Here is a 49,013-nt window from a genome sequence, read left to right as displayed (position 1 = left end):
CCCCCCCCTGATGGTGGTGGTCGAGGCCGGTGGCGGCGACTATCTGGCCGGGCAGTGCGCCGCCCTCGGGCTGCGGCTGTCCGATCATCCCGTGGCGGGGAATGTCTGCCTTCTGGCCGGGGTCGCCGAGGCGGATTCGGTGCGGCGCGGTCTGCGGCCCCCATTCGGCGGCTTCGTGGAACTGGGGGGGGAAGGCCTGCTGGGCGTCGGCCTGCGATGCTTCGACACGGCGCGCGGCGGCGGCCTCGCCCTGTCGCTGACCACCGCCTCGGCCTATGCCCTCGGCGTCATGGAACTGCTTGGCGAGGCGGTTCGGCGCGACTTCATCCTTGCCGACCGGGACGTCGCCGACATGATCGACATCTGCATCGCCGAGGCGATCGGCAACGCGGTGATCCACGGCAATTTGGGCATTCCCGGCCATCTGCGCGCCACTGCCAAGGGGTTCCAGCGGTTCTGCCGGATCATGGAGGAACGCCTGAACGATCCGGTCTTGTCGGGGCGGCGCGTCGAAATCAATATGTCGTCGAATGGAGCCGGATATGTTCGCGCCTCGGTCAGCGACCAGGGGCACGGTTTCGACCTGGCGGCCCGGCTGAGCCGCGCCGCCGGTCCCGACGCGACCCATGGCCGCGGATTGGGGGTGATCCGCAAGGCCTGTTCGGCCCTTCATGGCGAGGATGGCGGCCGCACGCTGGTGATGTTGTTCAACGGCCGGTCCCCCGCCGAAGCGGGCGACGAAGATAACGAGGAGGTACCGGGACCATGCAGTATCGAGTGAAGGAGGATGGCGGCGGCGTCCATGTCATCTTGGAGGGTCAGTTGAATTTCGCCGCCAACGAGGATTTCCAGGGGCTGCTGGCTCAGCTTGGCGGCAGGAAAGGCTGCTCCGTCGTCTTCGACCTGGCCGGGCTGACCCATATCGATTCGGTCGGCCTCGGCCTGCTTTACATCGCCCGCGAGGATATGGCCGACGCCGGCAACACCATCACGCTGTCGCATCCGCGCGACAACGTCTATCGCATGCTTGAACTGACCGAGGCCCACAAGACCTTCAGGATCGAGCGCTGATTCCGGCCGTCACCGCCTCGAAGAACGCCAGGTAGCGCCCCACCACCGCCGGTTCGGTGAAGCGGTCCAGATAGGCCTTGCGGCCGGCCTCGGCCAGGGCGCGAGCGGCGCCGGGCTCGGCCAGCAGGCGGCGGATGGCGGCGGCCAGGGCCGCGTCGTCGTCGACCGGCACCAGCAGGCCGTTGATTCCGCCGATGATCAGCTGACCCGGCCCCTGCGCGGCGCAGGCGATCACCGGCTTTCCCGCCGCCCAGGCCTCGATCACCACGTTGCCCAGCGGCTCGTGCCGCGACGGACAGACGAACAGGTCGGCGGCGGCGTACAAGGCGGCGGCGTCGTCGCGCCAGCCGAGGAAGCGCACGCGCGGCCGGATGCCGAGATGGGCGGCCAGCATTTCCAGTTCCGCCCGCAATTCGCCCTCGCCGGCGATCCACAGATAGGCGTCGTGAACCTGTTCCATGGCCCGCAGCAGCACGTCGAACGCCTTGTTGGGGTGCAGGCGGCCCATGGCGACGATCAGGCGGGCGTCGGCCGGGGTGTCGAGCGAGGCGCGCGGCACCGGCGCCGCCCGGGGCTCGGTCACGAAGTTGGGGACGTAGTGGGCCCGGTCCTCGGGCCAGCCCTGGGCGACGATCCAGTCGCGGATATCCGGGGTGTTGCCGATCAGGTGGCGGCAATTGCGGTAGTATTTCAGGTCGTAATAGCCGCCCAGCCGGCCGACCGGCACGAAATCCCCGCCGGGGACGAAGCGGCTGGCCCGGTTCATCCAGCTCAGCACGATGCCGGGACGGAAGGCGCGGACCTCGCGGGCGAACCCCCAGCGGGTGACCAGGTCGAGGGCGCCGCCGAACGGCAGTTCCACCACGTCGATTCCGGCATCGCGCAGCAGGGCGGCGCGTCTGGAATTGGCGCGGATCAGCGCGCGCTGGGCCACGCCGGCCCGCGCCAGGGCGGGAACCAGACGTTCGAAGAAGGCTTCGGCCCCGCCGTGGGGGGCGCCGGCCATGGCCTGGATCAGCCGGGTCATTTCAGCCAGCCTTCCAGGGTCGTCGCGGCATTCTCCCAGGTGCGGCCCGCGTACAGCGTCCGGGCTTCGGCCCCCATGGCCCGGCGCACCGGGGCGTCGTTCAGCAGCAGGGCCGCCAGATTGGCGAAGGCGTCGTCGTCGGGGGCCACATAGCCGCTCAGCCCGTCCACCAGCCGTTCCGCCGCCGCCCCCAGCGGGCGGATCACCGCCGGGCAGCCGCTGGCCTGGCTTTCCATCAAGGTGAAGCAGCCCATGTCGTCGGCATGGCCGGGGAACAGGTGGACGCAGGCCTCCTGCCAGGCCACCGCCATCAGGAAATCGCCCTGGGGCCGGGTGATCACCACGCCATGCTCGCGCGCCGCCAGCGCCTTGCCGGCGATGGGGCGGATGGCCTCGTCCACCGCCCCGCCCTCGGCGGCGGCGGCCAGGGTGTTGGAATGGATGTGCAGTTCCGCCGTGGGGGCCAGCGGCCGGATGCGGGTGATCCACAGATCCAGCAGCCAGTCCATGCCGTGGGCGGGATGGGTGGTGACCATGGCGCGGGGCGGGGTGGCCGGGCGCGGTTCGCCCGCCAGATAATCCGGGCGCACCGCCGGCGGCATCAGTCCGACCCGAAGGCCGCGTCCCTTGAAATCGCGGGCCTGGGCCTCGGCGGTCAGCAGGATGAAGGGCTTGTGGCTGTCGAGCAAGTCCCGAACCGCCGGCCGTTCCAGTTGCCGGCCGGGGCCGGTGAACCACAGCACCCGGCGTTCGGCCTGGCGGACGAATTCCAGCAGCGACGGCTTGCGAAAGGCGATCAGGACGTCGGTGCGCAGCGGCTTCCTGCCGTCGAAGGTCTCCCACTGGGCGCCTTCCACATGCATGCCCCAGCGGCAGCGGTTGATGACGTGGACGGCATGGCCGCGCCGGGCCAGGGCGCCGGGCAGCGAGGCGAAGGCCTTTTCCGCTCCCCCCAGCGGCCGGCTGGAGGCGGAATAGCCGTCGAAGGGAATGGAATCGTCGACCAGGGTGATGTGCATGACGAAGGCGTTCCCGCCCCTCCGGTCCTTGACCGGCCGGAAGGGCGGGAACGAACTATCCCCGCGCCATCTTGGCCAGACGCATGCGCAGCGCGTTCAGCTTGATGAAGCCCTGGGCGTCGCGCTGGTCGTAGACGCTGTCCTCCTCGAAGGTGACGTAATCGAGGCGGTAGAGCGACTTGGGCGACTTCCTGCCGACCACCGAGGCGACGCCCTTGTAGAGCTTGAGCCGCACGGTGCCGGTGACGTTCTCGCTGACCTTGTCGATCATGGTCTGGATGGCGACGCGCTCCGGGCTGAACCAGAAGCCGTTGTAGATCAGCTCGGCATAGCGCGGCATCAGCTCGTCCTTGAGGTGGCCCTCGCCGCGATCCAGCGTCAGGCTTTCCATGGCGCGGTGGGCGACGATCAGGATCGAGCCGCCGGGGGTCTCGTAGACGCCGCGGCTCTTCATGCCGACAAAGCGGTTTTCCACCAGGTCGAGACGCCCGATGCCGTTGGCGCCGCCCAGTTCGTTCAGACGGGTCAGCAGGGTGGCCGGGCTCATCCGCACGCCGTCGATGGCCACGGCGTCGCCCTTCTCGAACTCGATCTCGATATAGGTGGGCTGGTCCGGCGCCTTTTCCGGGCTGACCGAACGGGTGTACATGTCCTCGAACGGCTCGACCCACGGGTCTTCCAGCGCCTTGCCCTCGTAGGAGATGTGCAGCAGGTTGGCGTCGGTGGAATAGGGCGCCTCGCCGCGCTTGTCCTTGGCGATGGGAATCTGGTGCTTCTCGGCGAAGTCCAGCAGCTTGGTGCGGGAATTGAGGTCCCACAGGCGCCACGGCGCGATCACCTTGATGTCGGGCTTCAGGGCGTAATAGCCCATCTCGAAGCGGACCTGATCGTTGCCCTTGCCGGTGGCGCCGTGCGACACCGCGTCGGCGCCGACTTGGTTGGCGATCTCGATCTGGCGCTTCGAGATCAGCGGCCGGGCGATGGATGTGCCCAGCAGATAGACCCCCTCGTACAGCGCGTTGGCCCGGAACATGGGGAAGACGAAGTCGCGGACGAATTCCTCGCGCAGGTCGTCGATGAAGATGTTCTCGTCCTTGATGCCCATCATCTGGGCCTTCTTGCGGGCGGGTTCCAATTCCTCGCCCTGGCCGAGATCGGCGGTGAAGGTCACCACCTCGCAGCCGTACTGGTCCTGGAGCCAGCGCAGGATGATGGATGTGTCGAGACCGCCGGAATAGGCCAGAACGACCTTCTTGACTTCGCCCTTCATGAAAGACGCCTTTCCGAGATGGGGGGATTTTGGCGGCGCAGTATAGAAGATGCCGCGCCGGGAGCAAGAGCGGCGACGAGTCGCCTCTGCTTCGTCCCGCCCCCCGTCCGGGGAAAGGGACGCCTACCCCAGAAGATAGAGGACGGCGCCGGTCACGCTGGTGAAGACGATTCCGACGGTGAACAGATAGGCGATCGCGGCCACGGCCCGGCCGGCCGGGCCCCAGTCGGCGCTATCGGCGTGCCCGGTCCGGTAGGTCATTCCCATGGTGGATTGGATGGCGCTCATGAATCTCTCCTTCGCGGGGCGTGTATATTAGCTATTGCGTATATAGACGCTTCCTCGCGAAAATCAAGATCGACATGGAATAATTCCGAACTGGGACGGGTGTATGGCTACTCCGCCGCCCGCCATGCCGGCGTTTCGAACGGCCTCAGGTTGTCCATGAACTGGCGGGCCGACGCCGCCCACGAGAAGCCCAGCGCGTGGTCGCGGCATCGGATGGAATCCGCCGTCAGGGCGATCAGGGCCGCCCGTTCCAGATCCTCGTCCAGGGCTCCGACGGGGCTGGTCCCGATCACGTCGGCCGGTCCCGGCACCGGATAGGCCGCCACCGGCAGGCCGGAGGCCAGCGCCTCCAGCAGGACCAGGCCGAAGGTGTCGGTGCGGCTGGGAAACACGAAGACGTCGCCGCCGGCGTAATGAACCGCCAGGTCCTCGCCGAGGCGGGCGCCGGCGAAGTGAACCTGGGGGTGGCGGCGGCGCAGGTCGTCCAGCAGGGGGCCGTCGCCGACCACCGCCTTGGTTCCCGGCAGGTCCAGGGCCAGGAACGCCTCGATGTTCTTTTCCACCGCCACCCGCCCGACATAGAGGAAGATCGGGCGCGGCAGCCCGGCGAAGGGGCCGTGCTCGCCCCTGGCCTCGGGACGCGGGCGGAACAGTTCGGTGTCGACGCCCCTCGACCAGCGGCGGATGTTGCCGAACCCGCGCCGGACAAGCTCGTCCTCGATCCCTTGGGTCGCCACCATGATGCAGGACGACGGATGGTGAAACCGGCGCATCACCGCGTAGGACAGCGGCAGCGGCACCCGGAAGCGGGCCTGGAGATATTCGGGGAAGCGGGTGTGATAGGCGGTGGTGAACGGCAGCTTCCGGCGCAGGCAGTAGCGTCGCGCCGCCCAGCCCAGCGGCCCCTCGGTGGCGATGTGGATGGCGCAGGGCTGGGCCGCCTCGATCATGCGGGCCACCCCCGCCGCCGGGCCGACCGCCAGCCGGATCTCGGGATAGGTCGGGCAGGCGATGGTACGAAAGCGATCCGGCGTCACCATGACCACATGGTGGCCGCAATCCTCCAGCTGGTCCTTCAGGGTGGCGAGGGTGCGGACGACTCCGTTGACCTGGGGAATCCAGGCGTCCGAGACGACGAGTATGCGCATGCGGGTTCCTTGCTCTCGGCCATGGGACGCGAGACGCCCTGCCGGCCGAGCCAGTGCAGGATCTCCAGCCTGCCGTCGAAATGCTCCACCAGGGCGGTGCAGCTTTCGACCCAGTCGCCGTCGTTGCAGTAGATGATTCCGCCGATCTCGCGCAGTTCGGCGTGGTGGATATGGCCGCAGACCACGCCATCGGCGCCCAGGCGCCGGGCTTCGTCGGCCATGGTCTCCTCGAAGCGGGTCATGTATTGAACCGCGTTCTTGACCTTGTGCTTCAGGTAGGCCGACAGCGACCAGTAGGGGAAGCCCATGGAGCGCCGCGCCACGTTCAGCCAGTGGTTGAGGGTCAGCGCCGCCGTGTAGGCGCGATCGCCCAGCAGCGCCAGCCAGCGGGCGTGCTTGACCACCCCGTCGAAGGCGTCGCCGTGCAGGACCAGCAGCCGTCGGCCGTCCACGGTCCGGTGCATGACGGTGTTTTCCACCCGGATGTCGCCGAACAGCAGGCCGTGATAGTCGCGGACGAATTCGTCGTGATTGCCGGGCACGAACACCACCCGCGTGCCCTTGCGGGCCTTGCGCAGCACCTTCTGGACCACGTCGTTGTGGGCCTGGGGCCAGTACCAGGACTTGCGCAGCCGCCAGCCGTCGACGATGTCGCCGACCAGATACAAGGTCTCGGATTCGGAATGCTTCAGAAAGTCCAGCAGGTCGTCGGCCTTGCAGCCGCGGGTGCCGAGATGAAGATCGGAAATCCAGATGGTCCTGTAACGCCGACCGATGTCGATATTGGCGTTCATCGCTTACCCATCCGTACGGATATCGGAACACTTCATGGGCATGGATTTAGTCGTCATCCCTTGTGTGTGTATATATATTTTGATTCAGGCGATGATCATTTCATTGATCCGAAATCAAACTGTAACGTTAATTTCATGATCGTCCTTGAGGCGCCACGCTATACATGAGTCCATGCGACATCAGGCCATGACGGGATCAGACCTCACCCCACCCCCGCCGGCACGTCCCCGCCGGGTGCTGGTCGTCCACAACCCGGCCGCCGGGCGCCACAAGCGCAAGCGGCTTCTGGACGTGATCGGGCAGATGGAGGGCCTGGGCTGCGCGGTGACCGTCCATGAGACGCGGCGGCGTGGCGATGCCGAGGACATGGCCGCCCTGGCGCGGCCGGCGGATTTGGACGGCATCGTCGCCGCCGGCGGCGACGGCACTGTCAACGAGGTGCTGAACGGCCTGTCGCACGGACCCGGCGGCCTGGCCCTGGGGGTGATTCCGCTGGGCACCGCCAATGTGCTGGCCTGCGAGATCGGCCTCGATCCCGCCGATTCCGCCCGCGTCGCCCGGACCATCGCCTTTGGTCCGGCGCGGCGGGTTCATGTGGGTCTGGCCAACGGCCGCCGTTTCCTGCTGATGGCCGGGGCCGGCCTGGACGCCGAGGTGGTGGCGGGGGTCAGCGTCGCCCTCAAGCGCCACGCCGGCCGGCTGGCCTATGTGGTGGAAAGCCTGAAGCGGGCCATGGGCTACGATTTCCCCAAGCTGGGCATCCGCGCCGACGGCGTGCCCTACGAGGGCCGCATGGTGGTCGCCTGCAAGGGCCGCTTCTACGGCGGTCCCTTCATCGCCGCCCCCGACGCCGACCTGGAGGCGCCACGGCTGGAGGTGTGCATCCTGCCTGCCAGCGGACTGGCCGGCATGCTGCGCTACGGCCTCGCGCTGCCCATGGGCCGGCTGTCCGGCCTGCCGGAGGTGCGGGTGATTTCCGCCCGCTCCATCGTCATCACCGGGCCGCGCGGCGCTCCGGTGCAGGGCGATGGCGACATCGTCGCCCGCCTGCCCGCCGAGATATCGGTGGACGAGGACACCGTCGACCTGATCTGTCCGGAATGACGGCGGTTCAGCGTTCGTGCAGGGCGGATTCGGCCAGGCCGATGAACGGTTCCATGATATAGGCCAGCACGGTGCGTTCGCCGGTGCGGATATGGGCGACCACCTGCATGCCGGGATACAGCCGGTAGCGCTGGCTGCCGTTCTGGAAATGGTCGCTGACCGTTTCGATCCGCACCTTGTAGAAGGCGGCGCCCTTGTCGGTGACGCTGGTGTCCGGCCCCACATGGACGACGCTGCCGTCGATGGTGCCGAAGCGGACCGCGTCCTGGGACGTCAGCTTGATCCTGGCGCTCTGCCCCTCCGAGACGAAACCGATATCGTAGGTGGGCAGCCGGGCCTCGACGATCAGGCGGTCGCCGGCCGGCACGATGTCGACCACGGTGCCGCCCGGCTTGATGACGCCGCCCCGGGTGGCGATGTGAAGCGTCTTGACCACCCCGTCCACCGGCGAGCGGATGACGGTGCGTTCCAGATTGTCCGACAGCTTGCCGAGGCGCTGCGACAGTTCGTCGAACTCGCGCTGGGCCGCCGCCTTCTGTTCGGCCACTTCCTGGCGATAGGCCTGCCGGGTGGTCTCGACCTGGGCGCGGGCCTCCTTGATGGCCGCCTGGGTGCGCCGCAAGGCCGCCTCGTCCTCGTCGATGCGCGAGCGCAGCGCCGAGCGGTCGCGCAGCAGCGCTAGGTGGGTGTAGCGGTTGGACAGCCCTTCCTTCAGCATGCCCTCGCTGATGCCCACCTGCTCCTCCAGGTGGCTCAGCGTATTGCGGGAGTTGCGCAGGCGCGCCTCCACCTCGCCGGCCGCCTGCTCGCGCTGGGTGGCGGCGTCGCGCAGCCCGCCGATGGTCGACGCCAGCCGGCCGCGCCGGCTGTCGAACAGGGCTTCGGCGGCCATGGCCACGTCGGGATGATCGTGGCGGATGTCGTCGGGAAAGGCGATGACGGCGCGGTCCTCGGTCTCGGCTTCCAGCCGGGCGAGGGCGGCTCGCAGCGTGGCCAGCCGGATGGTCATCTCGTTGACGTCGGCGCCGCTGGCGGTGGATTGCAGGACCACCAGCGGCTGGTCGCGGGTGACGCTGTCGCCCTCGCGGACGGAAATTTCCGAGACGATGCCGCCTTCCAGGTGCTGCACCGACTTGATCTGGGAGGACGGCACCACCTCGCCGGTGGCCTGGCTGACCACGTCCAGCGCCCCGAAATGCGCCCAGACCAGGAAGCCCGCCACCATGGCCGAGGCGCAGCCGACGAACAGGTGGGTTCCGCGGGCGACGGGCTCGATTTCCGGCGAATCGGAAGCCTCAGCCATGGCCGCCGTCCTTCAGCACCGGGCCGGTCAGCGACGGCACCGGCTTCAGCCCGAGGTCGAGCAGGTAGGTGGCGCCGCGCATCACCAGCGGATCGTGCGAGAACACCACGATGGTGGCACCCGAGCGGGCCAGTTCGTTCATGGCGGCGTAGACCGCCTGCCGCCCCTCGGCGTCGAGGGATTCGGTGGGTTCGTCGAACACCACGAAGCGGCCCCGCGACGCCAGGGCGCGGGCCAGCGCCACCCGGCGCCGCACCCCCAGCGCCAGATTGCGCCCGCCGTTGACGATGGGGGTGGCGATTCCGTCCATGGAGGTGTCCAGCCACGCGCGAAGGCCGGCGGCGCGCAGCACCCGGTTGAACTCGTCGTCGCCCATGCCGGGATTGGCGCCGCGCACCGCCTGCTCGACGGTGCCGTCCAGCAGCTCGGGCTCCTGCGGCAGATAGGCCACCTGCTTGCGCCACCATTCCATCGACAGCTGGCGCAGTTCGACCCCGTCCACCAGGATCTGGCCGCGCGCCGGCTCGATCAGCCCCATCAGCAACCGCGCCAGGGTGGTCTTGCCGCTGCCGTTGGGGCCCGACACCGCCAGCACCATGCCGGGGTCCAGCCGCACCGACAGATGCTCGGCCAGCGGCCCGCTGGAGCCGGGATGGGCGAAGGCCACGTCCACCAGTTCCAGACGCCCCGCCACCGACTTCAGGGCCATGCCCGATTGCTGTTCGCGCGGCAGCCGCATGAAGTCGTGGACCCGGCGCAGCGCCAGGTCGGCGCGGGCGAACATCTCGGCCATGCCGGCCATGCGGTTGATGGGGCCCAGCGCCCGCCCGGCCAGGATGTTGGCCCCCACCAGCCCGCCCACCGACAGGTCGCCCTTCACCGCCAGGACGGCTCCGACCGTGACGATCACGATGCCCTGAAGCACGCCGACGGTCTGGGTGATGGACTGCACCAGACTCTGGCGTTCGCCCAGCTTGCGCCGCGCCGCCAGGACGCGGGCGCGGGCGGCGCGCCACAGGCCGATGGTCTGGCCGCCGGAATTGAAGGCACGCAGCGTGTCGGCGCTGTTGATGGCGGCGCCCAGCGCCGCCTGGGCCTGGGTCTCGCCCTCGCCGGCGCCCCGCGCCACATCCTTCAGCAGGCGCTCGCCCACCACCACGGTGGCGACCGAGGCCAGCATGAAGCCCAGCGCCAGCACCGCCAGCAGCGGACTGAGAAAGGCCAGGGCGATCAGGGTCAGCACCGCGAAGGGAACGTCCAGCGCCGCGCAGAGATTGGCCGGCGTGAAGACGCGGTCGACCACGTCGAGACCGCGCATGACCTCCTGCAACAGGCCGGCGGGCAGACGTTCCAGCACCGCCACCCGGGTCTGGGCCAGGGCGGCGAAGGCGCTTTCGCCACGCAGGGCCTCGCTTGGGCCGGTGACCGCCGCGGCAAGGCGGATGCGGGCCTCGCGAAAGCCGAATTCCAGGGCGGCGGCCAGAAGAACCCCCATGGTCAGGGTGACCAGGGTGGCGTCGACGCCATAGGGGACATAACGGTTGAGCACCAGCATGACGAACACGGTGGTGGCCAGTCCCAGCAGATTGATGAACAGCGACGCCGCCAGCAGTTCGGTCAGGATCAGCGGGTGGGCGAACAGGCGGCGGAGAAGCTCATTCATTCAGAAGTCAACGGATGGCGTCGGGTTCCATGCTGCCGATGACCGCCAGCACGGTGTAGGCGGCGATCACCACGTCGGCCTGGGCGGAAGCCGCCTGACTCTGGGCGCCGATCAGCGCGGTCTCGCCGGCCAGGACGTCGATCAGCGAACGGTTGCCCAGCTGGCGTTCCTTGCGGGCCAGTTCGAGGAATTCGTTGGCCAGCACCGCCTGATTGCCCAGCATCTCGGCGCGGGCCTTCTGATGCACGTAGTTCTCCCAGGCGTTGCCCACCTGCTCCTCGGTCTGGTCGCGGCCGGCGGCCAGTCGGCGCTCGGCGGCCACCACTCCGCTTTCCGAGGCCTTCAGGCTGTTGACGGCGGTCATGCCCAGATTGATGGGCATGGAGACCTCGACCTTGGCCAGATATTCCTGCTGGGCGCCCATGGTGCCGGAGATGTTGCGCTTGTTCTTGGCCTCGCCCACCAGTTCGACCTTGGGGAAGAAGCCCTGGGCCTTGGTGGCCTCCATCTGCCGGCGGGCGGCCTCGACCGCGTGGGTCGCGACCTTGATGGAGGGGCTGTTGGCCCGGGCGATGGCCAGGGCGTCGGTCAAGGTGGCGGGCAGGCGGTCCAGCGGCACCTTGGGCAGCACCATGGAGGCGGCGTCCTCCATGGGCTTGTTGAAGATGTTGCGGAAACGGTTCTGGGCCTGGGCCAGGGCGAATTCCGACTGAATCCGGTTGGCCTGGGCGCCGGCCAGCTGGGTCTTGGCCTGGAGCACGTCCGACGACAGGCCCGATCCCAGGTCGACCTTGGCCTCTTCCAGGCCGGTCTGGCGGCGGATATTGGCCTCGGATTCGCGGGCGAAACTCAACTGCCGCAGGGTGCGGGTCAGGTTGGCGTAGGCGGTGACCGCCTCCAGCATCAGGCCCTGGCGGGTGCCCTCGCGCGTCGATTCCGCCTGCTTGTGGGTGGCCTCGGCGCGGCCGATGGTCGAGTTGGTGGCGCCGAAATCCCACACCAGCTGTTTCAGCGAGGCGGAATATTCGTTTCGGTAGGCGGCGGTGTCGTCCGAGCCGCTGGGCTTGTTCTGCTTCTCGTAGCCGTAATTGACGGTCGGCGTCAGGGTGGGGTACCAGCCGCCGCGCGCCACCTCGATGGAGTTGCGGGCGCCCTCGACGTCGGCCTCGGCCCCGACCAGACGGTCGTTGGTTCGCAGCATGTCGTCGATCAGCAGGCGCAGATCATCGGCCCGGGCCGGCGCGGCGGCCAATCCACAGCACAGCAGCGCCGCCATGCCGGCGTACTTCCCCAAAGCCATGCGAGGTACCCCCTTCGAAACGTTTCCGGCGCATGATATGATTTTCCGGTTGAATTGACCATACGCAGAAACAGCGAATGCATCCGGGCCGTATCCTGATACCGCGGCCGGGGGGTGGGGAGCGGGAATCATGCTGACATCGACGGCGCCAATTTCGGACCAGACCGCCACCCCCGTCGTCCTCGATGCGGCATCCGGCCCCGTGCTGGTCCTGCCATCGGGTTTTCCGCTGGCCGACGCCGTCTATTCCCGCCTCGGCCCCAATCTGGTCATCGACGGCAGGGATGGCGGCCAGGTGGTGGTGACCGACTTCTTCGCGGTGGCGAGCGCCCCCGCCCTGGCGTCTCCGTCCGGAACCGTCATTCCCGGCGACCTGGCCGGACGGCTGGCCGGTTCGGCGGCGCCGGGGCAATACGCCCAGGCCGCGCCGGCCAGCGACGCCGCGCCCGACGGTCCGGCCCCCATCGGCGAGGTCAACAAGCTGTCGGGCATCGCCCAGATCCGCCATGCCGACGGCACCACCGTGCCCGCCGCCAACGGCATGGCGGTCTATGAGGGCGACGAGGTCACCACCGGGGCCCAGGGCAGCGTCGGCATCGTGTTCGTCGACGGCTCGACCTTCTCGGTGGGGCACAGCGCGCGGGCGGTTCTGGAACAGCTGTCCTACGATCCCGGCACCAATACCGGCACCTCGACCCTGCAAGTCACCAGCGGTCCCTTCAGCTTCACTTCCGGCGAAATCGCCAAGACCACCCTCGACGCCATGACGGTGAAGACCCCGGTGCTGAGCATCGGCGTGCGCGGCACCACGGTGGCGGGCGTCGCCGCGCCCGAGGGCGGCAACAACACCGTGTCGCTGCTGGCCGATTCCGGCGGCGGCATCGGCCAGATCGCGATCAAGAGCGGCGGCGGCGTCCAGGTGATGTCGCAGATCAACCAGACGGTCCAGATGACCAGCTTCAACCAGCCGCCGCCGCCGCCGGTGATCATTCCGCCGCAGCAGATCCAGCAATTGTACGGCAGCGCCACCGCCACCCTGCCGCCGTCGCAGCCGCCGCTGCAACAGCGCACCGAGCCGCCGGCGTCGCCGCAGATGCGCCAGCAGCAGCAGCAATTGCAGCAAAAGAGCGAGGCCGCCAAGGCCGCCACTCCGGCCGAGGCCGCCAAGGCCGCCGCCGATGCCAAGGCCGCCGCCGCCGCCAAGGTCCAGAGCGAGGCCGCCAAGACCGGCGTGGCTCCGCCGCCGGCCGCGCCGGTCGGTCCCGACGGGCAGCCGGCGCAGCAAGGACCGCAGGGGCCGGCCGGCCCGGTCGCTCCGGGAGGTCCGGTTCCTCCGGGAGGGCCGGTTCCTCCGGGAGGGGAGGGGGCGCAGTTGGGGCCGGCTCCGACGCCTCTTGGTCCGCAGGGGCTCCAGCAGGTGATCGGCCAGGTGGTCGGACAGGTTTTCGGCCAGATATTCGGTCCCGTGGGCGACCAGGGCGGGCTTCCCGTCGGCCTTGGTCCGGTGGGCGGCTTCGGCCCGTTGCCGGGAAGCGGCCCGCTGGCCGGCTTCGGCCCGCTGGGCGGTTTCGGCGATACGGGCGGCTTCGGCGCCCTGGGTGGTTTCGGGCCGCTGGCCGGCGGCGGCGTCCTGCTGGGGCCTGCCGTCTACGACCCCCTCGCCGGCAATCCCTTCCTGCCTCCTCCCGGCGGCACCATCGTCGAGCAGAACGACCCCACCAAGCCCAACAATCCCATCAACGAGGTGCCGTTCGACCAGACGTTCTCGTCCTTCACCACCGGCAACGACGCTTTCGGCGGCAACAGCGCCAACACCGAATACGTGGTCCAGCGCGCCAGCATCGGCGGCACCGACGTCCTGACCGATTCCGGCGGCAGCGTCAATCGCCTGACCTTCAGCAATCTGACCGACGCCATCATCACGGTGCTGGAAGATCCCAACCACACCTCGTCGCTGCTGCTGTCCATCACCGATCTCAGCAGCAATTCGCTGGGCACCATCCAGGCCGCCAAGACCATCAACCAGATTCAGGCCTCGGCCTCGGACATCGCCCTGGCGCTCGGCAGCGGCGTCGTCCTCAGCGGCACCAACGCCATGACCGGCGACGACCGCGGCTATATCGTGTCGGGGACCGGCGGCAACGACACCATCAACGCCGCCACCCTGACCGCCAGCGGATCGGGCACCCTGATCGGCGCGGTGATCTTCGGCGCCGACGGCGACGACACCATCACCGGCGTCACCACCAAGAACATCATCTATGCCGGCAACGGCAACGACGTCGTCAACCTGAACGGAACCGGCAGCAGCAGCGTGCACGGCGAGACCGGCAACGACAGCCTCAGCTATGCCGGCAGCGCCTATTCCGCCGGCATCTCGGTGGCGATGGACACCACCATCGGCAACGGCGTCACCCACCACACCAGCACCCTCGACACCTTCAGCGGCTTCGAGAGCCTGACCACCTCGTCCGGCAACGACACCATCAGCATGAATCTGGGGACGACCCTGTCCTACGTCGACGGCGGCGGCGGTACCGACAGCCTGAGCTGGACCTATGGCCCGACCGCCACCACCGCCACCATCGCCAACGTGGAGACGGTCAACCTGACCGGCATGGGCACCTTCACCGGATCGCTGTCCGGCACCGGCACCATCACCGTCAACAAGACCGGCGACGGTCCGCTGGACCTGACCATCGCCAACGCCACCGCCGCCGTCAACGGCGCCGGCGGCACCGACAAGGTGACGCTGAGCGACGCCACCCACAGCCTGACCGTCACCGGCGTCGAAAGCATCGTCGGCGGCACCGGCAACGACAGCGTCACCATCGGCAGCTCCCTGTCCGGCGGCTCCATCGACCTGGGGGCCGGCACCGACGTTCTCACCTTCGGCGGCACCGTCACCAGCGCCACCGTCAGCAACGTGGAAACCATCACCGGCGGCGGCGGCGCCGACACCGTGACCATCGGCGGCGGCGGCGTCAGCTTCATCGGCGGCGCCGGCGCCGATGCGATCACCCTGGCGACGGGCGGGGGCGCCGGAACCGACCTGATCATCTACACCAACATGACGACGGAAAAGCTGTCGACCGACACCGTCACCAATTTCAGCCATGCCGCCGACAGCTTCGTGTTCTCGAACACCACCTACAACACCGGCCTTTCCAACGGAGCCCTCGGCCTGGGCTTCACCATCAGCGACACCGCCAACAATTACGACTTCAACGCCGCCAACCTTCTGATGATCAGCAACGCCCAGACCTACGCCGATGCCGAGGCGGCGGTCGCCACCGTCACCAGCGGCGGCGGCAATGCCGGCACCGGGGCGCTGTTCGTGCTCTACACCAAGACCGGCGGCAATCTGATGCTGGCCTACGACAGCAATCGCGCCGACGGGTCGTCGGGCGGCACTGCCCACGATGTCGCCATCCTGGCGAGCGTCGACGGCACGTTCGATCAATCGGATGTCATCATAACCACATGATATTGCTCGGTATCGGACGGTTCTATACTTTAGAGCCGTCCGAATCGAGGCCTATCGAGCAACGAGGGCTTGACTAAATCGGTATTGATATACCACTTTAGTCGGACGAGGGCGCGTCCCTATAATAACCAGCGCTCCAACAGGGTGGCAGAACGGTTGTTTCGTGGACCGGGACGGATTCGAGCCCCCGGACAACTCAAATCACGACTCTGGGAGTGTCCCGTGCTCGCCCATATCACCAACGCCCGCATCGCCGTCAAGGTGTTCATCGCGCCGCTGCTGCTGATCGCCTCCATCCTGGTTCTCGGCATGGTGTTCCATTTCGCCATGGACCGGCAGGGGGCCTCCATGGAACAGATGGTCACGGTCTCGTTCGCCAACAGCCGCTCCGCCGCCGAGTTGGACGGAACCGCCGCCGGCATCCAGTCCAACATTTACCGGCTGCTGGGCTGGCAGGCCGCCCGCGAGGACAAGGACAAGATCAAGGCGCTGGATACCGAGGTCCGCAAGGACCTGAAGGACTGGCAGGACAAGGCCGCCAAGGTGCTGGCCGCCCTGGGCGCCGACGCGGCCGCCGCCAAACAGGTCAAGGATTACGGACTGGCCGCCGGCGACGTGCTCGACATGTACGCCAGCGACCATATCACCGCCCTGTCCATGATGGGCGCCACCGAGATCGAATATGACGGCCTGCACAAGCTGCTGGGCGGGCTGTCCAATCAGGCCGCCGCCAAGGCCTCGTCCGATTACCGCAACACCGCCGATCTGGCCGCGTCGACCAAGCTGCAATATTTCGGGGTACTGTTCGGCTCGCTGGCGGTGTGCGTCGTCGTCACCCTGGCCATGACCCGCCTGATCGTCGGTCCGGTCGGCGGACTGACCGCGGTGATGGGGCGGCTGGCCGAGGGAACCACCGCGGTGGAGATCCCCTCGCTGGACAGCCGCGACGAGATCGGCGCCATGGCCCGCGCCGTGGCGGTGTTTCGCGACAACATGGACAAGACCGCCCGCCTGGAGGCGGAACAGCGCAGCCAGCGCGATCAGCAGGCCAGGCTGGTGGCCCGCCGCGACGAATTGATCGCCCGCTTCAACACCACCATGGAACACATCCTGGCTTCGGTGATGCAATCCATCGAGCGGGTGCACCAGGTGTCCAACTCGTTGCAGGCCACCGCCGAGCAGACCAGCCAGCAGGGCGCCGCCGTCGCTTCCGCTGCCGAGCATTCCGCCGCCAACGTGGCGACGGTGGCCACCGCCGCCGAGCAGCTGGGCTGTTCGGTCCAGGAGATCAGCCGTCAGGTGGCCGAGACCACCACCATCACCGCCGAGGCGGTCAGCGGCATCTCGGCCGCCAACGGCACCATGGACGGGCTGGCCAAGGCGGCCGGCAAGATCGGCGAGGTGGTCAGCCTGATCAACGCCATCGCCGGCCAGACCAACCTGCTGGCCTTGAACGCCACCATCGAGGCGGCCCGCGCCGGCGAGGCCGGCAAGGGTTTCGCCGTGGTGGCCTCCGAGGTCAAGACCCTGGCCAACCAGACCGCCAAGGCCACCGACGAGATCGCCCAGCAGATCGCCGGCATTCAGTCGATCAGCCAGGAGGCGGTCGACACCATCCGCAATGTCGGGCAGACCATCGACCGGGTCAATCAGGTGGTGTCGTCCATCGCCGCCGCGGTCGAGGAGCAGAGCGCCGCCACCGCCGAGATCGTGCGCAGCGTTCAGCAGGCCTCGGACGGCAACGCCGAGATCACCCGCAACATCGCCGACGTTTCCAAGGCGGCCTCGGCCACCGGCGAGATGGCGGGCGGCATGTTCAAGGCCGCCGACGAACTGGTGGCGGAATCCGGCCTGCTGCGCAAGGAAGTCAGCACCTTCCTCAGCGACATGAAGACGGGCTGATCCCTTCGCCGGCGGCGGCCAGCCATTCGGCGGCCCCCAGGCCGGCGCGGCGGCCGGTGGCAAAGCTGCCGGTCAGCAGATAGCCGCCGGTGGGGGCCTCCCAGTCCAGCATCTCGCCGGCGACGAACACGCCGGGCAGCGTCTTCAGCATCAGATGTTCGTCCAGGTCCTCGAAGCGGATGCCGCCGGCGGTGGAAATGGCCTCGGCCAGCGGTCTGGTCTGAAGCAGCGGCAGCGGCAGGGCCTTGATCTCGGCCGCCAGCAGGACCGGGTTGTCCATGACGTCGCGGGGCAGCAATTCCCGCAGCAGGCCCAGGGCCGGCGGCGACAGCGGCAGAACCCTTTTCAGGAAGGTGGACAGCGAGCGCGAGCCGCGCGGCCGCGACAGCGCCTCCAGCACCCTCGCCTCGGGCCAGTCCGGCATCAGGTCGAGGGTGGCCATGGCGATGCCGGATTCGGCGATGGCGTCGCGCAATCCGGCCGACAGGGCGTAGACGGCTCCACCCTCGATGCCGGTTTCGGTCAGGGTCACCTCGCCGCGCACGGTGACCCCGTTGAAGGAAAGCTCCACCGTTTCCAGCCGCTGTCCGGCGAAGCGCCCGGCGAAGCGGTGGCTCCAGCCCAGGTCGAAACCGCAATTGGCCGGCCGGATCGGCGCGGCGGCGACGCCCCTGCCGGCCAGCAGGTCCACCCACGAGCCGTCCGAGCCCAGCCGCGGCCACGAGGCCCCCCCCAGCGCCAGCACCACCGCCGGCGCCTCCACCTCCACCATGCCGGCGGGCGAGTGGAAGCGCAGCCGTCCCGCCTCGCTCCAGCCCCGCCAGTAGTGGCGGGCATTGATGGCGACGCCCATGGATTTCAGGCGCCGCAGCCAGGCGCGCAGCAGCGGCGCCGATTTCATGCCCTCGGGAAACACCCGCCCGGACGAGCCGACGAAGGTGTCGATGCCCAGTTCCCTGGCCCAATGGCGCAGGTCGTTCGGGCCGAATTCGGCCAGCAGCGACTGGAACAGCCCGGCCCGCGCCCCGTAGCGGGGAATGAAGCTGCCCAGGGCCTCGGAATGGGTGAGGTTCAGCCCGCCCTTGCCGGCCAGCAGGAACTTGCGCCCCGGCGACGGCATGGCGTCGTACAGGGACACGGCGACACCCCGTTCCGCCAGCATCTCGGCCGCCATCAGCCCGGCCGGCCCGCCGCCGATGACGACGGCGCCGGAGTGAACGCGGACGACGGGGGAGGCCGGATCTTTCATGGACGCCAGTCTACATCAGGGATGGCCGACAATCGACGGCTCTTGAGGCCGCCCGAACCGCCACCCGCCCCGATCAGGTGTTGAGGAACCTCCGGCCGGCCCCCTCCAGCACCAGGCAGGTCAGCCGGCCGGTGCGATAGGCGCCGGTGTCGATGGCGATGCGCCAGGGATGAATTTCCGGCTCGGACACCACGGTATGGCCGTGAACCACCACCTTCGGCAGCGGCTCGGCGGCACGCAGGAATGGTTCCCTGATCCACATCAGGTCGTAGGCGTCCTGGCGTTCCAGCGGCACGCCGGGACGGATGCCGGCATGGACGAACAGGTAGTCGCCCTCCACATGGCGCAGCGGCATCCTGGACAGGAAGCGGAGATGGGTGGGGGGCAGCGCCCGGTACAGCAGCCGCTGCATGGCCGGATAGTCGGCGATGAAGCCGTCGGGAAGGTGGCCGACATAGGAACGGACCGCCTCCAGCCCGCCGTTGCGCAGCCAGCCGGGCGCCGCCGAGAAATCCGCCAGGAATTGCATCATGTAGTCTTCGTGGTTGCCGCGCAGCGCGATGAACTGCGCCCCGGCCAGCGGTCCGTCGGCCGGGGCCCCGGCCAGCAGGCGCTCGATCACCGGCTTGGAATCCGGACCGCGATCGATCAGGTCGCCGATACAGATTACCACAATACGTTGGGGTGGGTCGCCATCGTATGGGGCATAGGTAGCGTCATCGGCGATATCATCCAATAAGTGCCGCAGCAGATCGGCACGGCCGTGGATGTCGCCGATGGCATAGACCCTGGTTCCGTCGGGAACTTTGGCCGCTTGTCCTTCGGGATGCTCTGAAGAATGCTTGGTCATTTCCCCTGGGACACCAGTGCCGGCCAATGGTATTTTCACGGCTGGTAACTTTGCCTTTATATGTCCCGGACAACAATGGTCGATTGAACCGGTTCGGAAAATGGAGACGAAATGAACGCCGGCGCGTTCGGAACAGGGCGACAGGAAGTCGTGACGTCCGAGAACCTTCTCTTCGATGCCGCCGAGCGTGTCGGCCGCATCAGGGAGGGGCGGCTGGCGTTGCATCTGCACCTGTCGCGCCTGCAACCGGCCAATCGCGAGGAAGGCCGCATCCGCATCGCCTTCCGGCTGTTCGAGACCATGGTCGACGCCTATCGCGGCCAGATGTTCCTGCTGACCAATTCCGACATCATCCTGATCTGCAAGGACGCGCGGATCAGCGAACTGGATTCCATGGTCTACAAGCTTCGGGCCCTGTTCTCCACCGATCCGCTGACCTACGCCGAATCCCCCGACGGGCAGGACCGCTTCGTCACCTATTACGACCTCGAGGCCGATTACGACTCGTTCTTCGCCCTGTGCGGCCAGATGGTCTCCTCCGCCAAGAAGATGGCCGAGACCCAGCGGACGGCGCCGCAGATCCAGCCGCTGGACGCCCAGACCCTGACCTCGGTGCTGGAACGCATCGGCGCCACCGACATCGCCGGGGTGGTGCGGCGCCAGGCCTGCATCGTCATCAACGAGAAGATGACCGCCGAGGTGGCGTTCCAGGAATTCTTCATGTCCATCGCCGACCTTCAGAAGGTCCTGGCGCCCGACGTCAACATCTTGTCCAACCGCTGGCTGTTCCAGCATCTGTCGCAGGTTCTCGACCTCAGGGTGCTGTCGGTGCTTCAAGACACCGGCTTTCGCAAGATGCCGGCGGCGTTCTCGGTCAACCTCAACATGGCCACCATCGAGACCCCGGTGTTCCAGCAGTTCGAGGCCAGCATCCGGGGCAAGGCCGGCCTGGTGGTGGAGTTCCAGTTGCTGGACATCTTCAACGACCTGGACGGTTTCTTCCGGGCCCGGGACAAGCTGCGCTCGCACGGGCATAAATCGGTGCTGGACGGCATGAGCCCGGTGACCTTGCAGTTCATGGACGCCGAGCTGTTCGACACCGACTTCATCAAGGTGAGCTGGAGTCCCGACATGATCGACGACATCAAGACCGCCGAGATTCAGCACGCGCTGGGGCCGGTGGGCTTCGACCGCGTCATTCTGTCGCGCTGCGATACCGAGACGTCGATCTCGTGGGGACTGTCACAGGGCATCCGCATGTTCCAGGGCCGCTTCCTCGATTCCATGATCTCGGCGGTGACCATGGCCGAGTGCGGCAAGTCGTCGGCCTGCACCTTGAACCAGTGCACCCAGCGGCACGGCGTCATCTCGGGGCGGACCCGCGCCGAATGCGGCGACAACGACATGCTCGACGCCTTCCCGCCGCTCAAGGCCATCCGGTAGGACCAGCCGATGCAGCACCCGCCTCCGCCCGTCGGCCAGCCCAGACCGTCCAGTCAGGAAAACCTGATGCTGGACTACGTTCACCGGCTGGAACGCCACCGCCAGGACCGCAAGGCCGCCCATATCCACCTGTCGGGCCTGATGGCGCAGAACCGCCGCGAGCACCATATGCGCATCGCCGGCAACACCTTCGAGACCCTGGTCAAGATGATGCAGGCCCAGGTGTTTCATCTGGCCAATTCGGACCTGATGGTCATCTACAAGGCCCAGGCCCAGGACGAGGTCGAGGCGGCGGTGGTCAAGCTGCGCTTCCTGTTCTCGGACGATCCCCTGGTGATGGAGGAGCAGCGCGGCGTCCAAGGCCATTTCTGCACCTGGTACTCGCTGGACCGCGAATACGACCTGCTGCTGACCCTGGCCCAGAAGATGGTCCAGGACGTGGCGGCCCAGCGCACCGCCCTGACCCAGCAATCGGGCGCGGCCGCCCGCCTGCCCCAGAAGCCGTCGGGCTCGCCGTTCACGCCGGAACTGCTGAAACGGGTGGAGGCCTCGCTGGGACAGGCCGATCTGGCCAACCTGATGCGGCGTCAGTCCATCTGCGCCATGGTGGGCAAGGCGCCGCCCCAGCCGGTGTTCAACGAACTCTTCATCTCCATCGCCGACCTGCGCCAGACCCTGTTTCCCACCGTCAACGTCAATTCCAGCCCCTGGCTGTTCCAGCAACTGACCGAGACCCTGGACCGGCGCGTCCTCAGCCTGCTGAACAAGCACGACGACCGCACGCTGGAAGGCGACATCAGCATCAATCTCAACGTCTCGACCATCCTTACCCCGGAATTCCTGGTGTTCGACGACAACGTCAAGGCCGGCATGCGCGGCACCATCGTGCTGGAATTGCAGAAGGTGGACATCTTCGCCGATCTGGGCGCCTATCTGTTCGCCCGCGATTTCGCCCATGACCGCGGCTATCGCATCTGCATCGACGGCCTGACCTACAGCCAGCTGCCCTTCGTCGACCGCGAGCGCCTGGGCGCCGACCTGATCAAGCTGGTGTGGGATCCGTCGCTGACCGAGGAGAAGGACAAGAAGACCGAGGCGCTGCGCCGTATCGGCGTGACCCGCATCATCTTGTGCCGCTGCGACAACCAGGCCGGTATCGAGTTCGGCCATTCCGTCGGCATCACCTTGTTCCAGGGCCGCCACATCGAATCGCTGATCCAGGGTGATCCCAGAAAGCGCGGCCTCCGGTCCCGTCCCCGCCCTTGAACGCCATCGAGGTCCGCTCCGTCAGCAAGGTCTTCGGGACCAATCGCGCCGTCGACGACATCAGTTTCGACGTCGCCGCCGGCTCGATCACCGCGCTGCTGGGCGGCAATGGCGCCGGCAAGACCACCACGCTGTCCATGATCCTGGGGCTGCTGGTGCCCAGCGCGGGAGCGATCGCGGTGCTGGGCGAGGACATGGTGCGCGACCGCTACCGGGTTCTGCCGCGCCTCAACTTCTCCAGCCCCTATGTGGATCTGCCCCACCGCCTGACGGTGCGGCAGAACCTGACCGTCTACGGCCGGCTGTACGGGGTTGCCGGCCTCAAGGCGCGCATCGCCGAACTGGCCGGAGAACTGGCGCTGGAAGACCTCCTCGACCGGGCCTCGGGCCGGCTGTCGGCCGGGCAGAAGACCCGCGTCGCCCTGGCCAAGGCGCTGCTCAACACGCCGGAACTGCTGCTGCTGGACGAACCCACCGCCTCGCTGGACCCCGACACCGCCGACTGGGTCCGCGGCTATTTCGAGGCGTATCGGCGGCGCACCGGCGCCACCATCGTGCTGGCCTCCCACAACATGGCCGAGGTCGAGCGCATGTGTGATCAGGTGCTGATCATGAAGCAGGGCCGCATCGTCGACCAGGGATCGCCGGCGGCGCTGATCGGACGGTTCGGCCGGGCCAACCTGGAAGACGTCTTTCTCGACATCGCCCGCGACCGCCAAAGGCCCTGAGGCCTTACCGCCCCCAAGTCGCCAGGCCGCCGAAGACCAACGCGGCGGAGACCGCCAGCAGCGCCAGGGCCAGCGCCGGGCTGGCCTGGGGCGGTGGCGGCGCATAGTCGTCGGCCTCGCCCCGCCCGGTGAGCATGGGGGTGACCAGGTCGACCCCCTTGCCGAGGCGGTAATAGGCGATCGCGGCCAGATGCAGGCCGACCAGCCCCAGCACGATCCATGAATTCAGGCGATGAAAGGCCGACAGCGTCCGGGTGGCCGCCGACGAGACCATCCAGGCCAGCGGACCGTCGCTGGCGATATCGTCGCTGGCGAACAGGCCGCTGGCCGCCTGGGCCAGCAGCAGGGCCAGCATGGCGACGACGCTGACGGCGCCCAGCGGATTGTGGCCGATTCCCGTCCAGCGTCCGCGCAGATAGGCCAGGATGGCCGACGGTCCGCGGACGAACGAGGCGAAGCGGGCGGTGGCGCTGCCGGCGACGCCCCAGCCGAGGCGAAAGGCCAGCAGGGCCAGCACCGCCGTGCCCAGCCGCATGTGAATGTCCAGTTTCCCCATGCTGCCGCTGACCCACGCCACGGCGAAGCCCAGGGCCAGACTCCAGTGGAACAGGCGGGTCGGCAGGTCCCAGACGGGAACCAGCCGGGGCTTGGAAGACTTGGGCATGGCCGCCGCGTTCTCCTTTGCGTTCGTGACACTACGGCAAATCCAGGCTAGGTTACCCACCAGTACCGTCGCCGCAACTCATTTCGGGGAGCGCCGTTGAACCGGCCCACCGCCATCGCCCTGATCGGGCTCGCCGTCGCCGCCATCGCCCTGATCCTGGCGCTTCTCCAGGAGCGCGACGACGCCGCTCCGGCGATGCCGCAGGCGATTCCCCAGACCGTCGCTCCCGTCGCTCCCGCCGCCGCCGTCCCCGACGCGCGGGAACCGTCCTTCGACGTGGTCCGCATCGACGCCGACGGCGATTCGGTCATCGCCGGCCGCGCCATGCCGGGCGCGGTGGTGACCATCATCGACGGCGATGTCGAACTGGGCCGCGTCACCGCCGACGCGCGGGGGGAATGGGTGTTCGTGCCGACGGTGGCGCTGCCGCCCGGCGCCCGCGAACTGCGCCTGAGGGCCGCCAATCCCGACGGAACCACCATGGACTCCGGAGAGCCGGTGGTGCTGGTGGTGCCCGAGCGCGGCAAGGGGCCGGCCCTGGCCGTCAGGCCCGGCCGCGACGGCGCCAGCCGTATCCTTCAGGGACCGGGCGGAACCGGCGGCGGCATCTTGTCGCTGGACGTGGTGGATCACGACGGCCAGGGCCGCCTGTTCGTCGGCGGCAGAGCTCCGGCCGGGGGCACGGTCCTGCTCTACATCGACAACAGGCTGGCGGGCCGGACGGCGGCCGACGGCATCGGCGCCTGGCGCATCGCCGGCGCCTTGCCCGGGCCGGGGGCCCACATGCTGCGGGCCGACCTGATCGACGACAAGGGCAAGGTGCTGGCCCGGGTCGAGGTGAACTGGACGCCGGGCGACGACCTGGGCAAGGGATCGACCGGCGTGGTGGTGGAGCCGGGCAACTCGCTGTGGCGCATCGCCCGCCGGCTCTATGGCCGCGGCATCGCCTACACCGTCATCTACGAGGCCAATCGCGACCGCATCAAGGACCCCGACCTGATCTATCCCGGCCAGGTGTTCAGCGTCCCCAATCGCTAGAGCGGCGAGCCCTATATGTGCGCCGCCCTGACGGAGCGAATTTGGCTCAGGATCGAGGCAAGGGGCGCAGGCCATGGTTGTCGCCATGGTCAAGCCCGTTGCCGATGATAATGGGGCAAATCCGCCCGTTCCTTCGGATTTCCATGGGGTGGGCATCGGCGGCGTTCCGCTCCTTGGCCGATGCGCCGCATCGACCGGCGAAGCGCGCCTTGCCGCTGCCTCGCCCCATGAGAAACAGGGCTGGTGCAGATATAGGGCTCGATGCTCTAGAGTCGAGTGGATCAGAAATCCAGGTCGGCGTAGTGCCGGGGCGGCGGCATGCCGGGCAGGTGGTCGTTCAGCAGGGGGCGGAAGCTGGGGCGCGACTTGACGCGGGCGTACCAGTCCCTGGCGCCGGCATGGCGCTCCCACGGCACGTCGCCCATGTAGTCGATGGCGGAAATCTGGGCGGCGGCGGCGATGTCGGCCAGGGTGAAATCGCCGCCGGCCAGCCAGGTCCGCCGCTCGGTCAGCCAGCCGATATAGTTCAGGTGTTCGTGAATGTTGGCGAATCCGGTCCGGATCTTGCGCGAATCCGGTTCGGCGTGCTGGGTCGACAGCCGCTTGAACACCTTTTCGCCGGACAGGTTGACGGTGACCTCGGCATGGAACCTGACGCAGAACCAGCCGACCAGCCGCCGGACCTCGGCGCGGGCCGCCGCCGCCGCCGGCAGCAGCGGCGGGTCGCGGTGAACTTCGTCCAGGTATTCGGCGATGGCGACGGCGTCGGCCAGGGTGGCGCCGTCCTCCTCCACCAGGACCGGAACCTCGCCGGCCGGATTCATTTCCATGAACTCGGGGCGGCGTTCCCAGAATTTCTCGATCCGGGCCTCGAACTCCAGCTTCTTCTCGGCCAGCACGAGCCGCACCAGGCGCGAGAGGGCACAAAGCGGATGATGGTAAAGCGTTATCATGAATGCCGTTTTATCCCGGTTTTATGGTCCTGTCACGACGGGAACTGGGGTACCAGCGATCCTCGCTGGTCGGTGCGTCCAACCGCAGCGGCATGGACAGCAGCGCCTCGCGCAAGATGGTGCCGTCCACCGCCAGCGGCAATTCGTCCACCAGCTCGATCCGGCGCGGCACCTCGGCCGCGCCGCGACGCAGCGCCACCCAGTCGCGCAATTGGGCGGCGGTGACCGCTCCCCTCGGTTCGACGAAGGCCCGCAATTCCCCGGCCGGCAGTTCGACCACGCCGGCTCCGGCCACCTGGGGGTGGGAGGCCAGGGCCGCCTCGACCTCGTCCAGGCCGATCGCGGCCCCGTCGATTCGCGCCACGCCGTCCGGCAAGGCCAGGGCCTCCGGCCAGATGTAGTTGTCGAGGTCGCGATGGCCCAGCCGGCCGGTCAGCAGCCAGCCGTTGACCCGCCGGGCCGGCCCGGCGACGCCGTCGCCCCAATAGCCGAGAAAACTGCCCGGCGCGTTGGGCGATACCGCCAGGATGCCGCGCTCGCCGGCCTTGAGCACCCGCCCCCGCTCGTCGACGGCCTCCACCGTCAGGCCCGGCGCCGAACGGCCCGGCGAGGGGGGGCGCAATTCCATCATTCCGGCCAGATTGGCGGCGACGGCGCCGGTTTCCAGCACGCCCCAGGCCTCGTTGGCGTGGATGCCGAACGCCTTGATCACCCGTTCGTGCAGTTCGGCGTCCAGCGGTTCGGGCCCGCTGGACAGGACGCGGGGCATGGCGTGGGGCCGTCCGGCCGCCACCTCGGCCAACCGGGCGAGGTGATGGGCCGGCAGATAGGCGGCCCGCACGCCCTGGCGCGACATCAGGTCCAGCGCCCGGCCGGGGTCGAAGCCGTCCGGCCCCGCCACCACCGGCACGCCGTGATGCCAGGCGGGCAGAACGGCGCGGAACAGCGCCTCGCCGCTCATCCAGTCGGCCGAGGTCCAGACGATGTCGCCGAACTGGGGGAACAGCCCCAGCGACAGTTCGACCGCTGGCAGGCTGCCGGCCATGGCGCGATGGGGCAGCACCGCGCCGGGGGGCGTGCCGATGCCGTCGGCGGGATAGAATACGAAGGCGGGATGGCTGGCCGGCGTCACCAGCGGCTCGAAGGAATCCGAGGCGGCCTCCACCGCCTGCCACATCGCAACGCAATCCGGGCCGTCGCCGTCGGGGGTCAATACCGCGCGCAGCGTCCTCAGCCCCGGCCGCGCCGCCTCCAGCGCCGGCAGCGCCCGGGAATCGGCCAGTGCCGCCACCGCTCCGGAATTCGCCAGCCGCCAGCCCAGCGGCTCCGCCCCCAGCCCCATCGGAACCGGCACCATCACGGCGCCCATGCGCACGATGGCCAACAGGGCGATGGCGGCTTCCAGACCGGCCGGCAGCATCACCGCCACCCGGTCGCCAGGGGTGATTCCCTGGGCGTTCAGCACGTTGGCCAGCCGGTTGGACAGCATCCGCAGCACATGGAAGGTGTAGCGTTCGCCGGCGCCGGCCCCGTCCTCGACGATCAGGGCGGTGCGGTGCCCGTCGGCGCCGCCCATGGTGTGGCGGTCGCAGACGTCGAACGCCAGGTTGTAGCGTTCGGGAATGCGCCAGCGGAAGGTCCGGCAGGCCTCTTCATAGCTGCGGGGATTGTTCAGCATGAGTCCTGCCCCGCATCGTCGGCGACGTGGAAGCCGTGAACGATTCCGCCCGATGTATCGAAGCGGTGGCTGATAATATCGAAAAATTCGGAATTGCCGTGTTCGTATTTCTGGAATGCCGCGTAGGCGATCAGGTCGGCGAGTTGGACCAGCCTGGAGTTGCGTGAATCGAGAAAGACAGGAACCTCCGCCATGTTCCGTAATACACCCCAGCTGTGGCCATCCTTCTTGAACCCCATGGCGAGATGCTGAATGGCCTCCTCCCTTGCGCTCTTGTCCAGGATGATGATGCCGCGCTGAGGGTCGCCTGCCTTGTAGAGGCGCATCAGGTACTGATCGAAGCGGCTGCACACCTGTTCGAAGGCGTAATCGACAGGATCGCGCGGCGATATCCACACCTTTCTTACGACGGCAGCGAAGAGACGGTTGCTGTTGTGGCTGGAACCGATCACGCCAAGGGCATCCATCATCGCCCGATTGCGTTCGGCACGGGGAACCGATCTCCAGAATTTGGAACCTTTCAGCATCGGCGAGCCATGGAGTTCGATGCTTGCTGGGTCCGCCGGGTTAAAGCGTGCCGCAATCGTGTCAAGCTGCTCCGAGAGCCAATGTCCTTGCCGCTCGAACACCGATATGCCGGCAAGCACGAAATAGCGCTGGCTGGAATCCGTCGGACTGCCGGAATCGTCAAGGTAGAGGAGATGCATCAGGCGTCATCTCTCACCAAAGAAAAAGGTGGTCAGGCGGAAACCATGTTCCGACGGTTCGCTTCGGGCGAACCTCCCAACCACCGTTTCATAAATAGATATGGACGCCATCATGTCAATACTCTCTCGCGACCGGGCAGTCATCGTCCCAGCGGCATCAGCTCTTCGAACCACAGATAGGTGCCGACGTCGTCGAACATCACGCCGTCGAAGCCCAGATCCATGATGCCGGCCAGATACTTGCCCAGCACGCCCCGCCACTCGCCGCTGCCGGTGTCGGTGATGAACACGCCGGGCGTGTCGTCGTGGGCGAACAGGAAGGCGGGGTTGCCGGCCTCCCAGTCGCGCAGCCAGTACCAGCGCCAGTCGTAGGCGCGGCCGATGGGCATCACCGCCAGCACCAGCCGGCGCGGTCCCAGCTTCTTGTATTTGAGTTTGGCGATGTCGGCCTTGACCAGCAGGTCGGCGCCGCGATGGGCCACATCCACCATCACCATGTCGTAATTGGTCTCGGCGACGGCGTCGATGAACCGGGCCTTGGTGCCGAACCGGTCGGAACGCAGTACCGGCAGCCAGTTCCGGACATTGGCGATGGTCAGGATCTCGCCGGGATTCTCGAAGGCGGGGCGGGCGCGCGGAATGTCGTCGAGGGCATCGCCGCCGGCTCTGGCGAAGACGGGCGCCTTGTCGCGGATGCCGGCCCGATGGGCGGCGTCGGCCTCGGCCTGGCTGGCGCAGAAATCGAGGGCGAACAGATTGCGCCCCTCGGCGCGCATGGCGTTCAGGCCATAGATCATCCGGCGCTGGATTTCGGCCCGCATCTGCATCTGCTTGATTTCGGCGGCCTTGCGCAATTCCTCGGCGGGATCATTGCTGAACGGGCCGACCTCGACCGGAATCGGCGGCCGGTGGATGCCCTGCTTCCTTTCCCGGTCCAGTTGGGCGTCAAGCTCGGTCCGGGTCCTGATCGCCTCGGCCAGCGGCTTGTCGAATCTGTAGGGGCCGCAATACAGGCCGTCGGTGACCAGGCCGTCCAGTTTCTGAACCAGCTGGCGGAAGGTCGAGCGCAGCGGCGGGCGGGTCAGGAAGTTGGTGCCGCCGGGGTCGCGGATATCCTCCCATTCCACCTCGATCTCGCCCTTGACCAGCAATTCGTGGCCGCCGCGCATCAGCACCTGGAAGGATGGATTGCGTTTCTTGGCGTAGGTGGCCAGCTCCAGGATCACCTCGCGGGTCTGGTCGCGGAAATTGGGAATGCGCTCGATGGGCGGCGGCACGAAGTCGCGCGGCTTGTCGAGCGCCAGCGCCGGGGCGGTGGCGAGCAGGCCGAGAGCCAGGGCCAGGGCGGGGTGCCACGTCATCCCAGCAATTCCCCCACATGACGGGCGATGGCCAGGCACGAGGTCAGGCCGGGACTCTCGATGCCGTACAGCGCCGCCACCCCGGCGGCGCCGGTCTCGGCCGGGCCGTGAATGACGAAATCGCGGGCCGGCTGGTCGGGGGCCTGGATCTTGGGACGGATGCCGGCATAGGCCGGCTCCAGCGCGCCGTCCTTCAGCCCCGGCCAATAGCGGCGGATGGCGGCGTAGAACGAATCGCCGCGCCTGGGATCGACCACGTAATCCTCGCGGTCGATCCATTCCACGTCGGGGCCGAACCGGCCCTGGCCGCCGAGATCCAGGGTGAAGTGAACCCCCAGTCCGGCCGCCACCGGCACCGGGTAGACCAGCCGCGAGAACGGGGTCTTGCCGGTCAGGCCGAAATAATTGCCCTTGCACAGGAAGGCGGGGGGGACGTCGCGCAGTCCCAGGCTGGCGGCGACCCCGGGCGAGGACAGGCCGGCGGCGACCACCACCGAACGGGCCAGCAGGGTCATGGGCTCGGCGCCGCCCGCCTGGATCAGGATGCCGTTTTCCGCGCATCTTCCGCCGGTCACCGGCGCATGGAAGGCGATGGCGGCGCCGCGCTCTTCCGCGTCGCCGCGCAACGCCAGCATCAGGGCGTGGCTGTCGATGATGCCGGTGGCGGGGGAAAGCAGGGCCTTGACGCAGTTCAACTCGGGCTCCAGGGCGCGGGCCTCGGCGCCGGATATGGCGCGCAGTCCCTCGACCCCGTTGACGCGACCCTTGTCCAGGATGGAGTCCAGTTGGGCGGCCTCGGCCTCGTCGGTGGCGACGATCAGCTTGCCGGCCATGCGGAACGGCACCCCCCGGCTGGCGGCGAAGTCGCGCAGCATGGCGTTGCCGGCGACGCAGAGACGGGCCTTCAGGCTGCCCGCCGGATAGTACATGCCGGCGTGGATGACCTCGGAATTGCGCGACGAGATGCCGGTGCCGATGGCGCCTTCAGCCTCCAGCACGACGACCTCGCGCCCCGCCGTCACCGCCAGATGGCGGGCGATGGCCAATCCAACCACGCCGGCGCCGATCACCACGCAATCGACCCGCTCGGCAGCCGTTTCCGTCAACACGTTGTCATGCCCCGGTCCGCTGAACCCAAGATGTCGCGAGAATAGCACCGCCCGGCCGAGGGCGGAAGCCGCATGGTCGTTGCGCCGGCCGCCGGCGATGGCTAGAGTTCGCGGCGACGCACAATGGGAAAGCCGGCCATGACCATCGCCACCGCCGCCTCCGTCTGTCCTCACGACTGCCCCAGCGCCTGCGCCCTGGAGGTGGAGATCCTGCCCGGAAACCGTATCGGCCGGGTTCACGGCGGCTCCATGCCCTATGTGGACGGCGTCATCTGCGCCAAGGTCGCCCGCTATGCCGAGCGCGTCCACAACCCCGACCGGATTCTGCATCCGCTGCGCCGGATCGGCGCCAAGGGCGAGGGCCGCTTCGCGCCCATTTCCTGGGACGAGGCGCTGGACGAGATCGCCACCCGCCTGGCCGAGGCCGGCGCCCGGCTGGGGCCGGAAACGGTATGGCCCTATTTCTACGCCGGCACCATGGGGCTGGTGCAGCAATCGGGCATCAACCGCCTGCGCCGGGTGATGGGCTGGTCCGGACAGGCCAAGACCATCTGTTCCGCCGCCGCCGGGGCCGGCTGGATGGCCGGAATTGGGGCCAAGTGGGGCGTCTCGCCGGGTGAGATCGCCCAAAGCGGCCTGGTGGTGGTCTGGGGCGCCAACCCCGCCTCGACCCAGGTGCAGCTGATGGGGCTGATCAAGCAGGCGCGAAGCGCGAACGGCGCCAGGCTGGTGGTGGTCGATCCCTACCGCACCCAGACCGCCGCCAAGGCCGACCTGCACCTGATGTTGCGCCCCGGCACCGATGGCGCCCTGGCCGTGGCGGTGATGCATGTGCTGTTCCGCGACAATCTGGCCGACCGCGACTATCTGGCCCGCTACACCGATTGTCCGGAGCGGCTGGAAAGGCATCTTGAAAGCCGCACGCCCCAATGGGCCGCCGCCATCACCGGGCTGGAGCCGGCCGAGATCGAGGCTTTCGCCGCTCTTTACGGCAGCGTGCCCAACAGCTTCCTGCGGGTCGGCTACGGCTTCGCCCGCTCGCGCAACGGCAGCGCCAACCTGCACGCCGTCAGCTGCCTGCCGGCGGTGACCGGGGCATGGCGGCACAAGGGCGGCGGCGCCATGCAGACCAGCGGCGGCGTGTTCGGCATCAACCGGACCCTGCTGGACGGCCTTGACGTGCCGCAGCCCAAGGTCCGCACCCTCGACATGAGCCGAATCGGCCCGATCCTGGCCGGTGATCCCCGCGATCTGCAAGGTGGTCCCATGGTCACCGCCATGCTGGTGCAAAACACCAATCCGGCCAATGTCGCCCCCGAATCGGGCCTGGTGCGGCAGGGTCTGGCGCGTGACGACCTGTTCCTCGCGGTGCATGAACAGACTCTGACCGCCACCGCGCGCTTCGCCGATATCGTGCTGCCGGCCACCACCAGCATGGAGCATGCCGACCTCTACACCTCCTACGGCCACACCTTCCTGCAAATGGCGATGCCGGTGATTGAACCGCTGGGCCAGGCCCGCCCCAACCATCGGGTGATCCGCGATCTCGCCGCCCGGCTGGGGGCGGTGCATCCCGGCTTCGAGATGGACGAGATCGAGATGATCGATCAGGTGTTGAGGTCGTCGGACCTGCCGGGGGCCGACGAGCTGCGCGCGCTGGGCTGGCTCAATTGCGCCAAGGTGTTCGAGGACGCTCATTTCCTGTCGGGATTCGGCCACGAGGACGGCCGGTTCCGCTTCGCCCCCGACTGGAACGACGCCAGGATGCCGGCGCTTCCCGATCACATGGCGGTGATCGACGAGGCCGACGCCGATCATCCCTTCCGCCTGATCACGCCGCCGTCGCTGCACTTCCTCAACTCCACCTTCGCCGAGACCGAGACGTCGCGCCGATTGGCCGGCGAGCCGGCCGCCCTGGTCCACGAGGCCGACTGCGCTGCCCTGGGTCTCGCCGACGGCGGCATGGTCCGCATCGGCAATATCAGGGGATCGGTGGTCGTCCGGGTCCGGTCGACCGCCGGCATCGCCCGGGGCGTGGTGGCGGTGGAAAGCATCTGGCCGGACGAGTGCTTCGCCGAGGGGCGGGGCATCAACCATCTGACCAGCGCCGACGCCGCCCTGCCCGCCGGCGGCGCCGTGTTTCACGATACCCGGGTCTGGCTGCGGGGAGAGAGCGGATGAGCAAGCGCGCCCACGTCATCGTCGTCGGCAACGAGAAAGGCGGGACCGGCAAGTCCACCGTGTCCATGCACCTGATCATCAGCCTGCTGGAACAGGGCCGGTCGGTGGGCAGCATCGATATCGACGCCCGGCAGGCGACGCTGTCGCGCTATATCGCCAATCGCGAGGCCCGCAAGGACCGCGAGGAACTGGCCCTGGCCCTGCCCGAGCATGTGGCGGTGCCGCCCACCCCCGACCGCGAGGCCGACGAGGCGCGGCTGCAAGAGGTCTTCGATCATCTGGCCGCGCGCCACGACGTGGTGGTGATCGACACCCCCGGCAGCGACCATTACCTGTCGCGCCTGGGCCACTCCTTCGCCGACACCCTGGTGACGCCGCTGAACGACAGCCTGATCGACCTGGACGTGCTGGCCCTGGTGGAGCCCGGAACCATGAAGATCAGGCGTCCCAGCCAGTATTCCGAGATGGTGTGGGAGACCAAGAAGATCCGGGCCATGCGCGGCGAGAGGAAGGTGGTGGACTGGATCGTGCTGAGAAACCGGCTGTCCAACCTGGACGCCCGCAACAAGCGCGACATGGAGAAGCTGCTGGCCGAACTGGCCAAGCGGGTCGGCTTTCGCGTCATCCCCGGCCTGGGCGAGCGGGTGATCTACCGGTCCATGTTCCTGGAGGGGCTGACCCTGCTGGATCTGCGCCGGAAAATCCTCGGCTTCGACTTCAGCATGAGCCACGTCGCCGCCCGCCAGGAACTGCGCGGGCTGGTCGACGCCATCGGCCTGGACCGGTAGGCCGTCAGGCCGGCCCGAATTCCTCTTCCACCAGCTTGCGCGACAGCCGGTGCTCGGCCATTTCCTCGATATGGCGGCGGGTGTCCCAGCCGAAGCGCTGCGCCACCATGCCGAGATAGCGCTCGGCGGCGAAGTATTCGTGGAAGGCGTCGTCGCGGAACTTCAGCACCTGGGCGGCGGTGCAATGCTCGGTGGGCAGCGGCTTGCAGTCGTAGGAATGCTGCGAGAAGCCGGACCAGCTTTCGGGCAGCGCCCAGCCGTTGGCCACCGCCTGATTGTAGAGTCCCGATCCGGGATAGGCCATGGCGGAGTAGAAATTGGCGAACTCGCAGTTGAGGTCCTTGGCCAGGTCCAGGGTTTCGCGCATGGTCTCCAGGGTGTCGTCGGGCAGGCCGAAGATGTAATTGCCGATGACGCTGATGCCGGCCTTCTGGATATCGCGGACGATGCCGACGATGTCTTCGTGCCGCAGTGCCTTGTCGGCGCCGTCGCGCACATGCTTCGAGCCCGATTCGATGCCCAGCGCCAGCCAGCGGATGCCGGCCTTGCGCAATTTGGCCAGCGTGCCCTGCTTGACGGTGTCGACGCGGGCATAGGCCCAGAAATTGAGCTGGTCGGAATAGCCCAGATCGATCAGGCCGTCGCAGATGGCCGAGACGTGCTTGTCGTTCAGCACGAACATCTCGTCGATGATCTTGAAGGTCTTGACCCCGTAGGTGCGGTAGAGGTGATCGACCTCCTTCACCACCTCGGCCGGCTTGCGCATGCGGTAGCGGTTGGACTCGAACGGCGCGTTGATGCAGCAGAAGCTGCATTTGTAGGGGCAGCCCAGCGTCGTGTAGATGCTGGCATAGGGAATGCGCGAGGCAAGGTCGCCGAAGCACTGCCAGTTATGGGCGCGGTACTTCTCCATGGGCAGCAGGTGCCAGACATTGCCGTGCAGGTCGGTGTCCAAGTCGTGAATCAGCGGCGCCGACAGGTTGACCCTGATCTTGTCCTCTCCGTCGCGCCACACCAGGCCGGCCACGCCCACAGGTTCATCCTCGGCGCCGGTCTCCAGCCATTCCAGCAATTGCATCATGGTCGCCGGCCCTTCGCCCTTGCAGGCGAAATCCACCCTCTCCTCCGCCAGGGTCCGCTCGGGCAGGGCCGAGACGTGACCACCGACGATGAGGATGGGCTGTTCGGGCGTCAGATCCTTGATGGCGGCGCAGGCCTCCCCGGCCCCCACCATCTGCTGGGTGGAGGCCGAGGGCTGGTGACCGAACACCACCATGACCACCAGGACCGGATCAAGGTCCCTGATCCGCTCCGCCACCGCCTGCGGCCCCATGGCCTCGGCCTCGGAATCGATGATCACCACCCGCCGGCCGCGATCGACGGCATAGCCGGCGAGCAGACGGCACCACAGCGGCGGCTCGATGGCGGTCAGGTCGTTGCCGAGCTGCTGGTAGATGCGCTCGCGGCCGCCGGGATTGACGAGGACGAGATCGGGGCGCGAGGTGGTGGTCATGGAATCGGTCGCCTATACGTTGCCGTAGATGCTGTTCTTGATCATGGTGTAGCCCTTGATCAGGTCCTGGATGCCCGCGTCCAGCGAGAAGGCGGGCTTGAAGCCGGTCCGCTCGATCTTCTCGTTCGAGACGATGTAGTCGCGCTTGTCGGGGTCCTCGCCGATGGGGGCCTCCACGAACACGAACTTGGGCAGGTGCTTCTGGATCACCTCGGCAAGTTCCCACTTGGACAAATTGGCGTCGGACAGGCCGACATTGTAGGCCTGATCCTTCATGGAGTCGAAATTGTCCATGCCGTGCATGAAGGCGCGGGTGACGTCGCGCACATGGATGTAGTTGCGCTTGAAATGCGGCTCGAACAGCACCACGGCGCGGTCGGTGACGGCGCGGTAGGTGAAGTCGTTGACCAGCAGGTCGATGCGCATGCGGGGCGCCATGCCGAACACGGTGGCGAGGCGGAAGCTGATGGCGTTGCCGCGCTCCAGCAGCGCCTTCTCCACCTCGACCTTGTGGATGCCGTACAGCGACACCGGCCGCAGCGGCGATTCCTCGGTGCAGAACTTGCCCTTCTCGCCGATGCCGTAGCCGGAATTGGTGATGGGCATCAGCACCCGCTGTTCCTTGGACAGCATCTTGAACAGCGCCAGCGGCGAGTCGAGATTGGTGCTGGTGGCGCCGATGGGATCGAGCGAGCACAAGGGCGCGCCGACCAGGGCGGCCAGCGGGATGACGACGTCGGCGCCGACAATCAGCGATTTCATCAGGGTGTCATTGCGGCAATCGCCCTTGACCACCGAGAAGTTGGGGTTCGAGCAGCAATGCGCCAGCGAGTTCTGCTTGAACATGAAGTTGTCGAGCACGGTGACCTTGTGCCCGGCCGCCAGCAGTTCGGGCACGAGAATCGACCCGAGATAGCCGGCGCCGCCGGTCACCAGGATATTGTAAGACATCGCTTCGCTCCCCTTCATTTTCATGGTCTGTGGGCGCCGGCGCGCATGGCGGCCGGTGCGGCGAATTCGAAAATCCTGTCAGGGCGTTTCGCCGAACATTAGGACCTTCGAATTTTAAAGCCACACTAGTTGCAATGCGTTTCCGGTGTCCAGCCCGATTCGGGCGTTTGAATCAGCGACACGCCGCGTCCAGAACCTCGCGCAGGCGGGTGATCTGGGGGGTGAGATCGAACGGATGGTTGCCGACGAAGAAGCCGTGGTCGTGGGCGAGGTCGGCGTTGGGCACGCCGCCGCCGACCACCTCGTACTCGTAGTGCCGGATCACGTCGTGGCGCAGGAAATTGCCGCCGGTGATAATGCGATAGCCGATATCGGCGTCCTTCAGGGCGGCGAACGCCTTGTTGCGGTCGATCTTCAGCGCCGGATTGAGGATGATGGTGAACGAGAACGCCGATGACTTGCCGTTCTCCTTCTGGATGATGAAGCGGTCGTCGTTGCCGAACAATTCCTGGAACAGTGCCAGGTTCTTGCGGCGCTGGGCGGTGAAGCCCGGCAGCTTCTTCAGCTGCTGGCGGCCGATGGCGGCCTCGATCTCCAGCGGCCGGACGTTGTAGCCCGGCAGGACGAAGCGGTAGGCCTCGAAGAAGTCGTTGCCCTTCTTCTGGAACACCGGGCTGTCCGGAGGCAGGTCGCGGGTCCAGCCGTGGGCGCGCAACGAACGGCACAGATGCGCCAGCTCGGTGTCATCGGTCAGGATGATGCCGCCTTCCATGGTCGAGATATGGTGCGAGAAGAAGAAGCTGAAGGTGTTGAGGTGGCCGAAGGTGCCGGCCTTCCGGCCGTTCAGCTCGGCGTCCATGCTCTCGCAATTGTCTTCGATCAGATAGAGGCCGTGCTGGTCGGCAAAGGCGCGCATCACGTCCAGCGCCGCCGGATTGCCGAGGATGGATACCGCCACGATGGCCCTGGTCTTGGGCGTCAGCGCCTTTTCCAGCTGGGCGGCGTCGATGTTCAAGGTGGCGAGGTCCACATCGACGAAGCGCAGTTTCAGGCCGTATTGCTGCAACGGGTGATAGGTGGTGGCCCACGAGATCACCGGCACGATGACTTCGTCGCCCCGCTGGAGCGGCCTGTCCGCCTTGTAGGCCAGGGCGGCGACGGCGATCAGGTTGGCGGACGAGCCGGAATTGACCATGATGCCGTGCTTCATGCCGTGATAGGCGGCGAACTCCTCCTCGAACGCCTTGACGTTGGCGCCCATGGTGTAGAAGCCGGAATCGATGACGGCCTTGGCGGCGGCGGCCTCTTCAGGCCCCCAGGACGGAGCGGCGAGTTCGTAGAACATGGTCCAGGCAATCCTGTGTGTTAGGGCCGGTTGAGGAAGGTGCGCACGCTGGCCTCGGCCACCGCCGGGCCAATTCCCACCTGTTCGTGCAAGGTGGCGCGGTCGCCCAGCTCGAAACGATAGGCCGGTTCGACTCCGAGCCCCAAGGTGGGGCGCTCCAGCCCCTGGCGGCTCAGCAGGTCGCGCAGCAGGGAATCGACGCCGCCCCGGCCGCTGAAGCCCTCTTCCATGCTGATGACCCGCGGCCTTGCCGCCATCAGTCCGGCCAGGGCGTCGGCGTCGAAGCCGGACAGGTCGAACAGATCGACGACGGCGAGGTTGATCCCGTCCCGGGCCAGCCGCTCCGCCACCTTCAGCGCGGTATGGACCATGTAGCCGGTGGCGACGACGCAGGCGTCGGCGCCGTCGCGCAGCAGGGCGAAGCCCTTGTCCAGGTCGGGGCCGGCTTCACCATGGAGAACCGGCAGGTTCTGGGCGTCGAAGCGCAGGTATTTCAGTCCCGGCCGGCCGGCGCAGCGGTCGAACAGGCGGCCGGCGGTGACGTGGTCGGCGGGCGACAGCACCTGGAATCCGGGCAGCGCCCGCATCAGGGTGATGTCCTCGTAGCACTGGTGGGTCGGTCCCGACACCACGTAGCTGTAGCCGGCGCCCACCCCCACCAGGGTGACGTTCATGGGGCGCACCGTCGACAGCAGCGCCAGGTTGGTGCGGCACTGCTCGTAGCAGCGCATGGTGATGAAGGGGGCGATGGCGTAGGCGAAGACAGTGAAGCCTTCCAGCGCCAGGCCGGCCGATACGTTGATCAGGTTCTGCTCGGCGATGCCGACGTTGATGAACCGCCTGGGGAAGTCGCCGCGGATGCGGTCCAGGGTGGGGGCGCCGAAATCGGCGGCGACGAAGAACAGGCGCTCGTCGTCGGCCATGCCTTGCCAGATGCGCTCCAGCAGGGCGTCGCGCATGGCCCTCGGCTTGGGCTCGTTCATGGCCGGGGCTCCTGCAACAGGGCGTCGATGACATCGAAACTGGGCGACATCACATGGGACATGGGGGCGTTTTCCAGCCCCGGCACGCCCCGGCCCTTGATGGTGCGGGCCACCAGCGCCTTGGGCCGGCCGTCGCGGGTCTTCTTCAGGTGCGACAGCGCCCGATGCACCGCCATGACGTCGTGGCCGTCCACCTCCAGGCAGTGCCAGCCGAAGCCGCCCAGCCGGTCGGCCAGCCGGCCCAGCGAATTGATCTCGTCGGTGAAGCCCAGCATGCAGATGCGGTTGTCGTCGACCACCAGGGTCAGGTTGTCCAGCCGGTTCTGGGCGGCGAACATGATGGCTTCCCAGTTGGCGCCCTCGTGCAGTTCGCCATCGCCGGTGACCACGAAGACGTCTTGCGGCCCGTCCTTGACCTTGAGGCCCAGCGCCATGCCGCTGGCGACGCCCAGTCCGTGGCCCAGCGAGCCGTTGACCGTCTCGTAGCCGGGGATCACCGGATCGGGGATGCCACCCAGGAAGCTGCCCGCCTGGCACACCCGTTCCAGTTCCGAGGCGGGGAAAAAGCCCAGGTCGGCCAGGATCGGATACATGCAGATGGAGCCATGGCCCTTGCTGATGATGCAGCGGTCGCGCTCCTCCCAGGCGGGATTCTGGGGGTCGAACCGCATCAGGCCGCCGTAATAAAGCGAGACGAAAATCTCGATGGGCGACAGCGACGACGCCAGCCGGACTTCCGGCGCCCGGCGATAGACCTTGAGGGTCTGGCGCCAGACCCAGTCCGCCTTGGCTTTCAGATCAACGTTGACCCCTGAAGCTTCCACGCCCAGACCCCTATTCTCGGATTCGGGCGCACACTACCAAATTGCACCTGTCGCTCCAAGCATCTCAATCCATGAAACCGTCATCGGGCATTCGCGCGACGCCGTCGCCGAATTGGGCCGCGTGGGCGAAAGCCTCCTCGCAATCGGCGACGAAGGCCTGGACGGCGGCCCGCGCGCATTCGGCCGGATCGCGCCTCAGGCGGCGGGCGCAGGCGGCGAGGCGGGCGGCAAGGTCGGAATCGAGATCGATCGTCATGCGCCGTTCTCCGTTCTCGCGGTTATTCGTCCACGTTCAGCAGGGCGCCCCGGATGCGGGCGCCGTGCCAGACCCACAGGAACAGGGCGGTCCCGGCGGCAAGATAGAGCAGGTTCAACGCCATCGCCGAGACCAGCAGGTCGAGGCGGAAGCCATGCCCCAGCATGACCGAGCGCATGCCCTCGAACACATGGGCCGGCGGCAGCGCCCAGGCCAGCGGTTGCAGCCATTCCGGCAGGGTGGCGATGGGGTAATAGATGCCGGCCAGCGGCGCGATGGCGAAGATCAGGACCCAGGCCAGGCTTTCCGCGCCCAGGCCGAAACGCAGCACCAGCGCCGAGACCGCCAGTCCGATGGCCCAGCCGCTGATCATCAGGTTGATCCAAAAGCCGATCAGCGGCAGCCCCAGGGTGAAGATGGAATAGTGATACAGCGGAATCGCCAGCATGGCGGCCGGCAGCACCCCGATCAGGGTGCGGATCAGGCTCATGCACAGTATCGAGGCCACCAGTTCGTGGGGGCGGAGCGGGCTGACGGAAAGATGGCCGAGATTGCGCGACCACATCTCCTCCAGGAAGGACAGCGCCACCCCCAGATTGCCGCGAAACATCACGTCCCACAGGATCACCGCCCCGATCAGCACGCCGGCGGCCTGGGCCACCCAGTTGGAGGTGGTGGCGAAGAACTGGCTGGTGAACCCCCATACCACCATGTTGATGGCCGGCCAATAGGCCATCTCCAGCAATCTCGGCCACGACCCCCTCAGGATGTAGAGGTGGCGCAGGCACATGGCCCCGATGCGGTGAAGGGAATCCATCAGTCCTTGCACATGGCGGTCTTGCCCTGGACGGTGCATTCGGCGCGGGTCCGCAGGGTCATCTCCTCGCCATTGTCATAGGTGCAGATCACCCGGGTGATCTTGGTGGTCCGCAGGACCTTGATGCCGAACAGCTTGCTGTTCTTGCGGGTCTCGGCCGGGGTGGCGCAGTGCAGATAGCCCTGGAAGTCGCCGGCCTCCCACAGGGCGGTGTCCTTCAGCTTTTTGTAGTTGTCCAGGCTGTGGCAGGTGTCGCCGTCGCCCTTGTCGTAGATGCGGGCGTTGTCGCTGCAATAGCCGTTGAAGCCGGTCATCAGCTCCTTCTCGGTGGGGCAGTCACCCACCTGAACGGCGGTGGCGAGGTCGGGGCAAGCGACCTCGCCGGCCATGGCGGGAAAGGTGGCGACGCACAGAATGGCGGCAAGACGTCGGATCATGGCCTTCTCCTTGAAATGACGGGGCATTCTAGCGGGAAGCCGGTCCGAGCGAACTGACAAAAGTCAAGTGAGCCACCATGGGGGCGCATCCAATCATTCATTTCCGGTTCATGTTCGCAAGCCTAGTCTCTGCCGTCTTTCGCAGCCAGACCACAGAAAGGACGATCATGCCACGACGCGCCCTTCCCCTTGCCGCCCTCATCCTGACGGCGGCCCTGTCCCTTGCCCCGGCGGCCGTCGCCAGGGACGGCCATTCCCACGAATCCGGCCACGGCGGCCAGTTGACTCTCGATCACGGGCGCAAATGGCAGACCGATGCCCCGTTGCGCCAGGGCATGTCCGCCATCGGCGCCGACATGGCCGGCGCGCTGGATCGCATTCATGGCAACCGCTTCGGCCCGGCCGATTACGAGGCCCTGGCCGGTTCCATCGATGCCCATATCGACGGCATCACCCGCGATTGCCGATTGCCGCCGGCCGCCGATGCGCAGCTGCATCTGGTTCTGGCCGAGATCATGGACGCCTCCGAGGTGATGAAGGGCAAGGGCGGAACGCGGGACCGGTCGCGAGGCGCGGTGACGGTGGTCAAGGCTCTCGACGCCTATCAGGCCCATTTCGATCATCCCGGATGGAGACCGCTCGCCCACTGATGCCAACGGTCGAAACATTCGGCCATAGGTAGGACATCATGGCCGGTGGTGTGAATCTCCCGCTTCGCACTTCGCGATTCGCAAAATGAAACGCGAAGTGCGAAACCGACCCGGATCGGGTCCATTCCACCGGGGTGATTCCTGGCATGGCGCTTGCGGCTTCCAGTGACGAGCAATTCGTCTCCGGGAGGTCGTCATGCGTCCCTCAGTCCTGGTCACCGGCGGTGCCGGCTATATTGGCAGTCATACCTGCAAGGCCCTGTCCGAGGCCGGCTGGTCGCCGGTGGCCTACGACAACCTGTCCGGCGGCCACGACTGGGCGGTGCGCTGGGGGCCGCTGGAACAGGGCGACGTCCGCGACCGCCAGCGCCTGATCGAGGTGATGCGTCTTCACCATCCGGTGGGGGTGATCCATCTGGCCGGCCTGGTCGATTGCCGGCTTGACGCCAACACCCCCCTGGATTTCTTCGACGTCAATGTCGGCGGCACCATCGCCCTGCTCCAGGCCATGGCGGCGGCGGGGATTCCCCACCTGGTCTATTCCAGTTCCGCCGCCGTCTACGGGCTGGGTGAATTCTCGCCCGCCGACGAGGCCCATCCGGTGGCGCCGCTCAATCCCTTCGGCCGCTCCAAATGGGTGGCCGAGCAGATCATCGCCGATGTCGGGCGCGACACCGGGCTGTCGTGGACCTGTCTGCGCTACTTCAACGTCGCCGGCGCCGACCCCGCCGGCGAGATCGGCGAGGCCCACCACCCCGAAACCCACCTGATTCCCGTCGCCATCGAGGTGGCGATGCAGCGACGGGCCGCTTTCCTGTTGTTCGGCCGCGACCACGACACCCCCGATGGCACCTGCATGCGCGACTACGTCCATGTGGGCGACGTGGCCGCCGCCAATATCCTGGCGCTGCGGCGGATGATGGATGGGGGCTGGCCGCTCACCCTCAATGTGGGAACCGGCGAGGGCTGGTCGGTGCGGCAGGTGTTGCAGCAGGTCGAGCGCGTCTCCGGTCAGATCGTGCCGGTGCTGGTCCGCGACCGTCGTTCCGGCGATCCGGCCTCGCTGGTGGGCGAATGCTCGCGCGCCCGTTCGCTGCTGGACTGGAAGCCGGTCCGCAGCGCCCTGCCGATGATGGTCGAGGACGCCTGGCGCTGGCACACCCAGCCCCAGCGGCTGACCTGACCGGGACGCGACGGCGTCCTTCGCAAAAGCGAACCCCGGCCATGGGAGGATGGCCGGGGTTCATGTCCGTCGTCGCCAGTGTCCGAAACAGCGGGATGGGGGGGAGAGTCCCGGACACCTGCGGGCGACGGCGGATCGGCTTTCGAGGGGAGAATGGGAGAATTCCCCCCTCGAAAGAATCAGGCGGCGACCTTGGTCAGAGCCTGGAACGCGGCGAAGCGGGCGTTCAGGGGCTCGAAGGCGGCGGTGAAGGCCGAGGTGGCCAGCTCGGCCAGCTTGCGGCTGTCGGCGACGGCGGCTTCGATGGACTCGCGGGCCAGCTTGCTCTGAAGGTCGGCCAGCTCGGCCGGGCTCTTGACCGAGAACATGGCCTTCACGGCGGCGTCGGCCTTTTCGACGCCCTTGGCGACCACGGCCTGCTGGGCCTTGGCGATTTCCTCGAACGCCTTGACGGTGGCGGCGCCGCTCTGGGCGATGGCGTCGGCGTTGTCCTTGCTGATGGCGACCAGCTTGTCGAAACCGTCGAACTTGAAGCTCATGACGAAACCCTTCCGAAGTGGGAGGCAATGCCGCCGCGAGGGCGTATTGCAGTGCAACATGAGGGTAATCTACCGCATCCCCCCTGCGACGCAATACGCTTTTTTGCAGTGCAGCATTCGATTCTTGCAATGCTCCCAGCAAAACGCCCCCGAAGCGGCGACCGCTTCGGGGGCGTGAACCGGCGGAGTTCAGCGGGTGGCGGCGAAATCGCGCAGAACGTTCATTTCCATCTGCGCCTCGTGCAGGCGGAAATTGACGGCGTCGCCGATGGAGACGATGCCCAGCAATTCGTCCTTCTCGACCACCGGCAGGTGGCGGATGCGGCGCTCGGTCATCACCTCCATCACCGCCTTGATCGAATCCGAGGGCGAGCAGGTGACCACCGGGCTGGACATGATGTTGCGGACCGGCATTTCCAGCGCGCTCTTGCCGTACTGGGACAGGCCCTTGACGATGTCGCGTTCCGACAGCACGCCCACCAGCTTGCCCTTGGCGTCGCACACCACCGCGACGCCGACCTTCTTGTTGGTCAGCAGGGCGGCGGCGTCGGCCACCGCGTGTTCGGGCCGGACGGTAAAGACGTTGCTGCCCTTGGTCTTCAGGATGGCTTCAACGGACATCGATGGTCCCCCTTTTGATTTTGCTTCAACCGTTTCGGTCGGCAGATTGTACGTGGTCCAGAATGGGGGGCGTGCCGGAGAATTTCAATGTCCAACTGAGGCCGGCGGCGCGACCCCGCTTTGCGCCAATTGATCGGCCAGGGCGGCCCGCAGCCGTTTCAGCCCCTCGGCCGAGGCGGCCTCGCAACGGGCCACCAGCACCGCCTGGGTGTTCGACGCGCGCAGCAGCCACCAGCCGTCCGCGGTGTCGACGCGAACGCCGTCGATGGCGTTGAAGGCCGCGCCCGCCGCCTCCAGTCGCGCCCTGACCTCGCCGATCACGGCGAACTTGCGCTGGTCGGGACAGTCGAAGCGCAATTCCGGGGTGTTGACCATGTGGGGCAGCCGGTCGCGGCGATGGGCCAAGGTTTCCCGATCCCAGCGTGCCACCACGCCCAGCAGGCGCACGGCGGCGTACAGCGCGTCGTCGAAGCCGTAATAGCGGTCGGCAAAGAAGATGTGGCCGCTCATCTCGCCGGCCAGGGGCGCCCCGGTCTCGGCCATCCGGGTCTTGATCAGCGAATGGCCGGTACGGCCCATCACCGCGTTGCCGCCCATGCGCGTCACCTCGTCGAAGAACACCCGGCTGGCCTTGACGTCGGCGATGATGGTGGCGCCGGGCCGGGCCTTCAGCAGGTCCTCGGCCAGGATCACCAGGATCTGGTCGCCCCACAGGATGCGGCCCTCGCCGTCGACCACGCCGATACGGTCGCCGTCGCCGTCGAAGGCGATGCCGAGATGGGCGCCCTCGACCAGCACCCGGTCCTGAAGCGCCACCAGATTGTGGGGCTCGGTGGGGTCGGGATGGTGGTTGGGAAAACGTCCGTCGATCTCGCCATACAGCACAGTGTGGCGGCCGGGCAGGGTCTTGACCAGTTCGGCCAGCGCCTCGCCGGTGGCGCCGTTGCCGCAATCCCACACCACGGTCAGGTCGCGGGCGCCGTCGTAATCCTGTGCCAGGCGAGCGACATAGTCCGGCAGGATGGCGTCGTCGACCGCCTCGCCCTCGCCGCTTTCAAGATCGCCGGCGGCGGCAAGCCGGCCCAGGTCCTGAATGTCGGCGCCGAAGAACGGCCGCCCCGCCAGCACCATCTTGAAGCCGTTGTGGTCGGGGGGGTTGTGGCTGCCGGTCACCATGATGCCGCCATCGGCCTCCCGTACCTTGGCGGCGTAGTACAGCATCGGGGTCGGCCCCCGCCCGACGCGCCGCACCGAACATCCCGAGGCCATCAGGCCCTCGGCCAGCGCCTCGGCCATCTCGGGCGACGATAGCCGCCCGTCCCAGCCGACGCACACCACCCGGCCGCCGTTGCGGCGCACGCGGGTGCCGAAGGCACGGCCGATGGCGCGGGCATCGGCGGCGAACAGGGTTTCGCCGACAATGCCGCGAATGTCGTATTCCCGCAGGATGGTGGGGTGGAAGGCGTGGGTCATTTTTTGTATCTCGTAATTACGTCAAGAGTGAGATCGATTTCTTTACAGACGGATAATGGGCCTTGATCATTACGGGTGTCTCTTGAGTTAATGGCTTTCCTTAAATTTTCCAAGATGCGTCCTGTAACTTCATAGTACCTATTATAGTTCCGCAATTCATAAATTGCAGCAATTTGTCGATCTGCATACCTATTTGCAATATTATCTGTATCGCCAACTGCTGTTTTGACCAATCCATGATATGTCTCAAATTCGCGATGCTGGCGATCCTCCCTGCGGATTCTAACATATTTGAATGCAGGATAGATCAGTATGACCAGGGATATCGCCGCAATTACCAAGCTCACAATCGTGGCAATTGCAGCCGATTGCTCAATCGTCCAACTCATCGTTCCAGCTCCTGTCATCGTAATGGTGGGGCCAGATCATGAACCACAGAGACATAGAATAGCAATCATAACGATCAAGTTTGCACATTAACACTTCCAATTACTAGTATTGCCCGGACTTGTTCCGGGCATCCACGTCGTTCCGCACTGTCGATGGCTCAAGTGCGGCACCACGTGGGTCGCCGGGTCAAGCCCGGCGATGACGGGGAGACAATGAGGTTCCGTCCGGCAGAGCCTCTCTGTGTCTCTGTGGTGAGTCCCTCTTTTCTTTAAGTAATCACCGTCGGTTCCGTCCGCCCTGTCCTGGCCTCGATTTCAGCCAGATCGCGGGCGATGACGATGAGATCGGCCAGGGCGGCTTGCGGGTCAATATCCTGCCGGGCCGGGTCGGGCTCGAAGCGCTCGATATAGACGCGCAGGGTGGCGCCCTCGGTGCCGGTGCCCGACAGGCGGTAGACGATGCGCGAGCCGTCGTCGAACACCACCCGGATGCCCTGCTTCCTCGACACCGAGCCATCGACCGGGTCGGTATAGGCGAAGTCGTCGTTGACGGCGACGCCATAGGCCCCCAGGCGCTTGCCCTTGAGGTCGAGGCCGCGCAGATGCTCCATCAGGCCGTCGGCGGCCTTGGCATCGATGCCCTCGTAATCGTGGCGGGAATAGATGTTGCGGCCGAACTCGCGCCAGTGGGCCGTGACGATGTCGGCGACGCTCTGCTTGCGCGCCGCCAGCACGTTCAGCCACATCAGCACCGCCCACAGCCCGTCCTTTTCCCGCACATGGTCCGAGCCGGTGCCGAAGCTTTCCTCGCCGCACAGCGTCGCCTTGCCGGCGTCCAGCAAGGTGCCGAAGAACTTCCAGCCGGTGGGGGTCTCGAAGACGGGAATTCCCAGCTTCTCCGCCACCCGGTCGGCGGCGGCCGAGGTCGGCATCGAGCGGGCGATGCCCTTCAGCCCGGCCTTGTAGCCGGGGCACAGGGTGGCGTTGGCGGCCAGCACGGCCAGCGAATCCGACGGGGTGACGTAGAAATCGCGCCCCAGCACCATGTTGCGGTCGCCGTCGCCGTCGGACGCCGCGCCGAAATCGGGAGCCCCCTCGCCGCTCAGGGCCTCGACCAGATCGTGGGCGTGGACCAGATTGGGGTCGGGATGGCCGCCGCCGAAATCCTCCAGCGGCACGCCGTTCATCACGGTGCCGGCCGGAGCGCCCAGGCGGCGTTCCAGAATCTCGACCGCATAGGGGCCGGTGACGGCGTGCATGGCGTCGAATCTCATGCGGAAACCCGCCTTGAACGCGGCCCGGATGGCGGCGAAGTCGAACAGGCTTTCCATCAGGTCGGCGTAATCGGCCACCGGGTCGAACACCTCGACCGTCATGGCGCCCAGCCGCTGCTCGCCCGGCCGGTCGAGGTCGAGGTCGGCGGCCGTGACGATGCGGTATTCCGAAATCGCCTCGGAGCGGGCGTGGATGGCCTCGGTGACGGCCTCGGGCGCCGGGCCGCCGGCCGGAATGTTGTACTTGATGCCGAAATCCTCGGTGGGGCCGCCGGGATTGTGGCTGGCCGACAAGATGATGCCGCCGAAGGTCCGGTACTTGCGGATGACGGCCGAGGCCGCCGGCGTCGACAGGATGCCGCCCTGGCCCACCATCACCCGGCCGAACCCGTTGGCGGCGGCCATCTTCAGGATGGTCTGGATGGCGGCGCGGTTGTGATAGCGGCCGTCGCCGCCCACCACCAGGGTCTTGCCGGCGATGTCGCCGATGGAATCGAACACCGCCTGGACGAAGTTCTCCAGGTAATGGGGTTGGGCGAACACCGCCACCTTCTTGCGCAGGCCCGACGTGCCGGGCTTCTGGCCGGGAAAGGGCCTGGTCGAGACGATCCTGATCTCGGGCATGCAGATCTCCTTGAGAGGCCCCTCAATCGCCGGGCGGACCACATCCGTGGTCCTTGGCTCTCGCCGCACGGGCGGCGCCGGCCTTCGGCCGCAACTCCTCGCCGATCAAACTATCGGCTCGTCGAACTCATATCCTGACGGCGGCGCCCGAAGAGTCAATCAGCTGCGGAACACCACCGTCTTGGACCCGTTCAGCAGCACCCGCTGTTCGGTGTGCCAGCGCACGGCGCGGGCCAGCACCACGTTCTCGATGTCGCGGCCGATGGCCACCAGATCGTCGGGGGTATGGGTGTGGTCGACCCGCTCGACGCTTTGCTCGATGATGGGGCCTTCGTCCAGGTCGGGGGTGACGTAATGGGCGGTGGCGCCGATGATCTTGACGCCCCGGGAATGGGCCTGGTGATAGGGCTTGGCGCCCTTGAAACTGGGCAGGAACGAATGGTGGATGTTGATGGCGCGCCCCTGTAGCCGGGCGCACATGTCGGTGGACAGGATCTGCATGTAGCGGGCCAGCACCACCAGTTCGGCGCCGGAGCGGTCGATGACCTCCATCACCCGGGTTTCCTGGGCGGCCTTGTCGTGCTTGTCCACCGCCAAATAGTGATAGGGGATGCCGTGCCATTCGACGATGGAGCGCATCTCCTGGTGGTTGGAGATCACCGCCGGAATCTCGACGTTGAGCGAGCCGGTGTGATAGCGGTGCAGCAGGTCGTTGAGGCAATGGCCGAACTTGGACACCAGGATCACCACGCGGGCCTTGCGGCCGGCGTCATGCAGCTTCCAGATCATCTGGAAACGGTCGGCGATGGCGGTGAACAGCTTTTCGAACTCGCCCTTGGGGGGCGTCATGGCGCCCGGCCCGAACACGATTCGCATGAAGAAGCGCGACGACAGCGGATCGCCGTACTGCGCCGCCTCGGTGATGAAGCAATCGTGCTGGCTGAGGAATCCCGAGACCGCCGCCACGATTCCCACCGTGTCGGGACAGGTGATGGTCAGTATCCAAGCCCGCTTCTCGGCCATGCTGTCGCTCCCGTCATGCGCCCAGCCACAGGTTTAGCCCGGACGCGCCGGGCCGGCAATCGCCCCCTTGCGTTTTTTTCGCAAATGCCCGAAGGTCCGACCCATTGCCGGCCCTGCCTGAGGAGAGGCCCGATGATCACCGTGTATTACAAGTCGGGCACCGCCCAATGGAAATATGAGCTGGAGGATTCCGAGCACGACTACATCATCAAGAACGTGCTTGAGGATAACCCCGACCTGACGGAGATGTTCGACGATTCGCTGGACATCCTGCGCGACATCTCGGCCATGGACGAGGACGAGATGGACGAGGAGGACGAGATCGACCAGACCATCGCCGTCTCGTTCCTGTGGCATTACTTCAATCATCTGGCCGAGGGCGACGACCGCATCCAGGGCGATCTGGTCCTGATCGAGGAGGACGACGGCTCGGGCGTCACCGTCCTGCCCGCCTCCGCCATCGACGAGGACGAGTAGCCGGCCGGCGCCGGAACGAGGAGGAGACCTCCTCCCTCCGGCGCCCGCGCCGTCACAGTCCGTAGGCGGCGGCCATCACCGGGTCCTTGGCCGCCACCGCCCTGGCGAGGTCGACCATGACCTTGGCCTGCTTCCAGGTGGCGTCGTCCTGCATCTTGCCGTCGATCATCACCGCGCCGGTGCCGTCGGGCATGGCGTCGAGAATCTTCCTGGCGAACAGCACCTCGGCCACGTCGGGGCTG

General features: G+C 67.2%; 46 protein-coding genes (1 of these 46 running past the window's edge). 14 read left to right on the top strand and 32 right to left on the bottom strand.

Going from position 1 to position 49,013, the window contains the following annotated elements:
* Together MTBSS4_RS02135 and MTBSS4_RS02130 are read left to right on the top strand one after the other, a co-directional pair.
* A partial coding sequence (locus MTBSS4_RS02135) for an ATP-binding protein (protein ID WP_173981733.1) occupies positions 1 to 781 on the top strand: 781 nt, incomplete at its 5' end.
* Complete coding sequence (locus MTBSS4_RS02130) at positions 766 to 1,071, top strand: STAS domain-containing protein (protein WP_173981732.1); 306 nt, start codon at positions 766 to 768, stop codon at positions 1,069 to 1,071. The genes MTBSS4_RS02135 and MTBSS4_RS02130, both read left to right, overlap by 16 nt.
* Here the strand turns inward: MTBSS4_RS02130 and MTBSS4_RS02125 are convergent.
* From MTBSS4_RS02125 to MTBSS4_RS02100, 6 genes are all read right to left on the bottom strand, one after another.
* Positions 1,055 to 2,098 (bottom strand): glycosyltransferase, encoded by a 1,044-nt coding sequence (locus tag MTBSS4_RS02125; protein WP_173981731.1) that lies wholly within the window; start codon positions 2,096 to 2,098, stop codon positions 1,055 to 1,057. The genes MTBSS4_RS02130 and MTBSS4_RS02125 overlap by 17 nt on opposite strands.
* Positions 2,095 to 3,117 (bottom strand): glycosyltransferase, encoded by a 1,023-nt coding sequence (locus tag MTBSS4_RS02120; protein WP_173981730.1) that lies wholly within the window; start codon positions 3,115 to 3,117, stop codon positions 2,095 to 2,097. Before MTBSS4_RS02120 ends, MTBSS4_RS02125 begins: the two co-directional genes overlap by 4 nt.
* A 55-nt stretch (positions 3,118 to 3,172) precedes the next feature.
* The gene (locus MTBSS4_RS02115; protein WP_173981729.1) at positions 3,173 to 4,387 is read right to left on the bottom strand and encodes an argininosuccinate synthase; all 1,215 of its coding nucleotides are present in this window, start codon (positions 4,385 to 4,387) and stop codon (positions 3,173 to 3,175) included.
* Between the two features lie 123 nt (positions 4,388 to 4,510).
* Positions 4,511 to 4,675 (bottom strand): hypothetical protein, encoded by a 165-nt coding sequence (locus tag MTBSS4_RS02110; protein WP_173981728.1) that lies wholly within the window; start codon positions 4,673 to 4,675, stop codon positions 4,511 to 4,513.
* Positions 4,676 to 4,782: 107 nt separating this feature from the next.
* Positions 4,783 to 5,823 carry a glycosyltransferase family 1 protein gene (locus MTBSS4_RS02105; RefSeq protein ID WP_173981727.1) on the bottom strand — a complete coding sequence of 347 codons (1,041 nt, stop codon included), beginning with the start codon at positions 5,821 to 5,823 and terminating at the stop codon, positions 4,783 to 4,785.
* The gene (locus tag MTBSS4_RS02100; RefSeq protein WP_173981726.1) at positions 5,751 to 6,617 is read right to left on the bottom strand and encodes a UDP-2,3-diacylglucosamine diphosphatase; all 867 of its coding nucleotides are present in this window, start codon (positions 6,615 to 6,617) and stop codon (positions 5,751 to 5,753) included. The genes MTBSS4_RS02105 and MTBSS4_RS02100 overlap by 73 nt, the downstream gene beginning before the upstream one ends.
* A gap of 187 nt (positions 6,618 to 6,804) precedes the next feature.
* On the opposite strand from MTBSS4_RS02100, the gene MTBSS4_RS02095 reads away from it, so the two are divergent.
* Positions 6,805 to 7,722: a diacylglycerol kinase family protein gene (locus MTBSS4_RS02095; protein WP_173981725.1), complete on the top strand. Its 918-nt coding sequence runs from the start codon at positions 6,805 to 6,807 to the stop codon at positions 7,720 to 7,722.
* Positions 7,723 to 7,729: 7 nt separating this feature from the next.
* On the opposite strand, the gene MTBSS4_RS02090 is transcribed toward MTBSS4_RS02095, so the two are convergent.
* The 3 genes from MTBSS4_RS02090 to MTBSS4_RS02080 are packed head-to-tail and all read right to left on the bottom strand — an operon-like array spanning position 7,730 to position 11,988.
* Positions 7,730 to 9,025, bottom strand: coding sequence for an HlyD family type I secretion periplasmic adaptor subunit (locus tag MTBSS4_RS02090; protein ID WP_173981724.1), 1,296 nt, complete (start codon positions 9,023 to 9,025; stop codon positions 7,730 to 7,732).
* Entirely contained in the window at positions 9,018 to 10,688 is a 1,671-nt protein-coding gene (locus MTBSS4_RS02085; protein WP_173981723.1) for an ATP-binding cassette domain-containing protein, read from the bottom strand. The genes MTBSS4_RS02090 and MTBSS4_RS02085 overlap by 8 nt, the downstream gene beginning before the upstream one ends.
* A 7-nt stretch (positions 10,689 to 10,695) precedes the next feature.
* Positions 10,696 to 11,988 carry a TolC family outer membrane protein gene (locus tag MTBSS4_RS02080; protein WP_173981722.1) on the bottom strand — a complete coding sequence of 431 codons (1,293 nt, stop codon included), beginning with the start codon at positions 11,986 to 11,988 and terminating at the stop codon, positions 10,696 to 10,698.
* A 130-nt stretch (positions 11,989 to 12,118) separates the two neighbouring features.
* Between MTBSS4_RS02080 and MTBSS4_RS22695 the strand changes: the two genes are divergently transcribed.
* Together MTBSS4_RS22695 and MTBSS4_RS02070 are read left to right on the top strand one after the other, a co-directional pair.
* The gene (locus tag MTBSS4_RS22695) at positions 12,119 to 15,475 is read left to right on the top strand and encodes a FecR domain-containing protein (RefSeq protein WP_173981721.1); all 3,357 of its coding nucleotides are present in this window, start codon (positions 12,119 to 12,121) and stop codon (positions 15,473 to 15,475) included.
* Positions 15,476 to 15,697: 222 nt separating this feature from the next.
* Positions 15,698 to 17,377, top strand: coding sequence for a methyl-accepting chemotaxis protein (locus MTBSS4_RS02070; protein WP_173981720.1), 1,680 nt, complete (start codon positions 15,698 to 15,700; stop codon positions 17,375 to 17,377).
* Here the strand turns inward: MTBSS4_RS02070 and MTBSS4_RS02065 are convergent.
* Both MTBSS4_RS02065 and MTBSS4_RS02060 read right to left on the bottom strand, forming a co-directional pair.
* A complete protein-coding gene (locus MTBSS4_RS02065; RefSeq protein WP_173981719.1) occupies positions 17,355 to 18,626 on the bottom strand; it encodes a TIGR03862 family flavoprotein in 1,272 nt (423 codons plus the stop codon). The two genes, MTBSS4_RS02070 and MTBSS4_RS02065, sit on opposite strands and share 23 nt — an antisense overlap.
* Before the next feature lie 73 nt (positions 18,627 to 18,699).
* Positions 18,700 to 19,476 carry a metallophosphoesterase family protein gene (locus MTBSS4_RS02060; protein WP_173981718.1) on the bottom strand — a complete coding sequence of 259 codons (777 nt, stop codon included), beginning with the start codon at positions 19,474 to 19,476 and terminating at the stop codon, positions 18,700 to 18,702.
* A 150-nt stretch (positions 19,477 to 19,626) separates the two neighbouring features.
* Between MTBSS4_RS02060 and MTBSS4_RS02055 the strand changes: the two genes are divergently transcribed.
* The 3 genes from MTBSS4_RS02055 (at position 19,627) to MTBSS4_RS02045 (ending at position 22,913) form a co-directional block, all read left to right on the top strand.
* Positions 19,627 to 20,919: a hypothetical protein gene (locus MTBSS4_RS02055; protein ID WP_254432329.1), complete on the top strand. Its 1,293-nt coding sequence runs from the start codon at positions 19,627 to 19,629 to the stop codon at positions 20,917 to 20,919.
* 66 nt (positions 20,920 to 20,985) lie between these two features.
* Positions 20,986 to 22,185, top strand: coding sequence for a hypothetical protein (locus tag MTBSS4_RS02050; RefSeq protein WP_254432328.1), 1,200 nt, complete (start codon positions 20,986 to 20,988; stop codon positions 22,183 to 22,185).
* Positions 22,182 to 22,913 carry an ABC transporter ATP-binding protein gene (locus tag MTBSS4_RS02045; RefSeq protein WP_173981715.1) on the top strand — a complete coding sequence of 244 codons (732 nt, stop codon included), beginning with the start codon at positions 22,182 to 22,184 and terminating at the stop codon, positions 22,911 to 22,913. Before MTBSS4_RS02050 ends, MTBSS4_RS02045 begins: the two co-directional genes overlap by 4 nt.
* Positions 22,914 to 22,917: 4 nt before the next feature.
* Here MTBSS4_RS02045 and MTBSS4_RS02040 read toward each other — a convergent pair whose 3' ends face one another.
* Positions 22,918 to 23,577 (bottom strand): cytochrome b/b6 domain-containing protein, encoded by a 660-nt coding sequence (locus MTBSS4_RS02040; protein ID WP_173981714.1) that lies wholly within the window; start codon positions 23,575 to 23,577, stop codon positions 22,918 to 22,920.
* Between the two features lie 96 nt (positions 23,578 to 23,673).
* Here MTBSS4_RS02040 and MTBSS4_RS02035 point away from each other — a divergent pair, with 96 nt between their 5' ends.
* The gene (locus MTBSS4_RS02035) at positions 23,674 to 24,615 is read left to right on the top strand and encodes a LysM peptidoglycan-binding domain-containing protein (RefSeq protein WP_173981713.1); all 942 of its coding nucleotides are present in this window, start codon (positions 23,674 to 23,676) and stop codon (positions 24,613 to 24,615) included.
* Positions 24,616 to 24,896: 281 nt separating this feature from the next.
* Here the strand turns inward: MTBSS4_RS02035 and MTBSS4_RS02030 are convergent, their stop codons facing one another.
* The 5 genes from MTBSS4_RS02030 to MTBSS4_RS02010 form a co-directional block, all read right to left on the bottom strand.
* Positions 24,897 to 25,568 carry a glutathione S-transferase family protein gene (locus tag MTBSS4_RS02030; RefSeq protein WP_173981712.1) on the bottom strand — a complete coding sequence of 224 codons (672 nt, stop codon included), beginning with the start codon at positions 25,566 to 25,568 and terminating at the stop codon, positions 24,897 to 24,899.
* 10 nt (positions 25,569 to 25,578) lie between these two features.
* On the bottom strand, positions 25,579 to 27,246 hold the full coding sequence (locus MTBSS4_RS02025; RefSeq protein ID WP_173981711.1) for an AMP-binding protein: 1,668 nt from the start codon (positions 27,244 to 27,246) through the stop codon (positions 25,579 to 25,581).
* Complete coding sequence (locus tag MTBSS4_RS02020) at positions 27,240 to 27,953, bottom strand: DUF3800 domain-containing protein (protein WP_173981710.1); 714 nt, start codon at positions 27,951 to 27,953, stop codon at positions 27,240 to 27,242. The genes MTBSS4_RS02025 and MTBSS4_RS02020 overlap by 7 nt, the downstream gene beginning before the upstream one ends.
* 140 nt (positions 27,954 to 28,093) lie before the next feature.
* Positions 28,094 to 29,314: a hypothetical protein gene (locus tag MTBSS4_RS02015; RefSeq protein ID WP_173981709.1), complete on the bottom strand. Its 1,221-nt coding sequence runs from the start codon at positions 29,312 to 29,314 to the stop codon at positions 28,094 to 28,096.
* Complete coding sequence (locus tag MTBSS4_RS02010; protein WP_173981708.1) at positions 29,311 to 30,423, bottom strand: NAD(P)/FAD-dependent oxidoreductase; 1,113 nt, start codon at positions 30,421 to 30,423, stop codon at positions 29,311 to 29,313. Before MTBSS4_RS02010 ends, MTBSS4_RS02015 begins: the two co-directional genes overlap by 4 nt.
* 138 nt (positions 30,424 to 30,561) lie before the next feature.
* On the opposite strand from MTBSS4_RS02010, the gene MTBSS4_RS02005 reads away from it, so the two are divergent.
* The gene (locus MTBSS4_RS02005) at positions 30,562 to 32,604 is read left to right on the top strand and encodes a molybdopterin oxidoreductase family protein (protein WP_173981707.1); all 2,043 of its coding nucleotides are present in this window, start codon (positions 30,562 to 30,564) and stop codon (positions 32,602 to 32,604) included.
* On the top strand, positions 32,601 to 33,392 hold the full coding sequence (locus MTBSS4_RS02000; protein WP_173981706.1) for a division plane positioning ATPase MipZ: 792 nt from the start codon (positions 32,601 to 32,603) through the stop codon (positions 33,390 to 33,392). The genes MTBSS4_RS02005 and MTBSS4_RS02000 overlap by 4 nt, the downstream gene beginning before the upstream one ends.
* Before the next feature lie 4 nt (positions 33,393 to 33,396).
* Here MTBSS4_RS02000 and MTBSS4_RS01995 read toward each other — a convergent pair whose 3' ends face one another.
* The 8 genes from MTBSS4_RS01995 to MTBSS4_RS01960 form a co-directional block, all read right to left on the bottom strand.
* On the bottom strand, positions 33,397 to 34,905 hold the full coding sequence (locus MTBSS4_RS01995) for a radical SAM protein (protein ID WP_173981705.1): 1,509 nt from the start codon (positions 34,903 to 34,905) through the stop codon (positions 33,397 to 33,399).
* A 12-nt stretch (positions 34,906 to 34,917) separates the two neighbouring features.
* Positions 34,918 to 35,856 (bottom strand): NAD(P)-dependent oxidoreductase, encoded by a 939-nt coding sequence (locus MTBSS4_RS01990; protein ID WP_173981704.1) that lies wholly within the window; start codon positions 35,854 to 35,856, stop codon positions 34,918 to 34,920.
* A gap of 172 nt (positions 35,857 to 36,028) precedes the next feature.
* On the bottom strand, positions 36,029 to 37,201 hold the full coding sequence (locus tag MTBSS4_RS01985; protein WP_173981703.1) for a DegT/DnrJ/EryC1/StrS aminotransferase family protein: 1,173 nt from the start codon (positions 37,199 to 37,201) through the stop codon (positions 36,029 to 36,031).
* A 20-nt stretch (positions 37,202 to 37,221) separates the two neighbouring features.
* Positions 37,222 to 38,184, bottom strand: a complete 963-nt coding sequence (locus MTBSS4_RS01980) for a transketolase family protein (protein WP_173981702.1) — start codon at positions 38,182 to 38,184, stop codon at positions 37,222 to 37,224.
* A complete protein-coding gene (locus MTBSS4_RS01975; RefSeq protein WP_173981701.1) occupies positions 38,181 to 39,008 on the bottom strand; it encodes a transketolase in 828 nt (275 codons plus the stop codon). Before MTBSS4_RS01975 ends, MTBSS4_RS01980 begins: the two co-directional genes overlap by 4 nt.
* 64 nt (positions 39,009 to 39,072) lie before the next feature.
* Positions 39,073 to 39,264 (bottom strand): hypothetical protein, encoded by a 192-nt coding sequence (locus MTBSS4_RS01970; protein WP_173981700.1) that lies wholly within the window; start codon positions 39,262 to 39,264, stop codon positions 39,073 to 39,075.
* Positions 39,265 to 39,286: 22 nt separating this feature from the next.
* Positions 39,287 to 40,081 (bottom strand): ABC transporter permease, encoded by a 795-nt coding sequence (locus MTBSS4_RS01965; protein WP_173981699.1) that lies wholly within the window; start codon positions 40,079 to 40,081, stop codon positions 39,287 to 39,289.
* A complete protein-coding gene (locus MTBSS4_RS01960) occupies positions 40,081 to 40,518 on the bottom strand; it encodes a hypothetical protein (RefSeq protein ID WP_173981698.1) in 438 nt (145 codons plus the stop codon). Before MTBSS4_RS01960 ends, MTBSS4_RS01965 begins: the two co-directional genes overlap by 1 nt.
* 167 nt (positions 40,519 to 40,685) lie before the next feature.
* On the opposite strand from MTBSS4_RS01960, the gene MTBSS4_RS01955 reads away from it, so the two are divergent.
* Together MTBSS4_RS01955 and galE are read left to right on the top strand one after the other, a co-directional pair.
* Positions 40,686 to 41,168 carry a hypothetical protein gene (locus MTBSS4_RS01955; RefSeq protein WP_173981697.1) on the top strand — a complete coding sequence of 161 codons (483 nt, stop codon included), beginning with the start codon at positions 40,686 to 40,688 and terminating at the stop codon, positions 41,166 to 41,168.
* Between the two features lie 196 nt (positions 41,169 to 41,364).
* Positions 41,365 to 42,351 carry a UDP-glucose 4-epimerase GalE gene (galE, locus tag MTBSS4_RS01950; protein WP_173981696.1) on the top strand — a complete coding sequence of 329 codons (987 nt, stop codon included), beginning with the start codon at positions 41,365 to 41,367 and terminating at the stop codon, positions 42,349 to 42,351.
* 179 nt (positions 42,352 to 42,530) lie between these two features.
* Here the strand turns inward: galE and MTBSS4_RS01945 are convergent, their stop codons facing one another.
* The 6 genes from MTBSS4_RS01945 to purU form a co-directional block, all read right to left on the bottom strand.
* Positions 42,531 to 42,890, bottom strand: coding sequence for a phasin family protein (locus MTBSS4_RS01945; protein ID WP_173981695.1), 360 nt, complete (start codon positions 42,888 to 42,890; stop codon positions 42,531 to 42,533).
* A gap of 189 nt (positions 42,891 to 43,079) precedes the next feature.
* Entirely contained in the window at positions 43,080 to 43,511 is a 432-nt protein-coding gene (locus tag MTBSS4_RS01940) for a CBS domain-containing protein (protein WP_173981694.1), read from the bottom strand.
* Positions 43,512 to 43,595: 84 nt separating this feature from the next.
* Complete coding sequence (gene pgmG, locus MTBSS4_RS01935; RefSeq protein WP_173981693.1) at positions 43,596 to 44,984, bottom strand: phosphoglucomutase/phosphomannomutase PgmG; 1,389 nt, start codon at positions 44,982 to 44,984, stop codon at positions 43,596 to 43,598.
* Positions 44,981 to 45,373 (bottom strand): hypothetical protein, encoded by a 393-nt coding sequence (locus MTBSS4_RS01930; RefSeq protein WP_173981692.1) that lies wholly within the window; start codon positions 45,371 to 45,373, stop codon positions 44,981 to 44,983. Before MTBSS4_RS01930 ends, pgmG begins: the two co-directional genes overlap by 4 nt.
* Positions 45,374 to 45,642: 269 nt before the next feature.
* Positions 45,643 to 47,271: an alpha-D-glucose phosphate-specific phosphoglucomutase gene (locus MTBSS4_RS01925; protein WP_173981691.1), complete on the bottom strand. Its 1,629-nt coding sequence runs from the start codon at positions 47,269 to 47,271 to the stop codon at positions 45,643 to 45,645.
* Positions 47,272 to 47,430: 159 nt separating this feature from the next.
* Positions 47,431 to 48,294, bottom strand: coding sequence for a formyltetrahydrofolate deformylase (purU, locus tag MTBSS4_RS01920; protein ID WP_173981690.1), 864 nt, complete (start codon positions 48,292 to 48,294; stop codon positions 47,431 to 47,433).
* Positions 48,295 to 48,426: 132 nt separating this feature from the next.
* On the opposite strand from purU, the gene MTBSS4_RS01915 reads away from it, so the two are divergent.
* Entirely contained in the window at positions 48,427 to 48,771 is a 345-nt protein-coding gene (locus tag MTBSS4_RS01915) for a hypothetical protein (RefSeq protein ID WP_173981689.1), read from the top strand.
* A gap of 52 nt (positions 48,772 to 48,823) precedes the next feature.
* On the opposite strand, the gene MTBSS4_RS01910 is transcribed toward MTBSS4_RS01915, so the two are convergent.
* Positions 48,824 to 49,013, bottom strand: partial view of a CoA ester lyase gene (locus MTBSS4_RS01910; protein ID WP_173981688.1) — the final stretch only. Its footprint extends 860 nt past the window's final position; only the last 190 of its 1,050 coding nucleotides appear in the window; its start codon lies off the right edge, out of view; the stop codon is at positions 48,824 to 48,826.

It is taken from the genome of Magnetospirillum sp. SS-4 (assembly GCF_902729425.1).
GTDB lineage: Bacteria > Pseudomonadota > Alphaproteobacteria > Rhodospirillales > Magnetospirillaceae > Phaeospirillum.
The sequence above is the reverse complement of the archived record's forward strand: the minus strand, read 5'-3'. Positions and strand labels throughout refer to the sequence as shown.

Excerpts from the sequence above, each read along its gene's own strand:
- MTBSS4_RS02130 (WP_173981732.1), top strand. The coding sequence starts at position 766 with ATGCAGTATCGAGTGAAGGAGGATGGCGGCGGCGTCCATGTCATCTTG.
- MTBSS4_RS02125 (WP_173981731.1), bottom strand. The coding sequence starts at position 2,098 with ATGACCCGGCTGATCCAGGCCATGGCCGGCGCCCCCCACGGCGGGGCC.
- MTBSS4_RS02120 (WP_173981730.1), bottom strand. The coding sequence starts at position 3,117 with ATGCACATCACCCTGGTCGACGATTCCATTCCCTTCGACGGCTATTCC.
- MTBSS4_RS02115 (WP_173981729.1), bottom strand. The coding sequence starts at position 4,387 with ATGAAGGGCGAAGTCAAGAAGGTCGTTCTGGCCTATTCCGGCGGTCTC.
- MTBSS4_RS02110 (WP_173981728.1), bottom strand. The coding sequence starts at position 4,675 with ATGAGCGCCATCCAATCCACCATGGGAATGACCTACCGGACCGGGCAC.
- MTBSS4_RS02105 (WP_173981727.1), bottom strand. The coding sequence starts at position 5,823 with ATGCGCATACTCGTCGTCTCGGACGCCTGGATTCCCCAGGTCAACGGA.
- MTBSS4_RS02100 (WP_173981726.1), bottom strand. The coding sequence starts at position 6,617 with ATGAACGCCAATATCGACATCGGTCGGCGTTACAGGACCATCTGGATT.
- MTBSS4_RS02095 (WP_173981725.1), top strand. The coding sequence starts at position 6,805 with ATGACGGGATCAGACCTCACCCCACCCCCGCCGGCACGTCCCCGCCGG.
- MTBSS4_RS02090 (WP_173981724.1), bottom strand. The coding sequence starts at position 9,025 with ATGGCTGAGGCTTCCGATTCGCCGGAAATCGAGCCCGTCGCCCGCGGA.
- MTBSS4_RS02085 (WP_173981723.1), bottom strand. The coding sequence starts at position 10,688 with ATGAATGAGCTTCTCCGCCGCCTGTTCGCCCACCCGCTGATCCTGACC.
- MTBSS4_RS02080 (WP_173981722.1), bottom strand. The coding sequence starts at position 11,988 with ATGGCTTTGGGGAAGTACGCCGGCATGGCGGCGCTGCTGTGCTGTGGA.
- MTBSS4_RS22695 (WP_173981721.1), top strand. The coding sequence starts at position 12,119 with ATGCTGACATCGACGGCGCCAATTTCGGACCAGACCGCCACCCCCGTC.
- MTBSS4_RS02065 (WP_173981719.1), bottom strand. The coding sequence starts at position 18,626 with ATGAAAGATCCGGCCTCCCCCGTCGTCCGCGTTCACTCCGGCGCCGTC.
- MTBSS4_RS02060 (WP_173981718.1), bottom strand. The coding sequence starts at position 19,476 with ATGACCAAGCATTCTTCAGAGCATCCCGAAGGACAAGCGGCCAAAGTT.
- MTBSS4_RS02050 (WP_254432328.1), top strand. The coding sequence starts at position 20,986 with ATGCTGGACTACGTTCACCGGCTGGAACGCCACCGCCAGGACCGCAAG.
- MTBSS4_RS02040 (WP_173981714.1), bottom strand. The coding sequence starts at position 23,577 with ATGCCCAAGTCTTCCAAGCCCCGGCTGGTTCCCGTCTGGGACCTGCCG.
- MTBSS4_RS02030 (WP_173981712.1), bottom strand. The coding sequence starts at position 25,568 with ATGATAACGCTTTACCATCATCCGCTTTGTGCCCTCTCGCGCCTGGTG.
- MTBSS4_RS02025 (WP_173981711.1), bottom strand. The coding sequence starts at position 27,246 with ATGCTGAACAATCCCCGCAGCTATGAAGAGGCCTGCCGGACCTTCCGC.
- MTBSS4_RS02020 (WP_173981710.1), bottom strand. The coding sequence starts at position 27,953 with ATGCATCTCCTCTACCTTGACGATTCCGGCAGTCCGACGGATTCCAGC.
- MTBSS4_RS02015 (WP_173981709.1), bottom strand. The coding sequence starts at position 29,314 with ATGACGTGGCACCCCGCCCTGGCCCTGGCTCTCGGCCTGCTCGCCACC.
- MTBSS4_RS02005 (WP_173981707.1), top strand. The coding sequence starts at position 30,562 with ATGACCATCGCCACCGCCGCCTCCGTCTGTCCTCACGACTGCCCCAGC.
- MTBSS4_RS02000 (WP_173981706.1), top strand. The coding sequence starts at position 32,601 with ATGAGCAAGCGCGCCCACGTCATCGTCGTCGGCAACGAGAAAGGCGGG.
- MTBSS4_RS01995 (WP_173981705.1), bottom strand. The coding sequence starts at position 34,905 with ATGACCACCACCTCGCGCCCCGATCTCGTCCTCGTCAATCCCGGCGGC.
- MTBSS4_RS01990 (WP_173981704.1), bottom strand. The coding sequence starts at position 35,856 with ATGTCTTACAATATCCTGGTGACCGGCGGCGCCGGCTATCTCGGGTCG.
- MTBSS4_RS01985 (WP_173981703.1), bottom strand. The coding sequence starts at position 37,201 with ATGTTCTACGAACTCGCCGCTCCGTCCTGGGGGCCTGAAGAGGCCGCC.
- MTBSS4_RS01980 (WP_173981702.1), bottom strand. The coding sequence starts at position 38,184 with ATGAACGAGCCCAAGCCGAGGGCCATGCGCGACGCCCTGCTGGAGCGC.
- MTBSS4_RS01970 (WP_173981700.1), bottom strand. The coding sequence starts at position 39,264 with ATGACGATCGATCTCGATTCCGACCTTGCCGCCCGCCTCGCCGCCTGC.
- MTBSS4_RS01965 (WP_173981699.1), bottom strand. The coding sequence starts at position 40,081 with ATGGATTCCCTTCACCGCATCGGGGCCATGTGCCTGCGCCACCTCTAC.
- MTBSS4_RS01960 (WP_173981698.1), bottom strand. The coding sequence starts at position 40,518 with ATGATCCGACGTCTTGCCGCCATTCTGTGCGTCGCCACCTTTCCCGCC.
- MTBSS4_RS01955 (WP_173981697.1), top strand. The coding sequence starts at position 40,686 with ATGCCACGACGCGCCCTTCCCCTTGCCGCCCTCATCCTGACGGCGGCC.
- galE (WP_173981696.1), top strand. The coding sequence starts at position 41,365 with ATGCGTCCCTCAGTCCTGGTCACCGGCGGTGCCGGCTATATTGGCAGT.
- MTBSS4_RS01945 (WP_173981695.1), bottom strand. The coding sequence starts at position 42,890 with ATGAGCTTCAAGTTCGACGGTTTCGACAAGCTGGTCGCCATCAGCAAG.
- MTBSS4_RS01940 (WP_173981694.1), bottom strand. The coding sequence starts at position 43,511 with ATGTCCGTTGAAGCCATCCTGAAGACCAAGGGCAGCAACGTCTTTACC.
- pgmG (WP_173981693.1), bottom strand. The coding sequence starts at position 44,984 with ATGACCCACGCCTTCCACCCCACCATCCTGCGGGAATACGACATTCGC.
- MTBSS4_RS01930 (WP_173981692.1), bottom strand. The coding sequence starts at position 45,373 with ATGAGTTGGACGATTGAGCAATCGGCTGCAATTGCCACGATTGTGAGC.
- MTBSS4_RS01925 (WP_173981691.1), bottom strand. The coding sequence starts at position 47,271 with ATGCCCGAGATCAGGATCGTCTCGACCAGGCCCTTTCCCGGCCAGAAG.
- purU (WP_173981690.1), bottom strand. The coding sequence starts at position 48,294 with ATGGCCGAGAAGCGGGCTTGGATACTGACCATCACCTGTCCCGACACG.
- MTBSS4_RS01915 (WP_173981689.1), top strand. The coding sequence starts at position 48,427 with ATGATCACCGTGTATTACAAGTCGGGCACCGCCCAATGGAAATATGAG.